54 protein-coding genes and 3 pseudogenes (2 of these 57 cut by a window edge) are annotated in these 55,541 nt (G+C 67.1%); 12 read left to right on the top strand and 45 right to left on the bottom strand.

Translation table 11 applies throughout. The features are described 5' to 3' along the window. From ACQ858_RS02685 to ACQ858_RS02600, 18 genes and pseudogenes are all read right to left on the bottom strand, one after another. Positions 1-814, bottom strand: partial view of an efflux transporter outer membrane subunit gene (locus ACQ858_RS02685; RefSeq protein ID WP_431275303.1) — the 5' portion only. Its footprint begins 662 nt before the window's first position; the window shows 814 of its 1,476 coding nt (coding positions 1-814); its start codon is at positions 812-814; its stop codon lies beyond the left edge, outside the window. Between the two features lie 21 nt (positions 815-835). Continuing rightward, complete coding sequence (locus tag ACQ858_RS02680; protein ID WP_431275302.1) at positions 836-1,408, bottom strand: hypothetical protein; 573 nt, start codon at positions 1,406-1,408, stop codon at positions 836-838. Then, the gene (locus ACQ858_RS02675) at positions 1,351-2,487 is read right to left on the bottom strand and encodes a complex I subunit 5 family protein (RefSeq protein WP_431275301.1); all 1,137 of its coding nucleotides are present in this window, start codon (positions 2,485-2,487) and stop codon (positions 1,351-1,353) included. Before ACQ858_RS02675 ends, ACQ858_RS02680 begins: the two co-directional genes overlap by 58 nt. After that, positions 2,484-3,739: pseudogene (locus tag ACQ858_RS02670) on the bottom strand (complex I subunit 5 family protein). Before ACQ858_RS02670 ends, ACQ858_RS02675 begins: the two are co-directional and overlap by 4 nt. Before the next feature lie 273 nt (positions 3,740-4,012). After that, positions 4,013-4,366 carry an NADH-quinone oxidoreductase subunit K gene (locus ACQ858_RS02665; protein ID WP_431275300.1) on the bottom strand — a complete coding sequence of 118 codons (354 nt, stop codon included), beginning with the start codon at positions 4,364-4,366 and terminating at the stop codon, positions 4,013-4,015. After that, positions 4,363-5,304 carry a hydrogenase subunit MbhD domain-containing protein gene (locus tag ACQ858_RS02660; protein WP_431275299.1) on the bottom strand — a complete coding sequence of 314 codons (942 nt, stop codon included), beginning with the start codon at positions 5,302-5,304 and terminating at the stop codon, positions 4,363-4,365. Before ACQ858_RS02660 ends, ACQ858_RS02665 begins: the two co-directional genes overlap by 4 nt. After that, positions 5,301-5,630: a cation:proton antiporter gene (locus tag ACQ858_RS02655; protein ID WP_431275298.1), complete on the bottom strand. Its 330-nt coding sequence runs from the start codon at positions 5,628-5,630 to the stop codon at positions 5,301-5,303. Before ACQ858_RS02655 ends, ACQ858_RS02660 begins: the two co-directional genes overlap by 4 nt. After that, on the bottom strand, positions 5,630-5,947 hold the full coding sequence (locus ACQ858_RS02650; protein WP_431275297.1) for a monovalent cation/H+ antiporter complex subunit F: 318 nt from the start codon (positions 5,945-5,947) through the stop codon (positions 5,630-5,632). Before ACQ858_RS02650 ends, ACQ858_RS02655 begins: the two co-directional genes overlap by 1 nt. Next, on the bottom strand, positions 5,944-6,447 hold the full coding sequence (locus ACQ858_RS02645; protein ID WP_431275296.1) for a Na+/H+ antiporter subunit E: 504 nt from the start codon (positions 6,445-6,447) through the stop codon (positions 5,944-5,946). The genes ACQ858_RS02650 and ACQ858_RS02645 overlap by 4 nt, the downstream gene beginning before the upstream one ends. Further along, positions 6,444-7,061, bottom strand: coding sequence for a hypothetical protein (locus ACQ858_RS02640; RefSeq protein WP_431275295.1), 618 nt, complete (start codon positions 7,059-7,061; stop codon positions 6,444-6,446). The genes ACQ858_RS02645 and ACQ858_RS02640 overlap by 4 nt, the downstream gene beginning before the upstream one ends. 18 nt (positions 7,062-7,079) lie before the next feature. Then, complete coding sequence (locus ACQ858_RS02635; RefSeq protein WP_431275294.1) at positions 7,080-10,163, bottom strand: efflux RND transporter permease subunit; 3,084 nt, start codon at positions 10,161-10,163, stop codon at positions 7,080-7,082. Further along, positions 10,160-11,272, bottom strand: coding sequence for an efflux RND transporter periplasmic adaptor subunit (locus ACQ858_RS02630; protein WP_431275293.1), 1,113 nt, complete (start codon positions 11,270-11,272; stop codon positions 10,160-10,162). Before ACQ858_RS02630 ends, ACQ858_RS02635 begins: the two co-directional genes overlap by 4 nt. 36 nt (positions 11,273-11,308) lie before the next feature. Beyond that, positions 11,309-12,265: an arginine deiminase gene (locus ACQ858_RS02625; protein WP_431276770.1), complete on the bottom strand. Its 957-nt coding sequence runs from the start codon at positions 12,263-12,265 to the stop codon at positions 11,309-11,311. Then, on the bottom strand, positions 12,168-12,500 hold the full coding sequence (locus ACQ858_RS02620) for an arginine deiminase family protein (RefSeq protein WP_431276769.1): 333 nt from the start codon (positions 12,498-12,500) through the stop codon (positions 12,168-12,170). Before ACQ858_RS02620 ends, ACQ858_RS02625 begins: the two co-directional genes overlap by 98 nt. 95 nt (positions 12,501-12,595) lie before the next feature. Then, positions 12,596-14,016 (bottom strand): annotated as a pseudogene (locus ACQ858_RS02615) (basic amino acid/polyamine antiporter). 179 nt (positions 14,017-14,195) lie between these two features. Continuing rightward, positions 14,196-15,548: a tetratricopeptide repeat protein gene (locus ACQ858_RS02610; RefSeq protein ID WP_431275292.1), complete on the bottom strand. Its 1,353-nt coding sequence runs from the start codon at positions 15,546-15,548 to the stop codon at positions 14,196-14,198. Positions 15,549-15,641: 93 nt separating this feature from the next. Beyond that, positions 15,642-16,688: an AI-2E family transporter gene (locus ACQ858_RS02605; RefSeq protein WP_431275291.1), complete on the bottom strand. Its 1,047-nt coding sequence runs from the start codon at positions 16,686-16,688 to the stop codon at positions 15,642-15,644. Positions 16,689-16,753: 65 nt separating this feature from the next. Then, positions 16,754-17,665, bottom strand: a complete 912-nt coding sequence (locus ACQ858_RS02600) for a LysR family transcriptional regulator (protein WP_431275290.1) — start codon at positions 17,663-17,665, stop codon at positions 16,754-16,756. An 87-nt stretch (positions 17,666-17,752) separates the two neighbouring features. Here ACQ858_RS02600 and ACQ858_RS02595 point away from each other — a divergent pair, with 87 nt between their 5' ends. From ACQ858_RS02595 to ACQ858_RS02585, 3 genes are read left to right on the top strand one after another with little or no spacing between them, the layout of a single operon-like run. Then, complete coding sequence (locus tag ACQ858_RS02595; RefSeq protein ID WP_431275289.1) at positions 17,753-18,700, top strand: hydroxymethylglutaryl-CoA lyase; 948 nt, start codon at positions 17,753-17,755, stop codon at positions 18,698-18,700. 34 nt (positions 18,701-18,734) lie between these two features. After that, positions 18,735-19,889: a CaiB/BaiF CoA transferase family protein gene (locus tag ACQ858_RS02590; RefSeq protein WP_431275288.1), complete on the top strand. Its 1,155-nt coding sequence runs from the start codon at positions 18,735-18,737 to the stop codon at positions 19,887-19,889. A 35-nt stretch (positions 19,890-19,924) separates the two neighbouring features. Continuing rightward, positions 19,925-20,905: a Bug family tripartite tricarboxylate transporter substrate binding protein gene (locus tag ACQ858_RS02585; protein ID WP_431275287.1), complete on the top strand. Its 981-nt coding sequence runs from the start codon at positions 19,925-19,927 to the stop codon at positions 20,903-20,905. A 4-nt stretch (positions 20,906-20,909) separates the two neighbouring features. Here the strand turns inward: ACQ858_RS02585 and ACQ858_RS02580 are convergent, their stop codons facing one another. The 10 genes from ACQ858_RS02580 to ACQ858_RS02535 form a co-directional block, all read right to left on the bottom strand. Beyond that, on the bottom strand, positions 20,910-21,515 hold the full coding sequence (locus tag ACQ858_RS02580) for a glutathione S-transferase family protein (protein ID WP_431275286.1): 606 nt from the start codon (positions 21,513-21,515) through the stop codon (positions 20,910-20,912). A 29-nt stretch (positions 21,516-21,544) separates the two neighbouring features. Next, a complete protein-coding gene (locus tag ACQ858_RS02575; RefSeq protein WP_431275285.1) occupies positions 21,545-23,245 on the bottom strand; it encodes an FAD-dependent oxidoreductase in 1,701 nt (566 codons plus the stop codon). Then, entirely contained in the window at positions 23,242-23,970 is a 729-nt protein-coding gene (locus ACQ858_RS02570) for an SDR family NAD(P)-dependent oxidoreductase (protein WP_431275284.1), read from the bottom strand. The genes ACQ858_RS02575 and ACQ858_RS02570 overlap by 4 nt, the downstream gene beginning before the upstream one ends. Before the next feature lie 12 nt (positions 23,971-23,982). Then, positions 23,983-24,735 carry an SDR family NAD(P)-dependent oxidoreductase gene (locus tag ACQ858_RS02565; protein ID WP_431275283.1) on the bottom strand — a complete coding sequence of 251 codons (753 nt, stop codon included), beginning with the start codon at positions 24,733-24,735 and terminating at the stop codon, positions 23,983-23,985. A 25-nt stretch (positions 24,736-24,760) separates the two neighbouring features. Then, positions 24,761-25,477, bottom strand: a complete 717-nt coding sequence (locus ACQ858_RS02560; protein ID WP_431275282.1) for an ABC transporter ATP-binding protein — start codon at positions 25,475-25,477, stop codon at positions 24,761-24,763. Next, on the bottom strand, positions 25,470-26,231 hold the full coding sequence (locus tag ACQ858_RS02555; RefSeq protein WP_431275281.1) for an ABC transporter ATP-binding protein: 762 nt from the start codon (positions 26,229-26,231) through the stop codon (positions 25,470-25,472). The genes ACQ858_RS02560 and ACQ858_RS02555 overlap by 8 nt, the downstream gene beginning before the upstream one ends. Next, positions 26,228-27,193, bottom strand: a complete 966-nt coding sequence (locus ACQ858_RS02550; protein ID WP_431275280.1) for a branched-chain amino acid ABC transporter permease — start codon at positions 27,191-27,193, stop codon at positions 26,228-26,230. Before ACQ858_RS02550 ends, ACQ858_RS02555 begins: the two co-directional genes overlap by 4 nt. A gap of 5 nt (positions 27,194-27,198) precedes the next feature. Then, on the bottom strand, positions 27,199-28,098 hold the full coding sequence (locus ACQ858_RS02545) for a branched-chain amino acid ABC transporter permease (protein WP_431275279.1): 900 nt from the start codon (positions 28,096-28,098) through the stop codon (positions 27,199-27,201). Positions 28,099-28,101: 3 nt separating this feature from the next. Beyond that, on the bottom strand, positions 28,102-29,340 hold the full coding sequence (locus tag ACQ858_RS02540; protein ID WP_431275278.1) for an ABC transporter substrate-binding protein: 1,239 nt from the start codon (positions 29,338-29,340) through the stop codon (positions 28,102-28,104). 61 nt (positions 29,341-29,401) lie between these two features. Further along, complete coding sequence (locus tag ACQ858_RS02535; RefSeq protein WP_431275277.1) at positions 29,402-30,175, bottom strand: SDR family NAD(P)-dependent oxidoreductase; 774 nt, start codon at positions 30,173-30,175, stop codon at positions 29,402-29,404. 152 nt (positions 30,176-30,327) lie between these two features. Here ACQ858_RS02535 and ACQ858_RS02530 point away from each other — a divergent pair, with 152 nt between their 5' ends. Next, complete coding sequence (locus tag ACQ858_RS02530) at positions 30,328-30,996, top strand: GntR family transcriptional regulator (protein ID WP_431275276.1); 669 nt, start codon at positions 30,328-30,330, stop codon at positions 30,994-30,996. On the opposite strand, the gene ACQ858_RS02525 is transcribed toward ACQ858_RS02530, so the two are convergent. The 3 genes and pseudogenes from ACQ858_RS02525 to ACQ858_RS02515 all read right to left on the bottom strand — a co-directional run. Continuing rightward, positions 30,965-31,669 (bottom strand): aromatic-ring-hydroxylating dioxygenase subunit beta, encoded by a 705-nt coding sequence (locus tag ACQ858_RS02525; protein ID WP_431275275.1) that lies wholly within the window; start codon positions 31,667-31,669, stop codon positions 30,965-30,967. The genes ACQ858_RS02530 and ACQ858_RS02525 overlap by 32 nt on opposite strands. Positions 31,670-31,679: 10 nt before the next feature. After that, positions 31,680-32,642, bottom strand: a complete 963-nt coding sequence (locus tag ACQ858_RS02520) for an SRPBCC family protein (protein ID WP_431275274.1) — start codon at positions 32,640-32,642, stop codon at positions 31,680-31,682. A gap of 73 nt (positions 32,643-32,715) precedes the next feature. Then, positions 32,716-32,895 (bottom strand): annotated as a pseudogene (locus tag ACQ858_RS02515) (Rieske 2Fe-2S domain-containing protein); the annotation flags it as partial. 230 nt (positions 32,896-33,125) lie between these two features. Here ACQ858_RS02515 and ACQ858_RS02510 point away from each other — a divergent pair. Beyond that, positions 33,126-33,830 (top strand): Crp/Fnr family transcriptional regulator, encoded by a 705-nt coding sequence (locus ACQ858_RS02510; RefSeq protein ID WP_431275273.1) that lies wholly within the window; start codon positions 33,126-33,128, stop codon positions 33,828-33,830. 12 nt (positions 33,831-33,842) lie between these two features. Here ACQ858_RS02510 and ACQ858_RS02505 read toward each other — a convergent pair whose 3' ends face one another. Both ACQ858_RS02505 and ACQ858_RS02500 read right to left on the bottom strand, forming a co-directional pair. Continuing rightward, on the bottom strand, positions 33,843-34,814 hold the full coding sequence (locus tag ACQ858_RS02505) for a cation diffusion facilitator family transporter (RefSeq protein ID WP_431275272.1): 972 nt from the start codon (positions 34,812-34,814) through the stop codon (positions 33,843-33,845). A gap of 109 nt (positions 34,815-34,923) precedes the next feature. Then, positions 34,924-35,673: a hypothetical protein gene (locus tag ACQ858_RS02500; RefSeq protein WP_431275271.1), complete on the bottom strand. Its 750-nt coding sequence runs from the start codon at positions 35,671-35,673 to the stop codon at positions 34,924-34,926. A 371-nt stretch (positions 35,674-36,044) separates the two neighbouring features. Between ACQ858_RS02500 and ACQ858_RS02495 the strand changes: the two genes are divergently transcribed. After that, positions 36,045-36,500, top strand: coding sequence for a DoxX family protein (locus ACQ858_RS02495; protein ID WP_431275270.1), 456 nt, complete (start codon positions 36,045-36,047; stop codon positions 36,498-36,500). A gap of 218 nt (positions 36,501-36,718) precedes the next feature. Further along, positions 36,719-38,272: an adenylate/guanylate cyclase domain-containing protein gene (locus ACQ858_RS02490; protein WP_431275269.1), complete on the top strand. Its 1,554-nt coding sequence runs from the start codon at positions 36,719-36,721 to the stop codon at positions 38,270-38,272. Between the two features lie 57 nt (positions 38,273-38,329). Here the strand turns inward: ACQ858_RS02490 and ACQ858_RS02485 are convergent, their stop codons facing one another. Together ACQ858_RS02485 and ACQ858_RS02480 are read right to left on the bottom strand one after the other, a co-directional pair. Further along, the gene (locus ACQ858_RS02485) at positions 38,330-38,908 is read right to left on the bottom strand and encodes a dihydrofolate reductase family protein (protein WP_431275268.1); all 579 of its coding nucleotides are present in this window, start codon (positions 38,906-38,908) and stop codon (positions 38,330-38,332) included. Next, positions 38,874-39,452 (bottom strand): FHA domain-containing protein, encoded by a 579-nt coding sequence (locus ACQ858_RS02480; RefSeq protein WP_431275267.1) that lies wholly within the window; start codon positions 39,450-39,452, stop codon positions 38,874-38,876. The genes ACQ858_RS02485 and ACQ858_RS02480 overlap by 35 nt, the downstream gene beginning before the upstream one ends. A 774-nt stretch (positions 39,453-40,226) precedes the next feature. On the opposite strand from ACQ858_RS02480, the gene ACQ858_RS02475 reads away from it, so the two are divergent. After that, entirely contained in the window at positions 40,227-40,967 is a 741-nt protein-coding gene (locus ACQ858_RS02475; protein WP_431275266.1) for a hypothetical protein, read from the top strand. Between the two features lie 119 nt (positions 40,968-41,086). Here the strand turns inward: ACQ858_RS02475 and glmS are convergent, their stop codons facing one another. Further along, entirely contained in the window at positions 41,087-42,967 is a 1,881-nt protein-coding gene (gene glmS / locus ACQ858_RS02470; protein ID WP_431275265.1) for a glutamine--fructose-6-phosphate transaminase (isomerizing), read from the bottom strand. Positions 42,968-43,104: 137 nt separating this feature from the next. Here glmS and ACQ858_RS02465 point away from each other — a divergent pair, with 137 nt between their 5' ends. Then, positions 43,105-43,584, top strand: a complete 480-nt coding sequence (locus ACQ858_RS02465; protein WP_431275264.1) for an Lrp/AsnC family transcriptional regulator — start codon at positions 43,105-43,107, stop codon at positions 43,582-43,584. Positions 43,585-43,590: 6 nt separating this feature from the next. Here the strand turns inward: ACQ858_RS02465 and glmU are convergent, their stop codons facing one another. Further along, positions 43,591-45,021 (bottom strand): bifunctional UDP-N-acetylglucosamine diphosphorylase/glucosamine-1-phosphate N-acetyltransferase GlmU, encoded by a 1,431-nt coding sequence (gene glmU, locus ACQ858_RS02460; protein ID WP_431275263.1) that lies wholly within the window; start codon positions 45,019-45,021, stop codon positions 43,591-43,593. A 46-nt stretch (positions 45,022-45,067) separates the two neighbouring features. Between glmU and ACQ858_RS02455 the strand changes: the two genes are divergently transcribed. Both ACQ858_RS02455 and ACQ858_RS02450 read left to right on the top strand, forming a co-directional pair. Then, positions 45,068-45,901 carry a DUF6279 family lipoprotein gene (locus ACQ858_RS02455; protein ID WP_431275262.1) on the top strand — a complete coding sequence of 278 codons (834 nt, stop codon included), beginning with the start codon at positions 45,068-45,070 and terminating at the stop codon, positions 45,899-45,901. Positions 45,902-46,004: 103 nt separating this feature from the next. Further along, complete coding sequence (locus ACQ858_RS02450; RefSeq protein ID WP_431275261.1) at positions 46,005-46,937, top strand: hypothetical protein; 933 nt, start codon at positions 46,005-46,007, stop codon at positions 46,935-46,937. Here the strand turns inward: ACQ858_RS02450 and ACQ858_RS02445 are convergent. From ACQ858_RS02445 to ACQ858_RS02415, 7 genes are all read right to left on the bottom strand, one after another. Next, the gene (locus ACQ858_RS02445; protein WP_431276768.1) at positions 46,922-48,049 is read right to left on the bottom strand and encodes an NAD-dependent epimerase/dehydratase family protein; all 1,128 of its coding nucleotides are present in this window, start codon (positions 48,047-48,049) and stop codon (positions 46,922-46,924) included. The genes ACQ858_RS02450 and ACQ858_RS02445 overlap by 16 nt on opposite strands. A 2-nt stretch (positions 48,050-48,051) precedes the next feature. Continuing rightward, the gene (locus tag ACQ858_RS02440) at positions 48,052-49,164 is read right to left on the bottom strand and encodes a Gfo/Idh/MocA family protein (protein WP_431275260.1); all 1,113 of its coding nucleotides are present in this window, start codon (positions 49,162-49,164) and stop codon (positions 48,052-48,054) included. After that, positions 49,161-50,033 carry a glycosyltransferase gene (locus ACQ858_RS02435; RefSeq protein ID WP_431275259.1) on the bottom strand — a complete coding sequence of 291 codons (873 nt, stop codon included), beginning with the start codon at positions 50,031-50,033 and terminating at the stop codon, positions 49,161-49,163. The genes ACQ858_RS02440 and ACQ858_RS02435 overlap by 4 nt, the downstream gene beginning before the upstream one ends. Further along, positions 50,033-50,932 carry a glycosyltransferase gene (locus tag ACQ858_RS02430; protein WP_431275258.1) on the bottom strand — a complete coding sequence of 300 codons (900 nt, stop codon included), beginning with the start codon at positions 50,930-50,932 and terminating at the stop codon, positions 50,033-50,035. The genes ACQ858_RS02435 and ACQ858_RS02430 overlap by 1 nt, the downstream gene beginning before the upstream one ends. Before the next feature lie 3 nt (positions 50,933-50,935). Then, a complete protein-coding gene (locus ACQ858_RS02425) occupies positions 50,936-52,171 on the bottom strand; it encodes an ABC transporter ATP-binding protein (protein ID WP_431275257.1) in 1,236 nt (411 codons plus the stop codon). Beyond that, positions 52,161-53,000, bottom strand: a complete 840-nt coding sequence (locus tag ACQ858_RS02420) for an ABC transporter permease (protein WP_431275256.1) — start codon at positions 52,998-53,000, stop codon at positions 52,161-52,163. The genes ACQ858_RS02425 and ACQ858_RS02420 overlap by 11 nt, the downstream gene beginning before the upstream one ends. A 355-nt stretch (positions 53,001-53,355) precedes the next feature. Continuing rightward, positions 53,356-53,688, bottom strand: coding sequence for a DUF2917 domain-containing protein (locus ACQ858_RS02415; protein ID WP_431275255.1), 333 nt, complete (start codon positions 53,686-53,688; stop codon positions 53,356-53,358). 142 nt (positions 53,689-53,830) lie between these two features. On the opposite strand from ACQ858_RS02415, the gene ACQ858_RS02410 reads away from it, so the two are divergent. Continuing rightward, positions 53,831-54,814, top strand: coding sequence for a LysR substrate-binding domain-containing protein (locus tag ACQ858_RS02410; protein WP_431275254.1), 984 nt, complete (start codon positions 53,831-53,833; stop codon positions 54,812-54,814). Positions 54,815-54,937: 123 nt separating this feature from the next. On the opposite strand, the gene ACQ858_RS02405 is transcribed toward ACQ858_RS02410, so the two are convergent. Continuing rightward, positions 54,938-55,541, bottom strand: partial view of a 5-formyltetrahydrofolate cyclo-ligase gene (locus tag ACQ858_RS02405; protein WP_431275253.1) — the 3' portion only. It continues 14 nt past the right edge of the window; 604 of the gene's 618 nt are visible here — the last part of the coding sequence; its start codon lies beyond the right edge, outside the window — the gene reads right to left on this strand; the stop codon is at positions 54,938-54,940.

Genomic DNA, 55,541 nt, shown 5'->3' with positions numbered 1-55,541 from the left:
GGATCGGCCCCGGATCGCGCCCGAGCAGAATCGAGATGCGCCCCTCCACCGCGGCGATCTGCTGTTCGATGACCGGGATCGAGGCCAGCGCCTGCTGGTGCTGGGAACGCACCTGCATGACCTCGGTCTTCGAGACGATCCCCGACTTGAAGCGCAGATCGAAGATGCGCGCCGTCTCGCCGAAGTTCGCGGCGGTCGCGAGCGCGATCTCGCGCTGCCGGTCCAGACCCCGCAGCGTGATGTAGCTCGTGGCAACGCCGGATACCAGCGTGAGCACCACGCCCCGCTGCGCCTGCTCGCTCGCGTAGACCTGCGCCTGCGCCGCTTCACCGAGGCGCCGCACGCGGCCGAAGAGATCGATCTGCCAGTTCGCGCCGAGCGCGGCCTGGTAGAGCGTGAAGTACGGATCGGCCGGCTCGGGAATCGGCGGCTGCCCGACGCGGCTCGCGCGGCTGCGGCTCGCCGCGCCGCTGTATCCGAGCTGCGGATAGAACTGCGAGCGCACCGTGCCCAGCGTGCCGATGAACTGGTCGATCCGCGCCGCCGCCACGCGCACGTCAAGGTTGCCCTGCAGCGCGGTTTCGACGAGCCCGTCGAGCACCGGGTCGCCGAACTGCTCCCACCATTTGGTGTTCGCCACGTCGGCGGCCCTGGGATAGTCGATCCGCCATGCGGCGGGCGCCTGCACCTCGGGGCGCCGGTAGTCGGGGCCGACAGTGCAGCCGGCGAAGGCCATGGCAACGGCGGTCAGCGCCGCCGCCGTGAGCCTGCGCGTGTCGCGTTTGCGCGCTGGAGTGGGTGTGGAGTGGGGCATCGATCGAAACATCGGAAAAGCTCAGAGAAAGGCCCAGACGAAGAGCAGCGTGACGGCAAGCATCACGACGCAGGCGACCGGCCAGCGCCGCAGGAAGGTGTCGGTGTGTTCGAGCGCGGCGCCCCCCGAAAGGGTCAGGCCCTTGAGGCCTCCCAGCGCGATGCCGACGTCGCCGGCGGGCACGCGCGGCAGGCCGCGGAGCCGGTCCAGCACGAATGCGAGCACTGCGCCGACGAGCACCGGCCACAGCGCATCCCACAGCGCGGCCGGCGCGAGCGCCTTCGGCAGCGCTTCGATCGGAAAGTCCAGATAGAGCAGCCACGGGATGACCAGCGATGCCAGGGCCATCACGATCCACGCGAGGGCCAGCACGCCCGGTGCGCGCGCATCGGCATCGGCCGCGGTGTTCTCGCCCAGACGGCGGGTGAAGTGGATCATCAACAGCGTCGAGGCGATCGAGGACACCACCGCCACCGTGCCTGCGAGCCCGGCGCCGAGCAGGTCCTTCGCCGCGTACTTGGCGAGCGAGCCGCCGGTCAGCGGCAGCCCCCGAGGCCGAGCGCAATGATGGCCGCCGGCACCAGCATCGGCCACAGATGGCGACGGCCCGTGAGCGCGACGACACCCACCGCCAGGAAGAGCGAACCCTTCACGAGCAGGTGGTGCGCCGCATAGAACGCGGCGGCGACCGGCGTCCCGGCATCGCCCGCCGCGAGCCCCATGCCGATCACCGCGACCACGAAGCCCATCTGGCTCACGCTCGAATAGGCGAGCACGGTCTTCGGATTGCGCTGCGTGATGCCGATCAGCACGCCGTAGAGCGCACCGAAGAGGCCGATCACCGCGAGCGCATGGCCGAAGCCGGGCACCGCGACGTCGAACGGCAGAAAGCGCACCAGCGCGATCACGCTTGCCTTGACCACGGCACCGCTCATCACGGCCGCTGCGGGGATCGGCGCGGCCGTGTAGGCCAGCGGCATCCAGAAGTGCAGCGGCACGAGACCCGCCTTCATGCCGAGCCCGATGAGCAGCAGGGTCACGGTGAGATCGCGCGTGGGCGAATCGGGCAACGCCGCCACCGCATCGCGGATCAGCAGGCTGCCGTCGGGCGTCGCGTTCGCCATGAGGATCAGGCCCGCGAGCAGGAAGGCCTCCGCCAGCAGCGCGAGCCCGAGGTACAGCGCGCCGGCGCGGATCGCATCCGGCCCCTCGCCCTGCAGCACGAGGCCGCTCGCGCCCACGCTCAGCACCGCGAGCAGGAAATAGAAGCCGATCAGGTCCGCCGCGAGGAACACGCCGACGCAGCCGGTCAGCGTCATCAGCCAGCAGACGATGAAGCCGTCTGGCTCGGGCCGCTCGCGCAGGAAGCGCGCCGCATAGACACCCGACAAGATCCACAGGAGCGCGGCCACGCCAAGGAGCATCGCGCCGGGCGCGTCGAGCGAGAAGCTGAGCGAGAACAAGTCGTTGCCCAGCTCGAAGCTGCCCGCGTCGGCGTCGAACAGCGCGGCGAGCAAGGCGGGCAGCGGCGCGATCACGAACAGGCGGGGCATGCGGCGACGCAGCCGCTTCGAGGCGCAGGCGACCAGCAGAAGCAGCGGCAATCCGATCGCGAGCGGCACCATCACGCCCGCACCGAGCAGGATCGCGAGCAGGGCGGTCGTGGCGATCATGGCCCCTCCACCCACACCAGCAGCGGCCGGCCGATCATCGCCACATCGATCGGGCACAGCGCCGCGACGCCCAGCAGGAACGAGCACAGCGCCAGCACCAGCACCGCGACCTGCTGGTAGCGCGGCACCACCTTCTTCGGCGTCCATCCGGCTTCGGCCGGCTCCATCGAACGCACCACCACCATGAACACGTAGGCACTGGTGAGCAGGCCGCCGACGAGCATCACGAGCGCCCACCACCACTGCGCGGTCGCGATGGCGGACGACAGCAGCAGCCACTTCGCGAGAAAGCCTCCAGAGGGCGGCAGCCCGATCAGCGACGCGCCGCCGAGCGCGAAGGCAACCATCGTCATCGGCAATGCTCGGCCCACCCCGCGCAGATCGGCCACGCGATCGTGCCCGAGCGTCGAATAGATCAACCCGGCGGCCATGAACATCGCGGCCTTCGCGGTCGCGTGCGAGATCGCCTGCAGCATCCCGCCGTTGATCGCCGGCGCGCTGTCGATCTGCGCGGCCTCCAGGCCCGCGATCAGCGGGAACATGAGGAACAGATAGCCGATCTGCGCCACTGTCGAATAGGCGATCAGCAGCTTCAGCCGCACCTGCCGCAGCGCGACCACGTTGCCGACCAGGATGGCCGCCGCGCCCAGCGCCGCGAGCAACTGGGCCGCGGGCAAGGTGACGATGTCGGCGAACACGTCGAGCCACAGCCGCACCACGAGGAACCACGCGCCCTTGATGACCAGTGCCGAGAGCAATGCGCTCGCGGCGGCGGGTGCGCCGGCATGCGCGGGGGCAGCCACAGGTGCAGAGGGAAGAGCGCGGTCTTCGCCAGCAGGCCGACCGTCATCAGCACCGCGGCGGTCCAGCTGATCGGCTCGGCACGCATGCTTTCGGCGAGCAGCGGGATGTCCAGCGTGCCGTAAGCGCCGTACAGCAGAAAGACGCCGAGCAGATAGAACATCGACCCGAGCAGCGCGAAGAGCAGGTAGCGCAGCGCCGACTGCAAGGTCTCGCCACGCCCGTCGAGGCTCACCAGCGGCACGCCCGCGAAGGTGAGCAGTTCGAGCGCGACATAGAGCGTGAAGACGTCTCCGCTCACGAACACGAGGTTGAGAGAGCCCCACACCGCGAGCAGCAGCAGCCAGAAGGTGTACGGCGCACGCGCCTCGCGAACATCGGCGGGCGTTCCGAAGTCGCCGCAGGCATAGATGCCGATCACGCCAATCACCACCGCGATCGCCACGATCATCACCACCGACAGGCCGTCCGCGCGCAGCGCCACGCCGAGTGGCGGCGCCCACCCGCCCAGCAGGTAGACCACCGGCCCGCCCGAACTCACGACCGCATCGGCGATGCCCAGCGCGATGCCGAGCCCGAGAAGCAGCGTGACCAGCGCCACGCGCTGCGCGTTGCGCCCGCCGAGCACGAAGCCCAGCATCGTGCCGATGAAGGGCAGCAGCACGGACAGCACCAGCAGCAGCCCGCCCGGCGTGGTCGCGTTCATCGAATCGGCCACCGGCACCTAGCGATCTCCAGCGGCGGCATCCGCCTTGGTGGGGCCGGCGGGCGGCTCGGAAGCCAACGCGGCGTCGCCGGTTTCCTCTTGAAGCCGCAGCAGCAGCGCGACCGCGAGCGCCGACGCGGCGAAGGCGACGACGATGGCGGTGATCAGCAGGGCCTGCGGCACAGGGTCGCCGCCCAGCCCCGCCGCCGCGCCCCGCCGCGCGATGACCGCGCACACGAGGAACACGCCGTTGCCGATCAGGTTGAACGCGAGGATCTTGCGCAGGGGCTGCGGATGGATGACGAAGCCGTACAGGCCGAGCCCGATCAGCACCGCCGCGCAGAGTCCGAACAGCGTGGTCGCTTCCGTCATTTCTGCAACGCCCTGTGCGGGGCCCCCGCCAGCAGCAGGCCCAGCGTGAGCGCGAGAGAAGGCAACAGCGCGAACTCGACGGCGACGATCCACGGCTTCGCGAGGCCGTCCGGATAGCCCAGAAACGCACCCGCCATGACCGCGCCCGCGAAGCCGACGAGGATGAAGACCAGCGGCCCGACCACCAGCCAGAGGCGCAGCGCGAACCGCCCCACGCGCGGGACGTCGGCGAACCCCGCCATCATCGCCAGCAGCCACATCGTGGCGAGGATGGTCGCGCCCTGGAACTTGCCGCCGGGATGATCCGCGCCGTACCAGAAGATGTAGACACCGATCACGATGCCGATCGGCGGCAGGATGCGCGCGAAGTGCGCGAGGATGCTGTTCGGCTCCGCGATGGGCTGCAGGCTCGGGCGGCCGCCCCAGGCGCGATCCGGCGCGAGCGACCAGATGCCGAGGAGCCCAAAGGCCAGCACGATCGCTTCGAGCAACGTATCCATCGCCCGGAACGACAGCAGCACCCCCGTGATCGGGTTGCCGACGCCGGTGGTGTGGAGGTTGTCCATCACCGCCGGCGCGAGCGTCGGCGAGGCTTCGGGGAGCAGGAGCACGCAGGCGGCGACGAAGCCCGCGACCACGACCCCGCCGATCGCCGCGAGGACGCGCGTTGCGACACCGGGACGCGCGCGATTCGTCCGGGCTTCGGTGGCGCGCAGGCGCGCGGCCGCGCCCACCAGCAGCGCACCGGTCAGCCCGGCACCGATCGCGGCCTCGGTGATCGCGACATCGACCGCCACCAGCCGCAACCACACTGCCGTCAGCAGCAGGCCGTATGGAATGAACCCGGCAACCGAAGCGAAGGTGTCGCGCGCGAAGATCGTCCACGCCGCGAGCCCGATGAACAGCACCACCAGCGCGACATTCAGCACGACGCTCATCGCGGTGCCTCCCCGGGGTCCGGCGCAGCCGAAGCATCCGTTCGCTCGGTCCCGCGAATGGCGCGCGCGATCATCTGGGATGCGGTCGCCGACGCGAGCAGCACCAGCAGCCAGATCAAGATCAGCTTGAGGGCGAGGCTCACGCTGCCGACCTGCGGCAAGAGTCCGATCACGATCAGGCCCAGCCCGAGATTGTCGGCCTTGGTCAGCGCATGCAGCCGCGTGTAGGAGTCCGGAAAGCGCAGCAGCCCCACCGTGCCGGCAAGGAAGAAGAACCCGCCCGCGCAAACGGCCACGACGGTGAAGACGTCGGCGATCGTGCGCATCATGGCTTGCCCGCCTCCGCGTGGCTTGCCGCATCCGCAGCGGACTCGTCGCGCAGCAGCACCGAGCCGGCCCGCACGAACGCGATGGTCGCGAAGGGCGCCAGCACCGCGAGCGTGAGCACGACGTTGATCACGATCTCCATGCCGTGGATCGTGCCCAGCAGCAGCAGGCTCGCGATGCCGCCCGTGCAGAACAGCATGCCCGCCATCATGCGCGCCACGCTGCCCGGCTCGCGCAATACCACGACGAGGCTCACCGCAACCATCAGGAGCACGAAGGCGCAGGCGCTGAGCAGGAAATCATCCATGGCACTCATCCACCCTGCTCCACCACGACCAGCGCCTTGAGCAGCCGTTGCTCTTCCTTCGCCATCGTCTTCGCGAGCGGCTGGTCGGTGTCCAGGCAGTGATAGACCACGGCATCCGCCGTCTCCGCCACCGGCAGCGAGCCCGGCATGAGGCTCATGATCGAGACGAAGTCGTTGCGCGCCAGACCCGGCGGCAGGCTCACCGGGCACACGACGAATCCGGTCTTGAGCGGCATGCGTGGCGACATCGCGCGCCGGGCCACGTCCACGCCGGCCAGCACCGACTGCCACAGGAAGTGCGGCACGAAGGCCAGCAGCGGCAGCAGCCTCACATAGCCCACCTCGGGCGGCATCAGGTGAACGCTGGTCCAGGTCGCAGCGACGGTGGCGAAGAGCCCGACCGCGAGGTCGGCCGGCTTGAGGCTCGGCATCAACACCAGCCAGAGGCCGAGGAACAGCAATCCCCGGCTGATCACCGTGCGCACGACGGGAGCGGCTGGCGCTTTCATGAGGCCGGGTGTCCTTCCGCCGCGCCGGGCAACAGGCTCACCTCGATGCCGCCAAGGCGCTCGTAGAGCCGCACCTCGCCACGGATCGGCCACCAGTCGTAGAGGAAGATTTCCATCGGACGCCACAGCGCCACCCAGCCACCGATCCCCAGGCTTTCCTGCACGAGCCTCGCATAGCGCTGCTTTTGCAGCAGCGCCCCCACCGCCTCGCTGACCGCGAGCGCCACCGCGAGGAACGCCATCCCGATGAGCAGGCTGATACGCCCGACGCGAAACAGATGCTGCAGACGGCGCTCTGCCGCATGCGCCCGATGCTGGAAGTACTGGCCGATGGCGTCGCGAAGCATCGTGACGTCCTCCGGCCGGACGGCGGCGCTGTCGACATGGACGCACAGCGCCAGCGGCCGCCGGCCCTTGATCTCGCGTGCCCAGTCGACGATGTAGGCCTCCGCCTCGGGATCGAGATCGCGCTCGCGGAAGGGCGCCGGGTCCATCGAGTTGAAAAGCTGCCGCAACTCGGCGACATGCAGGTCGAGCACCTCGTGCGTCCGCGCCGCCGAGCGGCCATCGGGGACCGTCACGGCGGATGCGGCGACCGGGTGCTTCGGCGTCAAGGCGATGCCTCCATCCGCTCAGGTTGCGTCGACCACCGGCCGCGCGCCCCGGCGGGCGGCGCCTCGGTGGTCTTCCTTGCCGAACACCGCGACGTACATCGTGGGCAGCAGCACCAGTGTCAGCAGCGTCGCCACCAGCAGGCCGCCCATGATCGCGAAGGCCATCGAGCCCCAGAACACGGTGGGCGCGATCGGGATCAGGCCCAGCACGGTGGAGATCGAGGTCAGGATCATCGGCCGCAGCCGCGAGGTGCCCGACATCATCACCGCATCGAACACGCTGTGGCCCTCGGCGCGGTAGGTCTCGATCTGCACGACCAGGATCACCGCGTTCTTCGCGATCATCCCGATCAGCGCCAGGATGCCGAGGATCGCGACGAAGCCCAGCGGCCGATTGAAGATGAGCAGCGACAGCACCACGCCGATCAGCCCCAGCGGCAGGATGACCACCACCATCGCCAGCCGTCTGAAGCTCACGAGCAGCACCATCACGCACAGCAGCATCAGCACGATCATCAGCGGCACCACGGCAAACACCGAGTCGCTCGACACCGCGCTCTCCTCGAACAGACCACCGGTCTCCACCTTGTAGCCCTTGGGCAGCTTCGCGTTGAATTCCTTGATGTGGTCGGCCATCGCGACCACCACCGTGTCAGGCAGCACGCCATGGGTCACGTCCGCGCGCACCGTGAGCGTCGGCACCCGGTTGCGGCGCCAGATGAGCGGCAGCTCCTGTTCCTCGTTGAAGGTCGCGAACTGGCTCAGCGGCACCATGCGGCCGGTCGGCGTGGGCACCTGCAGCGAGCTCAGCGTCTGGAACGATACGCGCTGCTGGTCGGTCGCCCGGGCCACGACGTTGACCAGATAGATGTCGTCACGCACCTGCGTTACCACCGATCCGGTGATCGCTGAATTGAGGATGCCCGCGAGCGCCGCGGAACTGACGCCGAGCTGCCGGGCCTCTTCCTGGTTGATTCGGATCTTGACCTGGCGCGCGGGCTCCATCCAGTCGAAGTTGACATGCCGCACGCGCGGATCCGATCCGAGCACGCCGGCAAGGTCCAGCGAATACTTGCGCACCTCGTTCGCGTCGGGGCCGCTCACGCGGTACTGCAGCGGCCATCCGACCGGCGGGCCGAGTTCGAGCGGCGACACGCGTGCGACCACGTCCGGGAACTGCTCCGCAAGCGCCTTCTCGAGCTTGAGCTGCAACCGGTCGCGCGCATCCACGTCCTTCGCGACGATGACGAACTGCGTGAAGAACGGGTTCGCGAGCTGCACGTTCAGCGTGAGGATGAAGCGGATCGCACCGCGGCCCACATAGGTGCTGAAGTGGTCCACGTCCGGATCGCTCTTGAGGATCTGCTCCAGCCGCTCGGCCTGCGCCTCGGTCGCGTGGATCGATGCGTTCTGGCGCAAGGTCATGTCGACCGTGAGTTCGGGCCGGTCGGATGCCGGGAAGAACTGCTGCGGCACGAAGCGCACCAGGAAGAGCGTCGCCACGAAGGCCGCGATCGTCACCGCGAAAGTGACCCACTTCGCGCGGATCGCACCTTCGAGGAAGCGGGCGTACACCGCCGTCACCTTGCTCGGCTTGGCGGCCGGCGCATCGGCCTTCGGCGCCTTAAGGATGGCCTTGCCGACCAGCGGCGAGAAGATCACGGCGCCAAGCCATGACACCAGCAGCGCCAGCGCCACCACGCTGAAGATCGAGAAGGTGTATTCACCCGCCGAGCTGCGCGCGAAGCCGATCGGCACGAAGCTGGAGATGGTGACCAGCGTGCCGATCAGCATCGGCGCGGCCAGCGTCTTGTAGGCGAAGGTCGCGGCCTGGTCCTTGGTGTCGCCGGCCGCAAGGCGGTTGATCATGGCGTCGACCGTGGTCATCGCATCGTCCACCAGCAGCGTGAGCGCGATGATCAGAGCGCCCAGCGAGATGCGGTGCAGGTCGATGTGCAGCATGTCCATCAGCGCGAACACGATCGCGAGCGTGAGCGGGATCGACAGCGCCACCACCATGCCGGGCCGCACGCCCAGGCTCACGAAGCTGCACACCAGGATGATGATGATGGCCTGCCACAGCGACGACATGAAGTCGTTGATCGCGACGTCGACCGTCACCGCCTGGTCGGCCACCAGCGTGGGCTCGATGCCGTGCGGCAGGTTCGCGGTGAAGTCGGCCATCTCCTTCTTGATGTTGGCGCCGAGCGCGAGGATGTCGCCCGCCTCGCGCATCGCGATCGCCGGGCCGATGGCCGGCTTGCCGTTGACGCGGAACATCGGCTGCGGCGGATCGACGAAGCCGCGCCGCACGGTCGCGATGTCGCCGAGGCGGATCATGCGGTTGCCCACCACCAGGGTGACCGCCTCGATGTCGCGCTCGGAATCGAAGGCACCGCTCACGCGCATGAACACGCGCTCCTGCTCGGTCTGGATCGTGCCCGCGGGACGGATCACGTTCTGCGCCCGCAGCGCGTTGATGATGCTCGGGTAATCGAGCCGCAGGCCGGCGAGGCGCTCGGTCGAGAACTCGATGTAGATCTGCTCGTCCTGCGCGCCGAGCACCTCGATCTTCGAGACGTCCGGCACCTGCAGCAGCCGCGAACGCGCGGCCTCGACGTGGTCGCGCAGCTCGCGGAAGTTGAAACCATCGGCGGTGAAGGCGTAGATGATCCCGAAGGTGTCGCCGAAGTCGTCGTTGAAGAACGGTCCGACCACGCCCTGCGGCAGCGTCTGCCGCATGTCACCGACGTTCTTGCGCACCTGGTACCAGATGTCGGGGATGTCGCCCGGCGGCGTGGACTGCTTGAGGTCGACGAAGATCGTGGTCTGCCCGGCGACCGTGTAGCTGCGGACGCGGTCGAGATGGCGCGTCTCCTGCAGCGTGCGCTCCAGGCGCTCGGTGACCTGCTCCAGCGTTTCGTCGACCGTCGCGCCGGGCCAGCCGGCCGCGACGATCATGGTCCGGAAAGTGAAGGCCGGATCTTCCGCACGCCCGAGGCGCAGGAACGACAGCGCCCCTGCGACCACCGAGATGATCATCAGGAACAGCACCAGCGAGCGCTTGGAGAGCGCCCATTCCGACAGGTTCGGGCCGATCACTGCGCGGCCTCGAGGATGCGGACCTTCTGGCCGGGACGCAGTGCCTGCACGCCCGCCGTGACGACGAGATCGCCCGGCGACAGGCCGGACGTGACCTGGACGCGCGCTGCGTCGAAGGCGCGCACCTCGATCGGGCGTGCCGCGATGACGCCCGTCTTCGGATCGACCACCCACACCGAGGCGCTGTTGCCCGAGCGGTTGAGCGCCGAGGCGGGAATATCGATGGCGGGCGCGCTGTCGAGCTTGACGCGCCCGGTCACGGTGGTGCCCAGCCGCATCGCCGCGGGCGCGTCGATGAGCCGCACCCGCACGCTGAAGGTGCCCGTCACCGGATCGGCGCGCGGCGACACCTCGCGCACCTGCCCCTTCGCGGTGACCTTCGGGTCGTCGGTCAGCGAGACGGTGATCTCGGGGTTCGTTGCCGTGCTGTTCTTGACCGGCGCGGGCACGTCGAACACGGCGTCTCGCGCGCCTTCGCGCGCCACCTGCACCACCATGCGGCCGGCCTGCACCACTTCGCCGGGCTCCGGTCCGCGTGCCGTGACCACCCCGGAGACGTCGGCATACAGCCGCGTGTAGTTCAGCCGGTTCTGCGCCAGCGTGACCTGCGACTGCGCGGTCTCGACCTGCGACTGCGTGACCTTGAGCAGCGAATCGGCCTGATCGAAGGACGCGCGCGAGACCGCGTTCTCCGCCAGGAGATCGCGCAGGCGCGTGTGGTTGGTGCGGGCCTCGACGTTCTGCGCCTGTGCCGCGGCCAGTTGCGCACGCGCAGACTGCAGCGACGTCTCCTCGTTCAGCGGATCGAGCCGCGCCAGCAACTGGCCCTGCTTCACGCGGTCGCCGACCTCGACGTTGCGTTCGATCAGCCGTCCGTCGATGCGGAACGACTGATTGATCTCGGTCTGCGCCTGCACGTTGCCGGTCAATATGACGGTGTCACCGATCGTGCGCGTCTCGATCTTCATCACGCGCACGGGCCGGATCTCGGCGGCCGGCGCCTCTTCCGCGCGCCTGCAGGCCGACAACGAAACGACGGCGGCAAGCGCAACGAGCACCGTGACCCTGGGCCGATATGCGGAATGCTGGCTGGCAAGTTTTTCAGGCACGGGCACTCGTCCTCTCTCGCTGGTTGGTTTGACGAATCAATAGTCCACGGGGTCGCGGATGATCGGGCAGGTCATGCAGTGGCCACCGCCGCGGCCACGGCCGAGCTCGGCGCCCACGATGGTGATCACCTCGATTCCCTGCTTGCGCAGCAGCGTGTTGGTGTACGTGTTGCGGTCATACGCATAAACCACGCCCGGCGACGCGCACACCAGGTTCGCGCCGCTGTCCCACTGGGTGCGCTCGCGCTGGTAGTCGCTTCCGCCGGCTTCCACGACGCGCATCTTCTTCAGGCCCAGCGCCTCGGTCACCACGTCGACGAAGGGCTTCTTCTCGTTGCGCAGCTCGACCCCGCTGGGGTTGTCGCTCGGGTAATACGAGAAGGTGGTGGTCTTGTTCATGAAGTCCGGCGCGAGCAGCACGCAGTCGCGGTCGGCGAAGGTGAAGACCGTGTCCAGGTGCATCGCCGCACGGATCTTGGGCATGGCCGCCACGATCACGCGCTTCGCAGCGCCCTTCTTGAACAGGGTGGCGGCCAGTTGGCTGATCGCCTGCCGCGAGGTGCGCTCGCTCATGCCGATGAGGACGACGCCCTTGCCGATCGGCATCACGTCGCCACCCTCGAGCGTGGCGAGGCCGTGGTCCTGCGTGGGATCGCCCCACCACACGTTGACCTTGCCGGCGAAGTCGGGATGGAACTTGTAGATCGAGGTGGTGAGGATGGTTTCCTCGTGCCGCGCAGGCCAGTAGAGCGGGTTGAGCGTGACGCCGCCATAGATCCAGCAGGTGGTGTCGCGCGTGTAGAGCGTGTTGGGCAGCGGCGGCAGCAGGTACTCGGTGCCCCCGGCGGCCTCCTTCGCAACCTTGAGCGCCTGGCCGCCATGGGCTTCGGGAAAGTCATGGGTAGAGAGGCCGCCGATCAGCGTCTCGGCCAGCTCGCGGTCGCTCAGGCCTTCGAGGTAGCTGCGCAGCTCGTCGATGAAGCCCAGGCCCACCTGGTTGGGCACGACCTCGGTTGTCGAGAATCCACCTCTTGCCTTCGGGCACGGCCACCGTCTCGGCCAGCAGGTTGTGCATTTCCACGACTTCCACGCCGCGGTCGCGCATCTTGGTGACGAAGTCGAAGTGGTCGCGCTTGGCGTTCTCCACCCACAGCACGTCGTCGAAGAGCAACTCGTCGCAGTTGCTCGGGGTCAGTCGCTGGTGGGCACGCCCGGGGGCGCACACCATGACTTTTCGCAGTTGCCCGACTTCGGAGTAGACGCCGAACTCGCTCGTTTTTGGTTTGTTTGTCGCACTTGCCTTGACCATGGTGTGTCTCCTGTTCAGATGGTGATGGCGCCCGTGGCGAGGCCGTAGAGACCCACGACCGCGCCGATGACAACGACGATGAGAATGACCCAGTCGATCGGTGTGAAGACCTGCTTGCCCCGCTCGCGCCGCGCCCAGATGTACAGGACGGTGCCGGGTGCATACAGGATGGCGGCCAGCAGGATGAACTTCAGGCCGCCCGCGTAGATCATGAAGATCGTGTAGAGAGCCGCCGCTGCCGCGATGAAAAGGTCCCGCCCGCGCTCCTGCGGGCGCACCTGGTAGCTCTCGCCGCGCCTGGACAGCAGGAAGCCGTAGGCCGCCACGAACAGGTACGGAATCAGCGACATCGAACTGGTCAGGTTCAGCATCAGCGCGAAGGCGTCCCGGGACCAGTAGGTCGTGATGACGATGAGCTGCACGATGACGTTGGTCAGCCACAGCGCATTGGCCGGCACCTTGTTGGCGTTCTCGCGCGCGAAGACGGCGGGCATGTCCTCGGTCTTGGCGGCAGTGAACATCACTTCGGCGCAGATCAGCGACCAGGCCGGTACGCCCCCAGCACCGAGACGATCAGCCCCAGGCTCACGAAGACCGCGCCCCAGTGTCCCACCACCGCTTCGAGCACCGCGGCCATCGAGGGCTGGCGCATGCCGGCGATGTCCGCGCGCTGCAGCACCGCATAGGGCAGCATGGTCACCAGCACCATCAGCCCGGTCACGCCGATGAAGCCCATGATGGTGGCCCGGCCCACGTCCGAGCGCTCCTTGGCATAGCGCGAATACACGCTCGCGCCCTCGATGCCGATGAAGACGAAGACGGTCACCAGCATCGTGGCGCGCACCTGCTCGAAGATGTTGCCCGTGAGGTCGCCTCCGTAGAGGTTGGCGCTGAACAGGTCGGCCCGGAAGGCGAAGATCAGGATGACGATGAACACCAGGATCGGAATGATCTTGGCGAAGGTGACCACCGAGTTGATGAAGGCCGCCTGCTGCACGCCCTTGAGAATCATGAAGTGAAAGAGCCAGATGCCCACGGACGCCACGACGATGGCGATGACGGTGTTGCCGTCGCCGAAGACGGGGAAGAAGGCCCCCAGCGTGGACTTGATGAGCACCCAGTAGGAGACGTTGCCGATGCAGCTGCTGATCCAGTAGCCGAAGGCCGAGAGAAAGCCCGGGTAGTCGCCGAAGCCGGCCTTGGCGTAGGCGAAGACGCCGGCGTCCAGTTCGGGCTTGCGCTCGGCCAATGCCTGGAACACGCGCGCGAGCATGTACATGCCCGTGCCCGCAACGATCCACGCGATCACCGCGCCCAGAGGGCCCGTCGCCCCCGCGAAGGTGCGCGGCAATGAAAAGATCCCCGCGCCCACCATCCCGCCCACCACCATCGCGGTGAGCTGCATACGGGACATCTTCTGCTCTGTGGAAGCCATGCGATCCTCGCTCCGTTGTTGTAGTCGTGAACGCCCTGGGGACGACATTCGCGGCCGAGCATCGGACCGTGATGAAAGCTTGTCAAGCGAGCACGAGATCGGGATGCATAGGCCGTTCGGCCAGCATTGCATGGGTACTTCGATGACACGTCGATGACATGCCGACGGCGCGGAACGGGCTAGAAGCTCTTGCGCACGTTCACCCAGAACTCGGTCGAGCTGTAGTTGGAGCCGATCACGTTGCTCTGGTCGCGAATCCACAGCAGCTCGGGCCGCAGGCTCCAGGTGGGTGCGAACTCCCACACCACATAGGCGCCGACTTCGTAGAGGTTGTCGCGCCGGCGCAGAAACACGGTGTTGTCGACCGTGTCGGGATGAAAGTGGATGTTGTCCGAGGCGAAGAGATCGCGCTCCCACCACACGAAGCCGCCCCAGCTCAGGGTCTTGCTCACCGTGAAGTCCAATGCGGCCGTGGCGCCGAAGACGCTCGAATCGCCATCGGGCCGGTTCGTGGCGTAGTTGCGCCCGGCATGGCCGGTGAGCGAGAAGCTGCCCTTGCCGTCCATGAACGAGTTCACCCAGCCGGCAGACACCAGCGCAGTCGTGCGGCTGCGGTCGCGCTCGGGGCCCTCGGGGTAGCTGCGTCGCCGGATGTCGCCACCGAAGGTGAACTGGTTGTCCGGGTCGTAGCGCATCCTGTAGTCGGTGAAGACCGAGACGTCGTTGCGGTAGTTGCCGTCGCCGCGGTAGCTGGTGCGGCCCCTGAAGCCCGCGGAGAGATTGTTCTCGCCGAGCGCCTTGCTGCCCGCGAGCCGCCAGCGCAGATCCGAATCGCTGCGACTGTCCGAGTTGTCGTAGTGGCGGTAGCGGTAGTCCAGCGTGCCGTCGATCGCATAGCCGTTCTGCAGCGCGTAGTTGAAGCCGCCGCCGGCGCGTGCGTTGTAGAAGGTGTCGCGACGATCGCCACCGCCCAGCGCATTCGTGCCAACCGTCTCGTTCACGCGGTACTGGCCGATGCCCGTCTCCGCATAGCCGAAGCCCGACAACGGCCTTTCGCCATCCAGCGACTGCCGTGCCGCCTGGTCGTAGACCTCGGCCTGCGAGCGCACATCGGGCGGCAGGTTCTCGAAGCGCAACACGGTCTCGAACTCGATCTTCGCGTCTGCATACTGGCCGAGCGCGAAGTACGCCCGACCCAGCCCCAGGTGGGCAGGGACGAAGTCCGGCCGCGCAGCAAGACTGCGCTGGAAGAGTGCCTTGGCCTTCTCGGGCTGCTGCGTGCCGAGCGCGGCCCGCCCCAGGAGGTAGCTGAAATCGGCATCGCCCACGCTGGTGCTCTCGAAGGGCGAGAGAAGGCCGTAGGCGTCCTGGTACTTGCCTTCGCGCACCAGCTGCTGCGCACGCGCCATGTCGGGGTCGGCCGCCAAGACCGCATTCGCGAACAGCACCGCAGACGAAACAGCGAGGGCCTGCACGGCCGATCGCCACGGCGCGCGCGCGATGCCGCGGCGCCCGGCACGGGTTTCGATCATCTCGAACGTCTCCTCGGGTCTTTGGACATCACCCGACGCGCCGCATTTAACACGCAGCCCCAACTCCGCGCAACGCGAACGAAGAAGCGCGCGCTAGGGCTTGCCGCTTTGCGACAGCAACACCGCCACCGGCCGCGTGCCCGGGAACTCCGAGAAGATGATGGTCAGCATCGCCGTGATCGGCACCGCGAGGAACGCGCCCGACACGCCCCACAGCGCCACCCACACCGCGAGGCTCACGAGGATCGCGAAGGGACTGAGATTGAGCGAATTCCCCATGATGTAGGGGTCGAGGAAGTTGCCGATCGCGAACTGCACCACCGTGAGCCACAGCATGATCGACAACACATGGTTCGCATCGCCGAACTGCGCCATCGCCATCGCGCCGGGCAGCAACACGCTCAGCACCGAGCCGATGTAGGGCACATAGTTCAGCAAAGCGATCACCACCGCCCAGAACGGCGCGAACTCGAGCCCCATGACACGCATGATCACCCAGCTCAGCGCGCCGAGCAGCACACCCAGCAGCGTCTTGAGCGCCAGGTAGGCGCCCACCCGCGCATTGATGTCGGCGATCACCTGCTTGATGCGCTGCGCATGCTGCGGGCTCTGCGCGATCGCGTTGATCTTGGCTTCCAGGTGCCCGCGCTCGACCAGCAGGAAGCAGGCATAGAGCGCCACCACCACCACGCTGGCCACCAGCGACGACACCGACGACAGCGTCGAGCTGACGATCCGCTGAATGCTCACCTGCGCGAACAGGTCGCGCCGCAGCGTGGTCCAGGTGGGCTCGGATTCGAAGCGCAGCCACACCGCCACCTTCTGCACCGCGGCGAGCAGCGATTCCTGGTAGCGGGGTGCCTGCGCGATCACGCTGTCCTTGTTGGCGATGAGGGTGTAGACCACCATGCACAGGCCGAAGGCGATGATGAAGACCGACAGCAGCGAGATGACCCACTGCGGCAGCCTCGCCCCCACCACCGGGATGCTCCGGATCAGCCGCGCGATGCCGAGGATCACGTACACCACGAAGACGCTGAACATGATCGGCACGAAGACGTCGCGTCCGATGTAGAAAACCCAGCCGATCATCAGCGCAATGGCGGTGCCATACACGAAGGTTTGGAATCGGTGATCCATCTGGACGCTGCTCCTCGCTGGGTTTCGGTGGGCACTGGCGGGCCCGATCTTATGCGCGATACGTGTCACGCCGGCGTCCGGTGCGCGCGGGCTTCGAGATGCGAAACGAGCAGCTTCGCGGCCGGCGACAACTGCCGCTCGTCATGGAAGCAGATGGTGAAGCCGCGGCACGCCCAGCGATCGGTCAGCGCAAGCACCTTGAGCCCATAGGCCGTCGCCATCGGCTGCGCGACCTCGAGCGGCACGACCGCAATGCCCAGGTTGGCGCGCACGCAGCGCAATGCGGCATCGAAAGTCGACACCACCGCGCGATAGGCGAGCGGCTTGCCGATGATCGCCGCCGCCCGCCCGAGCATCGTGTGCACCGCCGTGTTGGCCGGCAGGCCGACGTGGTCGAAGTCCACCGTGTCCGCGAACGCACAGCGCTTTCTGCGCGCAATGGGATGCTCGGGGTGGGCCACGATCGAGAGGTGGTCGTTGCGATAGGGCCGCGTCTGCAGGCCTTCGAGATCGGCCGCATCCCAGCACACGCCGACTGGCGCGAGGCCTTCGCGAATGCCGCGCACCAGGTCGCGGCTCAGCGATTCCTCGATGTCCACGCGGATGTCGCGGTGCGCGGGCAACTGCAGGAAGTCCGCGATGTCGTCCGGCAGGAACTCCGCGATCGACGACACCGACGCCAGCACCCGCACCTGCCCCTTGATGCCCTTGCCGTACGCGGCCATGTCGCGCGAGACGCGGTCCTGCCCCGCGAGCATCGCGCGCGCGTGCTCCAGCAGGATCTCGCCCGCGCCGGTGGGCACCACGCCGCGCCGCTTGCGCTCGACGAGCACGTTGCCCACCACGCTTTCGAGCTGCGCGATCCGCTTGCTCACCGCCGAGGGCACGATGTGATGCTGCTCGGCGGCGCGCGCGATGTTGCGCGTCTCGCAAACGGCGACGAAGAGGCGCAGGGTGGTCAGGTCGAGATCGTGCATGGCTGCTTTTGTGAGTTTCCGGATCGGAACGTCAGGCGTTCCAGAATACCGCTTTAGTGAATGGTCGGGAATCTCTAGAGTTCGCCCATGACCAGGAGACACCCCCATCTGCCCGCGCATGCGGTGATCCGCGAAGTCGGTCTGCGCGATGGCCTGCAAAGCATCGCGACGATCCTGCCCACCGGGCAAAAGCGCGAATGGCTCCGCGCCGCTCACGCGGCCGGCCAGCGCGAGATCGAAGTCGGCTCCTTCGTGCCGGCGCGACTGCTGCCGCAACTCGCCGACACCGCGGAGCTCGTGGCCTTCGCAAAGACCTTGCCGGGCCTCTTCGTGTCGGTGCTGGTGCCCAACCTGCGCGGCGCCGAGAACGCGATCGCGGCCGAAGCCGACCTGATGATCGTGCCGCTCTCCGCGAGCCATGCGCACAGCCTCGCGAACCTGCGCAAGACGCCCGACGAGGTGGTCGCCGAAGTGGCGCGCATCCGCGCCGCGCGCGATGCTGCGGGCTCGCGAACGCTGATCGAAGGCGGCGTCGGAACCGCCTTCGGCTGCACCCTGCAGGGCGAGGTGAGGAAGAGCGAAGTGCTGCGGCTGATGCAGGCGATGCTCGACGCAGGCGCCGACCGCGTGAGCCTCGCGGACACCGTCGGCTATGCCGACCCGGCGAAGGTGCGCGAGCTGTTCGAGGAGGCGCTAAAGATCGCCGGCGAGCGCTTCTGGTGCGGCCACTTCCACGACACGCGCGGCCTCGGGCTCGCCAACGTCTATTCGGCCCTCGAAGTCGGCGTGAACCGCTTCGATGCCTGCCCGGCAGGGATCGGCGGTTGCCCGCACGCGCCCGGCGCCAGTGGCAACGTCGCGACCGAAGACCTCGCCTACCTGCTCGGCAGCATGGGCATCGAGACCGGCGTCGACATCGGCCGGCTGCTCGCGCTGCGCGAGCGCGTGGCCGGCTGGCTCGCAAGCGAGAAGCTGCACGGTTCGCTGTGGCAGGCGCACCTGCCCAAGACCTTCCCGCAAGCCGTCGCGGCCTGAATCCGCGCTTTGCCTTTTCACGAGCATTCCTTTCATGCGCGATTCATCGTCCCTTCCGCTCGCCGGCCTGCGCGTCGTCGAATTCACCCACATGGTCATGGGCCCGACCTGCGGGATGATCCTCGCCGACCTCGGCGCCGAAGTGATCAAGATCGAGCCGCCCGGCGGTGACAAGACGCGCAAGCTGCCGGGTCTCGGCATCGGCTTCTTCCGCTCGTTCAACCGCAACAAGAAGAGCGTGGTGCTCGACATCACCACCGAGGAAGGCCGCGCCACCGCGACCGAGCTGATCGGCGACTGCGATGTGGTGCTGGAGAACTTCCGCCCCGGGTTGATGGAGAAACTCGGCCTCGACTACGCGACGCTCGCGAAGAAGTACCCGCGCCTCATCTACGTCACGCACAAGGGCTTCCTCCCCGGTCCCTACGAGCACCGCCTTGCGCTCGACGAAGTGGTGCAGATGATGGGCGGGCTCTCGTACATGACCGGCCCCGTGGGCCGCCCCTTGCGCGCCGGCACTTCGGTCAACGACATCATGGGCGGCATGTTCGGCGCGATCGGCGTGCTGGCGGCATTGCGCGAGCGCGAGGCCACCGGCCGTGGTCAGGAAGTGCAGAGTGCGCTGTTCGAGAACTGCGTGTTCCTGAGCGCGCAGCACATGCAGCAGTACCTGATGACCGGCGAACCGCCGCCGCCGATGCCTTCGCGCGTATCGGCCTGGAGCGTGTACGACGTCTTCACGCTCGCGGAAGGCCGGCAGCTCTTCATCGGCGCGGTGAGCGACAAGCAGTTCAACACCCTGTGCCGTGTGCTGGAGCGGCCGGACCTGCTCGACCACCCGGGCTTCGGGGACAACGCATCCCGCGTCGCGGTTCGGCCCGAATTGCTCGCGACGCTGGGCGAGATCCTCCTCCACCATCGCGTTGAAGAGCTCGCGCCGAAGCTCGAGGCCGCCGGCATCCCCTACGCGCCGATCATGCGGCCCGAGCAGCTGGTCGAGGACCCGCACCTGAAGGCGAGCGGCGGACTCGCGCCGATGACGACCGACGATGGAGGCGTCACCGATGTCGTGCTGCTGCCGCTGCTGATGGGCGGGCGCAGGCCCGGCGTGCGATCGCCACTGCCAAAGCCTGGCGAGCACAACGAGGAAGTCCTCTCAAGACTCGCATCGGCCAGGCAATCGGCCTGAGACGCACACAGAACACAAGACCCCGGAGACAAGACATGACTCAACCGATTTCACTCTCTCGCCGTACATTGCTCGGCTTCGCTGCATCGTCACTGGCCGGCACCGCCCTTCCCGCTTTCGCACAACCGGAGAAGCCGGTGCGCCTCATCCTGCCGATCAGCGCGGGCTCGGGCGTCGACGTGATCGCGCGTTCCGCATCGCCGGCGCTCACGAAGACGCTCGGCCAGCCGGTGGTGATCGAGAACCTGCCGGGCGCGGGCGGCATCACCGGTGCGGCGGCAGTCGCGAAGGCGGCGCCCGATGGATCGACGCTCGGCCTGGTTTCCAACAACCACGTGATCAACCCGGCGGTCTACAAGAAGATGCCCTTCGACGCGGTCAACGACTTCACGCCGATCAGCGTGATCGGCGCGACGCCATTGGTACTGGTCGCGACGAAGAACCTGCCGGCGAAGAACGCCCGGGAGCTCATCGCACTGCTGCGCGCCAGGCCCGAGGAATACAACTACGCCTCGTCCGGCAACGGCACGGTGATCCATCTGGCTGCGGAGCTTTTCCTCGACCAGGCGAACGTCAAGGCACGCCACATCCCGTACAAGGGCACCGGGCCGATGGTGACGGACCTGATCGGCGGGCAGGTGCAGTTCGGTGTGGTGGCGCTGCCGGCAATCCAGCAGCACCTCCGGAGCGGCGCGGTGCAGGCCATCGGCCTGTGCGGCGCGAAGCGCTCGCCGGCAGCGCCGGACATCCCGACGATCGCCGAACAGGGCCTGCCCGACTACGACATCGAAGGCTGGTTCGCCGTGGTCGGCCCCGCGAAGATGACGCCCGCCGACACGAAGCGCGTGCACGATGCCTTCGTGAAAGCCTTCGAGAGCCCCGACGTGGTCGACGCGATGAACAAGCAGGGCAACGTCATCCAGCCCACCTCGCCGGAAGACGCGGCGAAGTTCTTCCGCAGCGAGGCTGCGCGCTACGCCGCGCTCGCGCGGAAGGCGAACGTGTCGCTGGACTGAGGCATCAGAGCGACCAGGTCGCGCCGAGCGACGGACGCTTGCGGGCTTCCTCGTACCATGCGGCGACCTTCGGGTGGACCGCACGCCAGTCGAAATCGGTGAAGCGCAGGTCCAGATACCAGAGCGCGCAGGCGACCGCGATGGTCCCGATGTTGAGCGGACCGCCGAGCAGCGCCGGGTCGTCTTCGAGGTGATCGATCGACGTGGTCGCCTTGTCGAGCTGTCCAGCGCGCCAGTCGGCCCAACGCAGGTTCTCGGGTCGCGCGACGTCCTCGTAGCGCGCGAGCAGCGCGGCATCGAGGATGCCGTCGCCAAGCGACTGCAGCGTCAGCGCGCGCCAGCGCTCGTTGCCGGCCGCGGGGAACAGGCTCCCCTTCGCCAGATCGTCTAGGTACTCGCAGATCACGCGGCTGTCGTAGAGCACCAGTCCATCGTCGGTGATGAAGGTCGGCACCTTGCCCAGCGGGTTCTTCGCGATGAGGTCGCGGTCGCGCGTGACCGGATTGGCGTTGGACGGCAGCAGCCGCACGCGACCGTCGAGGCCCAGTTCATGCGCCGCGACGAGGCACTTGCGCACGTAGGGCGAGGTAGGAGAGAAGTAGATCTGCATGAATGAGCTCCAGATTGCCGTGAACGGGTTCAGACCGCCGCGCCCGCCGCGTGCCGTCCTGCGACCCAGCCGAAGGTGAGCGCGGGCCCGAGCGTGATGCCGGGGGCCGGGTACTGGCCGCCCATCACCGAATGCATGTCGTTCCCGGCCATGTAGAGGCCCGGAATCGGCCGGCCGCTCGCGTCGAGCGCCTGCGCATTTTCGTTGCATGCGATCGCGCAGGCCGTGCCGATGTCGCCCGCATAGACCTTCACCGCATAGAACGGGCCCTTGCGCAACGGACCGAGGCAGGCGTTGGGCTGGTGGTCGGGGTCGCCGAGGTACTGGTTGTAGGCGGTGCCGCCCTTGCCGAAGTCCTCGTCCGTGCCCGCGTCCGCGAATTGGTTGAAGCGCTTCGCCGATTCCGCGAGCCCCTTCGCGTCGATCTTCAATTGCGCGGCGAGCTGGTCCAGCGTGTCGGCCTTGTGGAGATAGCCCGCGCGCACCAGGTGGTCGCGCGGCCGTCCGCCCGGCAACGCGAGCCCCAGGCCCCAGCGCTCGATGAAGTCGTGGTCGCAGACGAGGAAGGCCGGCAGCGTCGGCACGGTCTGGTTCGAGCGGTACATGGCCAGCACGAACTCGTGGTACGAGGTGGACTCGTTGACGAAGCGCTTTCCTGCCGCGTTGACCGCCATCAGCCCGGGCTTCGCACGGTCCCACACCAGATGCGGATAGCGCACCTGCGTGCCGTCGGGCTTCTCGAGGATCGACACCGGCGCCCAGAAGGCCGGGCTCGCATGCCCGGTGCCGAGCGCGGCGCCGGCCTGCATCGCGATGACGATGCCATCGCCCCGGTTGCCCGAAGGCGACATCGACCACGGGCCGGTGGGCTGCGGATAGATCTGCTTGCGCAGTGCCTCGTTCCACGGAAAGCCGCCCGTCGCGACGACCACGCCGCAGAGCGCCTGTACGTTCACCGGCTTGCCATTGCGCAGCACCGCGACGCCCGTGGCGCGGCCATTCTCGACATGGATGCGCTGCAACGGCGTGTTGAGCCAGTACGGAATCTTGCGATCGAGCACGCTGCGGAAGAGCCGCGCCGCCAGCGCATTGCCGAGCACGAGCCGCGTGCCCCGGTGGTAGCCCAAGAGCCGGTCGCCGAAGAAGCGCAGCACCAGCTTCATGCCCTCGCGCCACGAGGTGAACGACTTCGTGACCGCAAGCAGGTGCTTGGCATCGGTCATCGTGATCATCATCCCGCCGAGCACCATGAACTCGGGCAGCGGATCGCGCAGTTCGCGGAACGCCTGCCTGCCGAGCAGCCGGCCGTCGAACATCAGCGGATCGAGCGAACGGCCGCCGAGCGCCGCACCTTCGCGGTCCGGGTAGTAGTCGGGCGAATAGCTGCGCGCCTGCAGCTTCACATGCGTGTTCTTCTCGAAGAAGTCGACCGCCTCCGCACAATGGCGCAGGAAGGCCTGCTGCATCGCGACCGGCGAGGCATCGCCAACGGTGTGGCGCAGGTAGGTCGTAACCTTCTCGTGCGTGTCGGGGTGGCCGACCTTGGCCGTCTGTGCATTGAGCGGTGCCCAGACCGCGCCGCCCGAGATCGCGGTGGAGCCGCCCACGCGATCGGTCTTCTCGACCAGCAGCACGCTGCGCCCCGCGAAGCTCGCGGCGAGCGCGGCGGCCATGCCGCCGGTGCCGGCGCCGATCACGACGAGGTCGCAGGTCTCGTTCCAGTCCGTCATGCGCCCGACCCGCCCAGCGACTTGCCGCCGTCGACGAACAGCACCTGCCCGGTGATGAAGCCGGTCTGCGGCGAGACGAGGAAGGAGACCGCCTGCGCGATGTCCTCGGGCCGGCCGGCCCGGCCCGTGGGCTGCAGCGCGAGCTGCGCGGCGAGCCGCTCGGGGGTGAGCGCCCGCAGGATCGGCGTGTCGATCAGCCCCGGCGCGATCGCGTTGACCAGGATGCCGCGCGGCGCCAGCTCCATCGCGCTTGCGCGGGTGTAGCCGACGATCGCCGCCTTCGAAGCGACGTAGTGCGGATGGTTCTTCGCGCCGAGGTAGGCGCGCGAGGCGATGTTCACGATGCGTCCGCCATCGGCCATGGTCTTCGCGACTTCCTGCGTGAGCGTCGCGGCCGCGATCAGGTTGACTTCGTAGGCGCGGCGGAAGTCGGCGTTGGTCACTTCGAGGAACTTGCGCTCGTCGAAGATGCCGGCGTTGTTGACCAGCGCGCTCACCGGCGGCAGCGAGCGCACCAGCGCGCGCACCGCGTCTTCGTCGGTGAGGTCGAGCACCTGGCAGCGCACGCCGAGGCCCATGCCCGCGAGGCGCGCCGTCTCGCGTTGCGCGAGTGCCGCATCGCGGTCCACCATCACCGCATCGAAGCCGTCGCGCGCGAGGCGCTCGACGATCGCAAGGCCCATGCCGCTCGCACCACCGGTGATCAGGGCAATCGGTTTTGTCATCTCCAGCACTCCTTAGGCCGACAGGAAGCCGCCGTCCACCGGCAGCACCACACCGTTCACATAGCTGGCCATCGGCGAGCAGAGGAACACCACCGGCCCGACGATTTCCTCGACCTCGCCGCCGCGCGCCATCGGCACGCGGTGCATGTACCAGTCGGTGCCGCCGGGCACCGCGAGCTGCGGCGCGACCATCTCGGTGAGCATCAGCCCGGGCGCCACCGCATTGGCGCGCACGCCGAAGGGCGCGAGATCGCGCGCCAGCGCCTGCGTGAACGAGCGCACCGCACCCTTCGACGCGATGTAGCCCGCCGACGAGATGCCGCTGACGAACGCGACGATCGACGAGAGATTGACGATGCAGCCGCGCGTCTCCTTGAGCTGGGGCACGAAGGCATGCGTCACGTTGAAGAGGCCTTGCAGGTTCACGTCGATCAGGCGGTCCCACACCTCGGGCGCCTGTTCGTCGTCGATGCGCGAGCGGGCCGAGATGCCGGCGTTGTTCACGAGGATGTCGAGCGCGCCGAAGCGCTCGTTCACCTGTGCCGCGAAGTCGCGCACGCCAACGCGCTGCGTCACGTCGATCGCGAGGGGCCATGCCTCGCCGCCAGCGGCGGTGATGGCGGCGGCCGTCCGCGTCGCGCTTTCCAGTTGGATGTCGGCCACGATCACGCGCGCGCCTTCGCTTGCGAAGCCGGCAGCGATCGCGCTGCCCAGTCCGCCGCCGGCGCCGGTGACCAGCGCCAGTTTGTCTTTCAGCAGTTCCATGGGGTTTCTCTGTGAGGAAGGGAATTCAGACGCCCAGATAGGCGCGGCGAACCGCGGGATCGTCCATCAGCTGCTTCGATGGGCCCTCCAGGTTCAGCTCGCCGTTCTCGAGGATGTAGGCGTAGTCGGCGACTGCGAGCGCGAGGCGAACGTCCTGCTCGACCAAAAGGATGGTCAAACCGCGTTCGCGATTGAGCTTCTGGATGGCCTCGAAGATCTGCTCCACCAGCAGCGGCGAGAGGCCCATCGAAGGTTCGTCGAACATGATCATGCGAGGCCGTGCCATCAGCGCACGGCCGATTGCGAGCATCTGCTGCTCGCCACCCGAGAGCGTCGAGGCCTTCTGCTCGCGCCGCTCCTTCAGGCGCGGGAACATCGCCCAGACCTGCTCGAAGTCCTCCGCCGCCTCGCGGCGGTTGCCGCGCAGGTAGGCGCCGAGTTCGAGGTTCTCCTGCACGCTCATGTCCTTGAAGACCTGCCTGCCCTCGGGCACCTGCACGAGTCCCCTTGCCACGATTTGGTCGGAATGCAGCCGCGAGATCGAATGGCCGTCGAACAACACCTCGCCGCGTGCTTCGATCAATCGCGAGATCGCATTGAGCGTGGTGCTCTTGCCCGCGCCGTTGCTGCCCAGCAGCGCGACGATGCCGCCCTGGGGCACCGCGAGCGACACATTGGATAGCGCCTGGATGGCGCCGTAGGAGGCGCTCACGCCCCGCAGTTCGAGCAGGTTGTCAGACACGGGCGGCTCCCTTGCCCAGGTAGGCTTCGATGACGCGCGGGTCCTGGCCGATCTCCTGCGGCGTTCCTTCCGCGAGTTTCTGGCCGAAGGACATCACGGTGATGCGATCGGAAATGGACATCACGAGCTGCATCACGTGCTCGACCAGCAGCACGGTGATGCCGTCGCGGCGCGACAGCTCGGTCAGGAGCTTGTCGAGATGCTCGATATCGGCATTGCGCAGGCCCGCGGCCGGCTCGTCGAGCAGCAGCAGGCGCGGCTTGAGCGCGAGCGCGCGTGCGATCTCCAGCAGCTTCTGGTGGCCGAAATCGAGTTCCCTCGCGCGGGTCATGCGGTCGTGCGTGAGTCCGACACGCTCGATCAGGCTGTCGACCAGGTCGCACGTCTCGCCGTCGGGCCGGCGCAGCAGCTTGCCGAGCGTGTTGGCGCTGTGCGCATGGCAGCCCAGCAGCACGTTCTCCCACACGCTCAGCTCGCCGAAGAGTTCGAGGTTCTGGAAGGTGCGCGCGACACCGAGGCCGGGCATCTGCGCCGGACGGTGGTTCGAGACGTCGTTTCCATCGAGATGGATGCGGCCCGAATTCGGCTGGTAGTAGCGCGAGATGCAGTTGAAGGTGGTCGACTTGCCCGCGCCGTTCGGTCCGATCAGCGCGTGGATGCTGCCGCGCTGCACCTGGAACGACAGGTCGTTGACCGCGGTGAGCCCGCCGAACTTGACGGTGATGCCCGAGATGTCGAGGAAGGGCTGGCTCATTGCGCAGCCCTCCGAACGGCGGGTTGCTGTGCGGACGATGCAGCCGCCGGCGCACGCTGCGAACGGTCAGCAAACAACCCCCGCGGCTTGAACATCATGAAGCCCATCAGGATCACGCCGTAGATGATTTCCTGGATCGAGAGCGCCTGCCGCAGCAGCTCGGAGATCAGCCCGAACACGATCGCGCCCGCGACCGCGCCGCGCACGGAGCCGATGCCGCCGACCACCACCATCGTGAGCACGAGGATCGTTGTCTGGAAGCCCAGGCTTTCCGGGTGGATGAACGAGACGAACAGCGTGTACATGCCGCCCGCGATGCCCGCGAAGGCCGCCGAGACCGCGAAGGCGCTCTGCTTCATCGCCTTGACGTCGACGCCCATCGCCATCGCGGCGACGTCGCTTTCGCGCACCGCGCGCAGCGAGGCGCCGTACTGCGAGCGCGACAGCGCGACCGTGGCCCAGAGCATCAGTCCGGCGATCACCACCACGAAGGGGTAGGCCTGCAGGTCGTTCGTGAGCTTGTAGCCGAACAGCTCGGCCGGCTGCATGCGCATGCCGTTCGATCCGCCGGTGACGCTCTCCCAGTTCAGGAACACCCACTGCATCGCCTCGCCGAAGGCGAAGGTGGCGAGCGCGAGATAGATGTCGCGCATGCGCAGCGCCAGCAGGCCGATGATGTAGCCGAGCACCGCCGACAGCACGCCGCCCGCGAGGATCGAGACGAGGAACGGCGGATGCCACGCGGTATTGATGATGCCGGCCGTGTAGATGCCGATGCCGTAGAAAGCGGTGTGCGAGAGCGCGAACTGCCCCGCCTCGCCGATGACCACGTGCAGGCCCAGCGAGAGCACGACGAACACCATCAGCAGGTTCGCGATGTAGAGCACGTAGCCCGACACGGTGAACGGCAGCACCAGCAGGACCACGGCGCCGAGCAACAAGGCCCAGCGGTCGGGATTCATGGACTTCATACTTTCTTGACCTGCAATGCGCCGCCGAGAATCCCTTGCGGACGCACGATGAGCGTGACCAGGATCGCCAGAAACGGCGCGACCACGATCGCGTTGGTGGAGATGAACAGCCCCACGAGGTTCTCGATCACGCCGACGATGAGGCCGCCGAGCACCGCGCCGGGCAGGCTGTTGAAGCCGCCGACGATGGCCGCCGCGTAGGCCAGGATCGCGATGTGCGCGATGTCCGGCGTGATCAGGATCTTGGGTGTGATGAGCAGCGCGGCGAGCGCCGAGATCAGCCCCGACAGCGCCCACACCATCATGCGGATGCGGGAGAGCCGGATGCCCACGATCTGCGCCGCGCGCGGGTTCATGCCCACCGCGCGCATCGCCTTGCCGATGCGGGTCTTGTTGAACATCAGGTAGATCAGCACCATCGTCACGACCGAGGTCACGAAGATCGCGATGTCCAGCCACGTGAGTGCAGCGTCGCCGATCATCACCGGGTCGCTCGGAAAGAGCGACGGCAGCGAGCGCGGCGTATCGCCGAGGCCGGTCTGGCGCACCAGCCCCTTGAGCGTGTAGGCGAGGCCGAGCGTGGCGATCACGAACTGCACGCCGACGCCCTTCGATTGCGTGACGCGCTCCATCACCACGCGCTGGAACACCGCAGCGATCGCGGCGACCGCGACCAGCGTCAGCGGAATCACCAGCGCGTACGAGAGATTGGCCGCCAGCAGCATCAGCGCGATGTAGCCGCCGGCCATGAAGATCTCGCCCTGCGCGAAGTTCGGCACGTCGGTGGTCTTGAACACCGCCACGATGGCGATGGCCAGCAGCGCATACACGCTGCCGGTGACCAGGCCCGACAGCACGCCCTGCTGCAGGAAGAGCCAGATGTCAGAGAGAGTCATGTTTCACACGCGGGCGGCCGGGGTCGCGCGCCGGTCACTTGGGGGCTGGTAGGTCCACTGGCTCGCGTAGGTGCCGGGCACCAGCGTCTTGTTCTCGCCGTCGAACTTGAGGTAGATCGCCGACTTCTGACCCGCGTGGTCGGCCGCGGTCAGCTCGATCGGGCCGGCCATCACGCCGGTGTCGATCTTGGTCTTCGACAGCGCATCGAGGAACTTCTCGCGCGTCAGTTGCGGCCCGGCCGCCTTCAGCGCATTGACCACCACCATCGCGGGCGGGATGCCGTAGGGCATGTAGGTCTGCGGATAGCCCGGCTTGGCGGCCAGCTCGGGGTAGTAGGTCTTGTACATGTCGTAGACCCACTTGAGCTTCGGGCCGCCCGGTACGTCGGCCAGCACTTCCTGGATATAGACGTTCTTGAAGGCTTCCTTGTTGCCGACGTTCTCCACGAGCTGCTTGAGGTCGGCGGTGCCATTGACGCCGATCACGATCGGCTTGTTCCAGCCCAGCTCCTGCGCCTTCTTCACCAAGAGGCCGACCGGGCGCGCATAGGTGGTGATGAGCAGCACGTCCGGGTTGGCCGCGCGGATCTTGAGCATCGGCGCGGTGACGTCGGTGAGGTTCGGGTTGATCGACTGCACCTGCAGGTCGGTACCGAGCTTCTTGGCCTGGAACTGCGCGGCCTCGAGGTTCCAGCCGCCGTAGGCGTCGTCGTGGTTGATGTAGCCGATCTTCTTGGCCTTGAGGTGTTCGGCCGCGAACTGCACCATCGAGCCGCCCACCGCGCGCTGCGAGATCGAGAACGCACCGTAGATGTACTTCGACGGCGGATAGAGGGCGCCGTCGCCCGAGGCGTTGAGCATCACGAAGGGGATCTGCTCGCGCTCGACGTATTCGCGCGCGCCGACCACCGCCGCCGAGCAAGAGCCACCGTTGAGCGCGAAGACCTTGTCCTGCTCGGTCAGCTTCTTGACCGCGGCCAGCAGGTCGTTGGCGTTGCAGCGGTCGTCCTCGACCACGAGCTCGATCTTGCGGCCGTTGACGCCGCCTTCCTTGTTGACCTTGTCGTAATACATCTTGGCCGCGTTCATCACGTCGAAGCCGTAGGCCATCGAGTTGCCGGACAAGGGACCGAACAGGCCGATCTTGATGGTCTTGTCGGTCACGCCGGGCTCGCCCTGGGCGTGCGCGGCGCCGAGGGCCAGCACGCAGGCGGCGGCGGCGAAGGTGCGAAGGAATTTCATGCTGTCTCCTGTGAAGGGCTGTGTTTTCGAGTTGGATGGGGTGGCAGGCCGACGCTCGGCCTCACTGCATGCGGTAGCCACCGTTCACGTCGATGACGTTGCCGGTGATGTACTCGGCCGCCGGCGAAACGAGGTAGGCCACCGCCGAGGCCACGTCGTCGACCGTGCCGACGCGGCCCAGCGGGATGTTCTGCGCCGCCGCGGCGAGCGCACCGCTGCTGGTGACGGTGGCGCGCAGCATGTCGGTGTCGATCAGCCCCGGCGCGATCACGTTGGACGTGATTCCGAGGTGCGCCGATTCGCGCGCGAAGGCCTTCGCGTAGCCGTGCACCGCCGCCTTCGCGCCGATGTAGGCCGCGCTGGAACGGTAGCCGCCCAGTTGCGCCGCGACCGAGCCGAAGAAGACCACCCGGCCCTGCGCGAGCGGATTCGCTTCGCGGCGGCGCAGGTATTCGCGGCTGCACAGGAAGGCGCCGCGCGTGTTCACCGCGAAGCTGCGCTCCCATGTATCCATGCTCATGTCCTTGATCAGCGGACGCTCGCCGTTCGGCAGGATCAGAAGGCCGGCCACGCAGACCAGCACCGCGACCGGGCCGTGGGCGGCTTCGACCCGCTCGAAGAGGCGGATGACGGCCGCTTCGTCGGCCACGTCCACCGTCTCGCCCGCGTGGCCCGCGCCGAGTTCCCGGGCGACACGCGCCGCGTTGTCGCCGTCGATGTCCGCCACTACCACGCGCAGCCCCTGCTGCGCGAGCTGGCGGCAGACCGCCTCACCGATGCCCCGGCCGCCGCCGGTGACCAGCGCGAGGCGCCGTTCCTTGCTGTCCTGACTCATCCTGATCTTGCTCCGTTTGATGCGGCGCAATGCCGCTTTGATGGCGATTATGTATACATGATGCCTCTCAATCTCTGGGGTTTACCCTGAAAATGGCGATTTCATAGCCATCATGTATACTTGCCGACACCGCAGATGGAGGAAGACGAGACGTGCAAACGCTGTCCCAACAGGTCACCGAGACGGTGCGCGACTGGATCCTTCACGGCCGTTTCGAGGCCGGGGAGCGCATCGAGGAAATTCCGCTGGGCGAGGTGCTCGGGGTGTCACGCACCCCCGTGCGCGCCGCGCTCGCGACTCTGGCCAGCGAGGGCCTGATCGTCCACCAGCCCAAGCGCGGCTATGTAGTGCGCGAGTTCGAACTCGACGACATCCTTGCCGCCTACGAGGTCCGCGCGGTGCTCGAAGGGCTGGCCTGCCGCAGCGCCGCGCAGCGCGGCCTGAGCGATGAGCAGGCGCGCACCGTGCTCGACTGCCTCGCCACCGGCGACCGCATCCTCTCCCGTGGCGCGCTGGATCCCGAGGCGCACGAGCCTTACCAGAAGATGAACGTGGACCTGCACAACACGCTGCTCGCCGCCGCCGCGAACCCGTGGCTCGGGCGCTTCGCGGAACAGGCCCACAATATCCCCTACGCCTCGGACCGCATCGTGCTGTGGGACGTGGAATACGGCGTGATCCTGCGCTCGCACGGCGACCACCACCGCATCGTCGAGGCGGTGCTCGCGCGCGATGCGGCCCGCGCGGAGCAGCTCATGCGCGAGCACGTCTACTACGCGGGCGTGATCTTCAAGAACAACTTCGAGCGGCGGAAGAAGTAGCTACACCCAGACCTGCAGCACGTAGTCGAACGGCGCCTGGCCGTTGAAGAGATCGACCCGCTGCAGCACGATGCGCAGCGCACCGCCTGCATCGCGCACCAGCGTGTGCCGGTAGGTGCCGCCGAAATGCCGCACGTCGTCGCGGCGCAGCTCCATCATGTGGGAAGCGCGAACGGACCTGGATCGCGTTGCCGTCTGCCGATTCAATGGCGACGTTGCCGACGATGTGATTGGTCTCCCACATCGGCGCCTGCGACCACGCATTGGGATGCGAGACGCGGCCCTTTCGGATCTCCATCATCAGCTTGTCTTCCGCGAAGATCGACGGCGAGCCTTCCCACTCGGTCTGCTCGGGCATGACCGGCATCCAGTAGATGCCACGTTCGTCGAACAGGTCCATCCACGCCTGCCAGAGCTTTCGGTCGAGCAGCTCGGCCTGCAGGTAAAGCAGTTGCTCGACCTCACGCTGCAGGTCGTTGCCGACGACGAGTCCGGCGCGCGGCACATCGGTGGCCGACGGAACGGGCGCGCGCGGCGAGTGGTCGGGCGCCAGCGCCTGCGCGCCGGTGGGCGCATCGCCAGTGCCGCCCTCGATCACCACGTCCTGCGCGAGCAGGTGTTCGAAGTCCGGTCCGGCATCGGGAATCGCGGAGGAGGTTTGGCTTGTATTCATGACCATCCCCTCACTCGGCCGACATGTACGTCGACCATGCGCGGAACTGGCTGCGCATCACCGCCTCGGAGGTGCCGTGGTTCGAATAGGTCACGCCGCCCTCCTCGCGGTCGTCGCCGAAGTAGCGGTGGAAGCTGACCCAGTCGCCGCCGTTGGATTGCAGTCCCCATTGCCCCTTGGTCCAGTTCTCGAGGTCGTCGGCATTGATCATCGTGGCCGGCGAGTTGACGAGGTTGTAGTACCAGAGGCTGCGGCGGTAGATGGCCTCCGGCGCCCCCTTCAGGCGGAAGTGCCAGATCTCCGAGAGCGTCTTGTCCGGCGAGATCGGCCGCAGGCAGCGCAGCTGCTGCAGCGGCGACTGCACAGAGAGGTACGGATAGACCAGCACATGGTGGATGCTGCGCGAGAGGTATTCCTCCGCGCGCTGCTCGCCATAGGCCTCCTTGAGCAGCGCTTCGTGCGCGAGCGTGTCCGGGTCCTGCGGCCGCAGCCCCATGTAGGCCTTGAGGATGCCGTGTCCGTGCGGAAAGTTGATCGTCTGCACCGAATTCCACTGCTCGAAACTCGACGCGAAGGCCGAGAGGTAGTGGTAGTACAGCGGCACCTTCTCCTGCTGCGCCTTGAGCCGCTTCTCCACGCGCCCCGCCGCGATGCCGGTCGACTGGTGCGTGACCGAGGGATGCAGCGCATCAAGCTGGTTCTCCATGAAGAACTTCCAGTTCGAATGCTGGATGACGCGGTGGCAGATCGGCACCACTTCCACCTCGCCGACCGGCGAGCGGTCGCACATGTCGTCGAACGCGACCCGGGCCTCGCCGAGGAATTCCATGAGCGATGGCCCCTCGTGCGCGAGGCTTGCGAAGACGAAACCCCGGCAGCTGTCCACCCGCGCCGCCGGCTTCACGCCGCAGTCCGGGTTGTCGCGCGTCATGCGCGTGCCCTCGTAGCCCTGCGCGAGCGGGATCGCGCGCACCGAGCCGTCGAGGTGGGAAGCTCCATGCGTGATAGGAGCACACGATGCTGCTGCCGGTGTTGCCCTTGAGATTGCCCACGAGCTGCACCCCGCGGTGCGGGCAGCGGTTGTACAGCACCCGCACGGAACCATCCGCCTGCCGCACCATGAACATCGGCTGGCGGCCGATGGTCACCGCGTAGTAGTCGCCGGGTTTGGGCACCTGCGAGACGTGGCCGCAGTAGACCCAGGTGCGCTCCCAGATCTTCTCCATCTCGGCATCGAAGATCGCCGGGTCGGTGTAGACGGTCCTGTGGACGCGGTCGGGCTCGACCAGCGCGTTCAGCTCGAAGTTCTTCATCGTGCCTGTCCTTTGTCGTACCCGGGTCCCGGGCCGGACCCGGAACGGAGTTTGCTCCCGGCATGGCGTGGGATGTCCCTGATTTACCCTCACGGCGCCGCCTCGATACGCTACGCTTTCGCCCGGCCGCCACAAGGAGCCCCATGTCCTCCATCGCACTGCTCGACACTGCGCTCGTCGCGCTCTACAAGGCGCTCGAGACGCCCGTGGGCATCGTCGCGCTCTGCTCGGCGGGCATCGCGGGTGCCCTTGTCATCGTCAGCGCCTTCGTCAAGACCATGATCCCGCTGCGCTGCCTCGCGGTGGGCGGCAACCTCGGCTTCCTCATCTACGGCGCGCTGCATCCTTCGTTCATCATGGTGCTGCTGCACGGCACGATGCTGCCGATCAACCTCTACCGCACGGCCGAAATGGTGCGCCTCACGCGCCGCGTGCGGGCCTCGGCGAACTCCAGCGACCTCTCGGGCGTCTGGTTGCGGCCCTACATGCGCAAGCGGCGCCTGCGCAAGAACGGCGTGCTCTTCCGCAAGGGCGAAGCGGCCACGCACCTTTACTTCCTCGCCGAGGGAAAGATCGAATTCGTGGAGATCGGCGAAGTCATGGACGCGGGCCGGCTCTTCGGCGAGATCGCCTTCTTCGCGCCGAACAAGCGCCGCACCCTCACCGCGCGCTGCGTCACGCCGTGCACCGTGCTGCAGATCGACGAGAACACCTTCCGGCAGCTCTACTTCCAGAACCCGGCCTTCGGCTTCGAGGTGGTGAAGCTCGTGGCCGGCCGGCTGCTCGCGGACCGCCACCGGCTGGAGGAAAAGCTCGCAGCGGTCGAGGCACACCCGCCCAACGCCTGAGGGCATCGCCGCTCAGCGCAGGCGCTCCCTTTCCTCTGGCGTCGCCAGTGCCACGATCGCGCGGGCCACGGACTTGTGCTCCATGATGCGCATCTCCAGCGTGTGCAGGATGCGCGAAAGCGCCGCCTGGTCGTGCTCGCCCGCGATCACCACCCGCACCACCACGATCAGCCGGTCGGGCCCGACGAATTCCGCGAAGAAGAAGGTCACGCGCTCCACCAGGGGCACCGCCTCGAGCGCCTTCACCGCCGCCCTGCTGCGCTCCTCCGAGAGCGGCATGCCTGCAAGGTAGTGCCGGTTCACGTTGATGAGGAACAGGCCCGCCACACCCATCAGCACGCCGATCAGCATCGAGCCAGCCGCGTCGTACGCCACCTGCCCGGTGATCTGGTGCAGCGCCATGCCCATACCGGCCACCACGAGACCGACCAGCGCCATGAAGTCGCCCGTCACGACCGCGCGCAGCTGCGTATCCGAGGTGTCGAACACATGCTTGAGCACGCCGAGGTCGCGCTCCACCGCCCGCTCGCGCACGAACCGGATCGCCTGAATGAACGACACGAACTGCAGCCCGAACGACAGCGCGATCACGATGTAGCCGAAGCGGTAGTCGGTGGTCGCGTCCGGCAGGTCGAGCTGCCGCAGCCCGCGCCAGAAGCCCACCTGCGCGCCCACCACGAACATGCCGATCGAGGCGAACAGCGACCACACGTACGACTCGCGGCCGTAACCCAGCGGATGCCCGGTGTCGGCCGGCCGGCGCGCGGCGAGGTAGGCGGCGATGAGGAAGATCTCGGTGACCGTCGAGACCCACGAATGGACCGCCTCCGCCGACATCGAGGCCGAGCCGGTGTACACCGCAGCGACAGTCTTGCCGATCGCCATCAGCGCGCCGGTGCCAAGCGCGATCGCCGCCGAGCGCGCCTGCCCCGGAACGGGCGCATCGGTGCCGAGACGACGGTGGAAGCGGCTGAAGGTCCTCATCGCCCCAGACTACCGCATCCTATCGCGGCACAGGGCCGATGATGACGGACCTGCTCTGCGGGCGGCTCGATGCCTCCGCGATCGGCGCCGCGGTCCCCTGCGGCCGTTTTCAGGCCACGGCCGTCGAGTAACGCTCCAGCAGCGCCTGCACCTGGGTTTCGACCTCGTCGAAACGCGCGATCGCCTCTTCGCGCTCCACGCGCAGGCGGCGCAGGCGCTGGCTGGCTTCCGACCACATCCGGCCTTCGCCTTCGTCGGCCAGGAAGCGCAGCGGAAAGCGCACGGTGCGGGTGGCGACGCGCGATCCCGCGCGGCGTGCCCGGCGTTCGACCACGGCGACGAGCTCGTCACCTTCGACACGACAGGCGAAGAGCGAGTCGCGGGCGGGGTCGAGCGGCCGGAACCGCGTGTCGTAGTGCTCGCCGTTGCCGGCCGCCAGCCATTGCGGCCGGAAGAGCTCGCGGTGCATCCGCATCCGGCTGAAGAGCTTCGCGCCCAGCCAGTCCAGCAGCTCGTGCCGCCTCGCGGTGCTCGCGCTGCCCTTGCCGCGCACGCGGTCGAGTTCCAGCAGACGGTCCATGAAGGCGGAAGTCTCCAGGGCTTCGGCCTTCGGCAGCACCGGGCGGCTCGCCGCCAAGCCGCGCGAGAACGGCGCCTGTGACTTCGTCGGCGGCCAGTCGGTGCCCGCCAGCAGATGCGCGTGCAAAGCGCTGCGCGCGGACGGCGGCCGCGCCGGCGTTGCGGCCGCCGGGGCCCGTCGGACGCGCGACGCCTTCGCGAAGAGCCAGCCTTCGCCCATCAGGAACCTCAGCAGGCGCCTGGGACCGGCGAGTGTCGTTTCAGAAGAAGCATTCAGCATGCGCAACCTCTCTTTCCATCAGCTTGTTCCGGGCCCCTCCGACGCCATCCGATCGCCTCGGGGACCCGCCATCCAATGAGCGCTAGGCTATCCGAGCCCGCACGAATCGCATTCGCCGAGGTCCGATGGAAATACCGCTGAGTTCGACCAATCGAACCTGAAGCCCCCGGGTTGGCCGTCCACACGGAGTTGCTCCAGCATGTGCGTAAACGCACATCCAGGCGAGTCGGCTGAAAGCAAACTTCGCCCCATCGAACCGTCGCGCCCGAGGGGGCGAGATGGGCTCGAGTTCTCAACCCCCCTTTCTTCAAGGAGTTCATCATTAACAAGATGTCGTTTGTGCTCGCCACCACCGTCGTGAGCGACACGCAATGAACGCGGTCATGACTGCCCCCGGGGCCGGATCCAACCGGGGTCCGGCTTCTTTTTCGACGGATGACGCCGGCAAGCTCGTCTTGCGCGTGACGGTCGGCGTGCTGGTGCTTCTCCATGGGCTGTTCAAGCTCGGCGCCGGTCCCGGCTTCGTCCTCAAGATGCTGGCCGCCCACAACCTGCCCGCTGCGCTGGGCTATCTTGTCTACGTCGGCGAGGTCCTCGCTCCCGTGTTGATGATCGCAGGACTGTGGACGCGCGCCGCCGCAGCCGTCGTGGTCGTCAACATGGTCGTGGCCATCCTGCTGGTGCACACCGGCCAGTTCTTCGCGCTGACAAACCAGGGAGGCTGGGCGCTCGAGCTGCAGGGGCTGTACCTGTTCGGCGGGTTCGCCGTCATGCTGCTGGGCGCCGGCCGCTACGCGCTGGCAGGCGATCAGCGCGGTCTCAACTAGGTCCACCCTCGTTCAACCCAGCGCCAGCGCGACGAGTCGCTCTGGCGCTGGGGTTCTGGAGACCGAAGGGCGGGGGTTCACGCCGCGGCGATTATGCTCACGCGCCGATGACGTCCTCGCCCACCCAACCCGCGCTTCGCCTTTCCCGCCGCAACCTGCGCTGGGCGAGCGGACTGATGCTCATGGTCTATGTGTCGCTGCATCTGCTCAACCACGCCATGGGCCTGGTGTCGTTGCAGGCCGCCGAGACGACATTGCGATGGGCCAGCGCGCTCTGGCATTCGTGGCCGGGGACCTTGCTGCTGTATGGTGCCGCAGCCATTCATCTCGCGCTGGCGTTTTCGGCCCTCTGGGAGCGTCGCACGCTGCGCATGCCCGTACCCCAGCTGTTGCGCATCGGACTCGGCCTGGCTTTGCCGCTGCTGCTGGCCTCGCACCTGGCGGCAACACGCGGTCCCTACAGGCTCGTCGGTTTCGAGGCGACGTACGCGCAGACCTTGCGAAACCTCTGGGATGCCGGCGGCTGGTGGCAGATGCTCGTCATGGTGGTGGCTTGGACGCACGGATGCATGGGGCTGCACTTCGCCCTGCGCCAGCGCCCTTCCTGGCGTCACGCACAGCCTCTCCTGCTGACGGCCGCGGTTGTCCTGCCCCTCATCGCGGCGCTCGGCTTTCTGTCGATGGGGCGCGAAGCTGCAGCCAACCCGATGGCGAACAGTCAACCGCCCTCCAGCGTTTCCACGCTGCTCAAAGACGCAGCCGGCACAGGGCGCATGGGCTACGCCGCCGGACTGTCCGTCTTCCTGATCGCGCTCGCATGGCGGGCGAGATCGGAGCGCCTGAGCGGACGGACGATCACGCTGACCTATCCTGACCGCATCGCCAAGATCCCCTTGGGCTGGAGCGTCCTGGAGGCCAGTCGCGAGCACGGCATCGCACACTTGTCCGTGTGCGGCGGCCGCGCCCGCTGCTCGACTTGCCGCATTCGCGTTTCGGGCCCCGTCGCGCACTGTCCTCCTCCAGGTCCGGATGAACAGCGGACTCTCGCCCGCGTGCGTGCCGGCCCGAATATTCGACTGGCGTGTCAGCTGCGACCGCTGGGTGACCTGCGGGTCACGCCGGTGATGGCAGCTCGGACAGCAAGCCTGAACAGGCTCGACAGCGAGCGGGACATCGCCGTGCTCTTCGTCGATCTGCGACGCTGGTCCGGGTTGTCCGAGAAGCAATGGCCCTTCGACCTGGTCTACGTCCTGGACCACTACTTTGCGCTGGTCGGGGACGCGGTCCACGAATCGGGCGGAGTGGCCAACCAGTACATCGGGGACAGCGTCATGGCCCTCTTCGGCCTGGAAGGAAATCTTCAGGCCGCGTGCCGCAGCGCCCTTCACGCGGCAAGGCTCATCGACGAACGCATGCGCATCTGGAGCAAGGTCTTCGAACAAGAGTTCGGGCAACCCCTGGCGTTCGGGATCGGAATCCATGCCGGTAGCGCCGCGGTGGCTGACGTCGGGCACCGCGACATCCGTTCGTTCACCGCCGTGGGCGAAGTGGTGAACACAGCCAGCCGGCTGCAGGACCAGACCAAGCTGCACGATGCGACGCTCGTGATCTCGGACTTCGCGGCCCGCAACGCAGGCATTCCCGAATCGGAGATCTCGGTGGAGCGGATCTCGGTGCGAGGACGACAGGCCCCGTTGGATGTGCTCGTGCTCGACTCGGGTGCGCTGGCGCGGCTGGATGGGAGGACCGAGGCTGCTGCTGCTGAGTCCTAGAGAGACTTGGGCCGTCACGCAATTGCGACGAGCGACCGCTTCTGGCGCGCAATCCAGTCACACCGCGCTGACGCCGGAGAAGCCTTCCTTGTTCACCTCGTAACGCAGCTCCGCCATTCCAGCCCCCATCTGATGAGCGGATACCAGGCGCAGGCTTGGGCTCAGCACTCTTCGGGGGAACAGCGGCTTCCCCTTGCCAAGAGTAGCCGAGCCAATCTGGACGATGATTTCATCCAGTAGGCCAGCATCGTGGAACTGACCGGCGAGGTCGCCGCCGCCAACAATCCAAATATTCGCGTCGCCGGCCACGGCCCGCATCTCCGAATGGATAGTTCGGACATCGCCGTTGACGAACCGAATGTCTGCGCCGCCAATTGCGGGGAGATTGCGGCTGGAAAACACCCATGCTGCCTGGGCGTATGGCCAAGGCGAGCCAGTCTCGGCAGCGACTGTTTCTGCGTTGCGTACCATCCATTCATAGGTCGCAGAGCCCATAGCCAAAGCGCCGACTCTTGAGATGAAATCCGGATAGCTGGAACTGCTCAAGCTCCCGAGAGGGAACAGCCATTCCAGCGAGTCGTCCTCGGTGGCCAGAAATCCATCAAGGCTTGTAGATGTGTAGTACTGGGTTTTCAAGGTTTGTCCGATGCATCTCAGCTCGCGTTGAATTCCGTCCTTCCTCCCCGTCCTTTAAGGCGGGGAGGATGTCAAAAAGGTTCAACATGGTGCTCGCGGGGCGTTCGCGTGACCCATTCGCCGTTCCATCGGCCAAGCCGGCATGCTCCGAATTGCGCAGGAGGTCAAGTTCAGGCAACGGCGCCCTTGCGGGTTGGAATCTGTCTGGGTGGCTCGGGCCGGCCAGCGCCAATTCCTTGGGCAACTCGAAGTTGGTATGTCGCGTCAGAAAACGGATGTCGCAATCGCCGACGCTAACCAAGTCCCCATGACGCAATGCCAACTGCTTTACACGTCGGCCATTGACCCGGGTGCCGTTGAGGCTGCCGAGGTCAATCAGCCACATGGTGCCTCCATCAAGGAGAAGTTCCAGGTGGCGCCGGCTCACGCTGGGGTGGTCAATTTGGATATCGCTGCTTGCGTGCCGTCCGACGAGGGTACGTTCGTGGGACAGTTCGATTTGCTTCGGGGCTAGATTCTTTCGCATCAAGAGCAATCGGGCCATCTATCGAAACTCCGGCGGGCAGGTAGGTCGTTTTCGCTATTACAAAGTGTAACCCAAATGACTTATTGGCGAGCCGTCGCTGCCAGGACGAATGCGCGAACCTGCCCTCAGTTCCGAAAGATGGAATTTCCCTTGACCGTTACCGGCTGGCCGACGGCGAATGAACTTCCGGACTCAATCGTGCGCAGTGAGCCGTCCTGCATACGCACGTTGATGCTGTAGACAGCGTGCGTGTTTCGGTTCCTTTCGACCGCGTTGCCCGCCATCGCACCACCTGCGGCGCCGGCGACGGTGGCGAGCGTGCGCCCCTCCCGCTTCCGACCTGATTGCCCACGACGCCGCCGACCACGCCGCCAGCCACGGCGCCGACCCCCGATGTGGATCCAGCTTGGACACGGTTCACAGACTCCACGGTGCCGCAGACGGAGCAGCCGACCGCGGCGCTCTGAGCATGCACCGTGCCCAGCGCTGTGGCGAGCAGGCAGGCGGCTGTCCACCGCACTCGGAAATTGAAACTCGATGCCATGAGGACCCTTTGTCTTCGTTGCCGTTAAGAACCCGCTGGAGACCCGAGGGCCTTCCAACTGCGCCAGAGCCAGCGCAGACCAGCTCCACGGGAATGCTGCACGAGGGTCGCGACGCACGCAAGCGCATCAAAGTACGGCGAAGAGGACTCGAAGATACGTGAATGCCGGGGCTGGCTCCGCTTCGGGCCCGAACACGCCGCTAGTCAATTGGGGGCTCACAAGGTCAAGCCTTACTACACTGGCCGAGATGAGCCATCCCCTTCAACCGAACGGCGTGCGAGACCTACTGACTTCCTATTTCTGGAGTGGCGACGCCATCCGCAGTCGAAGCGTGAGTGATGTCGTGCTATGGGGCACGGTAGACGTTCCTGTGCCCCCTGCACGTCTGACTGCTGATTGGGAAAGGGAGACATCTTCGCGCTTGGGCCTAGAACCCGGAGACGTCGAGGCATTGCCTTTGGCGCGAGCACGTGCGCGCTGGCCGGACTACAAGCACTGCGCGCAGGCGGTGGCTGATTGGACGCGCACGCTCGGACTGCCTGGGGTTCTTGCCTCCAGCGACGTAGCCCTCATGGCCTGCCGCGGCGCGAAGTACCACCATGACGGTGCGCAATATGGAGGTGCGGCCTTTTGCAATCTCTTCCTGAGCGAGGACAGAGGTCTGGACTTGCATTTTCCATCTGCAGGTCATCGGATTCCCCTCACACGGGGCACGGCTGTGATATTCGATACCGGCCAGCCTCACGCCGTAATTCAACGCCGCAGCAGTGGCTTTCATGTGGCCGACTTCGCTTCCGGCCAGGATTGCACCCAGGTATTCCTGACCTGGGAGCTCTCCATCGAGGATGCCCATGTCGGGCGCGCACTTCGGATCAACTTCGACATCGACCCTTCGACCTCGCTGCAACTGGACGAAGGGCAAGTTTGGCTGAACGGCGCACGGGCCAATTTGTGCCCGGATTCTGGTCGGTGGTGCAATGCCGACTGACGGTGAGGTTACACCGCGGTGTGCCCTGGCAATGTGGTCGGCGCGTTCAAAAGAGTCGGCGTTTTGCACGGCCTCGGCATCGTTCAGTTCTCCAGAGGAGTACTAGCGGCCCCCGCCCGTCACTCGACCGTGACGCTCTTCGCCAGATTCCGCGGCTTGTCCACGTCGGTGCCGCGCGCGCAGGCGGTGTGATACGCCAGCAATTGCAGCGGCACCACGTGCAGCAGCGGCGACAGCGCGCCGTAGTGCTCGGGCATGCGGATCACGTGCACGCCTTCGGAGCTCTCGATGTGCGTGTCGCCATCGGCGAGCACGTAGAGCACGCCGCCGCGCGCGCGCACTTCCTGCAGGTTGCTCTTGAGCTTTTCGAGCAGCGCGTCATTGGGCGCGACAGCGACCACCGGCATCTCGCTGGTCACGAGCGCGAGCGGGCCGTGTTTGAGCTCGCCGGCCGCATAGGCTTCGGCGTGGATATAGGTCACCTCCTTGAGCTTGAGCGCGCCTTCGAGCGCAATCGGGAAGTGCAGGCCGCGGCCGAGGAAGAGTGCGTTCTCCTTGCGCGCGAAGTCCTCCGCCCAGCTGATGATCTGCGGCTCCAGCGCGAGCACCGATTGCAGCGCGACCGGCAGGTGGCGCATCGCCTTCAGGTAACGCGCTTCGTCCTCGTCCGACAGCCGGCCTCTCGATTGCGCCAGCGCGAGCGTGAGCAGGAAGAGCCCCGCGAGCTGCGTGGTGAAGGCCTTGGTCGACGCCACGCCGATCTCCGCGCCGGCGCGCGTGATGTAGGCCAGCTTGCACTCGCGCACCATCGCGCTGGTGGCGACGTTGCAGATGGTGAGCGTGTGCTCCATGCCCAGCGAACGCGCATGCTTGAGCGCGGCCAGCGTATCCGCGGTCTCGCCCGACTGGCTGATCGTGACGACCAGCGTCTTCGGATCGGGCACCGATTCGCGATAGCGGTACTCGCTCGCGATCTCGACCTGCGTCGGGATCTTCGCGATGTCTTCGAGCCAGTACTTGGCGGTGCAGCCGCTGTAGTAGCTCGTGCCGCAGGCGAGGATCAACACCTTGTCGATCTCCTTGAACACGCGCCACGCGGCGGCGCCGGACGTGCCGTCGCTTGCGATGCCGTCGAACAGTTCCGGCACGATGCCTTCCACGCCTTCGAGCGTGTCCGCGATCGCGCGCGGCTGCTCGAAGATTTCCTTCTGCATGTAGTGGCGGTAGGGCCCGAGTTCGGCCGCGCCGCTGTGCGCCTGAACGGTGCGCACCGGTCGCGTCACCGGCTTGTGCGTGCGATCGACGATCCAGTACTTGCCGGGCTGGATGTCGACCACGTCGCCTTCCTCGAGGTAGACGATCTGGTCGGTCACGCCGGCCAGCGCCATCGCGTCGCTGGCAAGGAAGTTCTCGCCCTCTTCCTTGCCCACGCCGAGGATCAGCGGCGAACCGGCGCGCGCGCCGACCACGCGATGCGGCTCGTCGCGGCAGATCGCGGCGATCGCATAGGCGCCCTGCAGCTGCTTGACGCTCGCCTTCACGGCTTCGAAGAGATCGCCGTCGTACTGGCTGTCGATGAGGTGCGCGATGACCTCGGTATCGGTCTGGCTCACGAAGGCATAGCCCTTGGCCTGCAGCGCTTCGCGGAGCTTCTCGTGGTTTTCGATGATGCCGTTGTGGACCAGCGCGATGCGGCCGGGCCGGTTGGTTTCGGCATCCGCGCCGGGCCCGTGGCTGAAGTGCGGGTGCGCGTTGTGGACCACCGGCGCGCCGTGCGTGGCCCAGCGCGTGTGCGCGATGCCGGTGAGCCCTTCGATGTGATCGCCCCGCACCTGCGCCAGCAGGTCGGCCACGCGCGAGGTGGTGCGCGCGCGCTGCAGGCCGCCGGCATGCACCGCCACGCCGCAGGAGTCGTAGCCGCGGTATTCGAGACGCTGGAGGCCCTGGACGAGCACGGGAACGATGTTGCGGCCTGAAACGGCGCCGACGATGCCACACATGGGAGATGCTCCTGATTGCGAGTTGGTGAGATCGTACGATCGCTCGAAAGAAATTTATGGACTTGTTACTGCCATTTTTCGACTTTTTATTTCATTGATTCGATAGTTTCAACTTTTATTTCACGATAATTGTCTTTGTGAAAAAAATCTATCTCGATGAAACCGATCTTCGCCTTCTGGACGCACTGCAAAGGGATGCCTCGCAAAGCAACCAGTCGCTCGCGGAGCGCTTCAACATCTCGCCGCCGACGTGCCTGCGCCGGGTGCGCCGGCTGCGGGAATCGGGCTGGATCGACGGCGAAGTCGCGATCCTCGACACCGGCCGCATCGCACCCCTGCTCACCGCGATCGTGGAGGTTTCGCTGGACCGGCAGGACGCCTCGGCGCTCGATGCCTTCGAGCAGCGCGCGGCGGCCGACGACGCGGTGCAGCAGTGCTACCGCGTCTCGCCGGGACCGGATTTCGTGCTGATCGTGACCGTGCGCGACATGCCGGGCTACCACGCACTCGCACAACGGCTCTTCACGAACGACGCCAACGTGCGCAACGTGAAGGCCTTCTTCAGCGTCAAGCGCGCGAAGTTCTCGCCTCGCGTGCCGCTGCCCGGGATCGACTGAAGACGTTCAGTTCTTGGGCGCCTTTTTCGGACGCTGCCAGTTGGGGAAGCTCGTCTGACGCGCGCGCGAGATCGTCAACGCACCGGGCTCGGTGCTCTTCGTCACCGTCGAGCCGCCGCCGATGGTGCCGCCCGCGCCGATGGTGATCGGCGCCACCAGCACGCAGTTGCTGCCCACGTGCACGTCGTTGCCGATGATCGTGCGGTGCTTGTTGGCGCCGTCGTAGTTGGCCGTGATGCTGCCGGCGCCGTAGTTGACGCGCTCGCCCACCGTCGCATCGCCGAGGTAGGCCAGATGGTTCGCCTTCGCGCCGGCCGCGAGCGTGGAGTTCTTGACCTCGACGAAGTTGCCGATGTGCACCTCGGGCCCGAGACGCGCGCCCGGTCGCAGCCGCGCGAACGGCCCGACGAGCGAGCCCGCGCCCACGGTGACCCCGGCCTTCTCGCCGTCGATGTGCGTGAAGGGATGGATCACCGCGCCAGTCTCGATGCGCGCGTTGGCGATGACGCAGTTCGCGCCCACGCGAACGCCCGCGCCCAGCGACACCGCGCCCTCGAAGACGCAGTTGACATCGATCTCCACGTCCGCCTCGCAGGCCAGCGTGCCGCGCAGGTCGAAGCGCGCCGGATCGGCCAGCCGCACGCCCTGCGCCATGAGCGCCTCGGCCTGGCGAAGCTGAAAGGCGCGTTCGAGCGCGGCCAGTTGCAAGGGCGAATTGACGCCGAGCACCTCGATCGCATCGTCCGTGCGGTGGGCGACGATCGGCACGCCGTCGACCGAGGCGAAGCCCACCACGTCCGTCAGGTAGTACTCGCCCTGCGCATTCTTGTTGTCGAGGCGGGCGAGCCATGCCTTGAGCAGGCGGCCCGGCACCGCCATCACGCCGGTGTAGATCTCGTCGATGGCGCGCTGGGCATCGGTGGCGTCCTTTTCCTCGACGATCGCGAGCACGTCGCCGTCAAGCTGCCCTTCGGCGCGCAGGATGCGTCCGTAGCCCTTCGGGTGAGGGGTGCGGATGGTGAGCAGCGCGAGACGGCGTCCGGCGCTCTGGGCGACCAGCGCACGCAGGGTGGATTCGCCGATCAGCGGCACGTCGCCCGAGAGCACGACCACCGTGCCGTCGTCCGGCAGATGCGGCACCGCCTGCTGCACCGCGTGGCCGGTACCGAGCTGCGGCACCTGTCGCGCGAACTTCGGTGTCGCGCCGGCTATCGCGCCCTCGAGCGCGGCCTCGACCTCGGATGCGCCGTGGCCGGTCACGACGACGACGTTGCGCGCGCCGATGCGCGTCGCGGTATCGATCACATGCGCCACCAGCGCGCGCCCTGCCAATCGATGCAACACTTTGGGCATGCTGCTTTTCATGCGCGTGCCCTTGCCGGCCGCCATGATGACGACGTCGATGGGTTCTGGATTCTGCTGCGGGGTCTGATTCATGCCATTTTTCCGGATGCGTTGCGCAAGGCTGGCGCGAATTATCGGGGTGCTGGTGATCACGGGATGCATCGCGGCGTGCAGCCTGATCAAGCTCGCCTACAACAATCTGCCGGAAGTGAGTTACTGGTGGCTCGACAGCTACGTGGACTTCGACAGCACCCAGACGCCGCGCGTGCGCGACGGCCTCACGCAAGTGCTGGAGTGGCACCGGCAGAACGAGCTGCCCAGGGTCGTCGACTTGCTGCGGCAGACGCGCACGCTGGCGGGCGACGACGTCACGCCCGCACAGGCCTGCGAGCTGGTCGAGGCGATCCAGGCGCGGCTGCTCGCGCTCGCCGAGCGCGCGGTGTCCGCGGGTGCGGACGTGGCCTTGAACCTCACCGATGCGCAGCTCGCCCACATCGAACGAAAGTACGCGCGGATCAATGCCGACTACCGCAAGGAATGGGTCGATCCGAGCCTGAAGGACCAGCGAGAGAAACGCTACGAGCAGTTCCTCGAGCGCAGCGAGGACTTCTACGGGCCGCTCGATCCGGCGCAGCGCGATCTGCTGCGCCGGCAGATCGCGCAGTCCAGCTTCGATCCGCGCGAGATCGACGCCAACCGCAAGGCCCGACAGCAGGAAATCCTCGCACTCCTTCGGCGCCTGCAGGCCGAGAAGACCGCCCCAGCCGAAGCGCAGGCCGCGGTGCGTGCCTTTGTGCGTCGCGTGGCGGACCCGACCGGAACGGCGCGTGTGCGGCGCCATGCGCTGCTTGAAGAGTCATGCCGCAACATCGCCGAACTGCACAACCAGACGACGCCCGGGCAGCGCAGCAAGGCTCGGCAGCGGCTGCAAGGCTACGAGGACGATCTGCGCGAGCTCGCGTCCGCGCTTTGATCGCCCGAACTATGACGAACGGCACACGCAATATCTCGCCGAAAAGTACAACATTTGTTTACACTTGAGTGCATCCGCCTCGCGCCGATCGACCGAATTCAGAATGAACATCAGCCTCTGCACGCTCTTCGAAAAGAACTACCACTACGGTGTCGCCGCGCTCACCAATTCGCTCATCGCAGCGGGCTATCAGGGTGATCTGTGGGTCGGCTATCGCGGCGAGTTGCCGGCGTGGATCACCGGTGCACCCGCGTACGACGCGAGCTCCGGCCGCTTCGAGGTCGCCCCCGGGCTGCAGTTGCGCATGATGCGGCTCGACACGCCGGTGCACTTCACCTACTACAAACCCACCTTCGTGCGCGACCTGCTCGAGAAGCATGCGCCGGACGCGGCAGTGATGGCCTACATCGACCCCGACATCGTGATGAAGTGCGACTGGCCGTCGTTCTGCGGCTGGTTCACCGACGATGGGATCTCGCTGATCGAGGACGTCAACTGGTGCTTCCCGGCCCGGCACCCGAAGCGACTGCTCTGGAACCGCTTCTTCCAGCCGCATGGGGTGGTGCCGAAGCGCGCGCTCGAGCGCTACTACAACGCCGGCTTCATCGCGACTCCACGCGCGCACATGGACTTCCTCGACCTGTGGCGGCACCTGTGCGATCTCGTGCTCGCCCGCAACGCGGGCGCGGAAAAGCTCAAGATCGGCGGCGGCGCCGACCTGTTCCATTCGACGGACCAGGACGCGCTCAATTTCGCATTGACCGTTTACGAAGCCCCGCTGAACACCGCCGGCCCCGAAGCGATGGATTTCGCGCCAGGCGGCTACTATCTCTCGCATGCGATCGGCTCGGTCAAGCCGTGGCACGGCAAGCACATCCAGCAGGCGCTGCGCGGGCAACCGCCGCGGCCCGCGGCCAAGGCGTACTACCAGTTCGCGAATGCGCCGATCAAGGTGTGGGACGAGGGCGATCTCGCGCGGCGGCGGCTCGAATTGAAGATCGCCACCGCGATCGGCCGCATCTACCGCTCGGCCTGAAGCGGCCGGACCCGCTGCTTCACTTCTTCGCCGGGGGTTCGGTGACCCACAGGCCCGCAAGCCACCGCGCGCTGCGGTCCAGCCCTTCCCGCGGCACCGAGCGGTGGCGCGTAGCCAAGCACCTCGACCGCACGATCCATCGGCAGTCGCGTCGCGCAGGTGTGCAACTGGCTGATTTCGTAGTCCGCCGAAGGCGAAGGCGGCTGCGGCAGCACGAAGCCGCTCGCGCTCGGCGGCGCCGTATAGCGCTCCAGACCGGCCTTGACCGCATCCTTCAGCCGCCGGCTGAACATCGGAAGGATCATCCGCGACGCCGGCACCTGCTTGGCCCACGCCACGCGGTCGCGCAGCGAGCGCGCAGGAAGGCCCGCCGCGGGCACCTCGCGGAAGTCCGACATGTCGAAGCCCAGCGCCTGCACCAGCGGCTGATAGAACTCGCGCCAGGTCATGCAGGTGCTGTCCGCGACGTAGAAGGCGCCCTCGGTCGCACGCGCATGCGTGAGGCCCAGCTCGATCGCATGGATCAGGTTGTCGACGTAGATGTGGTTGCACAGCCCGTGTCCACCCTCGACCAGGAAGGCCTGCTTCGAATGCAGCGCGCGCGGCAGTCCGCCGAACCACTGGCAGCGCGGCCCGTAGACGATGCCCGGCCTCAGGATGCAAACCTCCACGCCCGAGGCCTCGCGCAGCACACGCTCGGCGCGCACCTTGGCGTTGTTGTAGTCGTTGGGCTGGTCGTCCTTGAGAGGCGTCGCGTCGTTGGTGCCGGCCGGCGGGTTCTGCCCGTGCACCGAGGCGCTGCTGAGATACACAAGGCGGCGTACGCCCGCGGTCTTGCACGCCTCCAGCGCGGCCTGCGCGGCGGCCACGATCTGCGCGGCATCGCCGACGATGGCATGCACCATCGCATCGCAGCCGCGAATGGCTTCGGCCAGCGAGGCGGCGTCGAAGATGTCGGCCTGCTTCCACGACGGCAGCGCGAAGCGCGCCATGCGGGCGAGGCTGTAGGGGCTGCGCACGATCGCGCGCACATCGTGCGTGCCGCCGAGCACCCACTTCTCCATCAGGCGGGTGCCGACGAATCCGGAACCTCCGAGCACTGCGACTTGCATGGTCACGCGGCCTCCACGAGCTGGCGGGCGCGGGCGAACTCTTCAGGATCGAAATAGGGCATGTCCATCAGTCGCTTGCGGGCGTACATGGTTTCGACGAGCGACAGCGCCGCCATCGCCGTGCCGCCGCTGACGCGGGGCTTGCGGTTCTCGCGGACCGCGTCCACCACGTCCTTCCACTGCGCGGTGAAGGCGCCGAGGTAGCCGTGGGCCGGGGTCGAATAGTCGGCGGTGCTGCCGTACTGCGTGCGGCTCGTGGCCAGTTGCGGGACGGGCACGCCGTCGATCTCGATCACGAGGTCGGTGGCCTGCCCGGTGCGCCAGGTGACGGTCGCGCGCTCGAACTCGACGCGATAGCGGTTGGCCAGCTCCACGTCCCAGCTCAGGCGGATGTCGGCCTCGGTCCCGCTCGGCCAGCGCAACTTCGCCGCACTGTTGATCTCCACGCCGCCCATCGCGTCGTCCGCATAGTCCACGACCTCGGGAATGCCGAGCCACGACACCAGTATTTCGAGCATGTGGATGCCGATGTCCAGCGTGACGCCGCCGCCGCCTTCCTGCCGCGTGAAGAAGCCCGCCGACGCGGCCGGCCAGCGGAACATGCCGCCCTCGTCGGCCACGATGCGACGCACCGCCCCGAACACGCCGGAGGCGATCAAGGTGCGGATGGTCTCGATGGCCGGGAAGAAGCGCCGGAAGTGACCGACCGCAAGCATGCGCCCGAGGCGATCCGCCTCGCTGCGCATGGTGCGCGCCTCGGTGGCGGTGGCGCAGATCGGCTTCTCGACGAGCAGGTTGTAGCCGCGTCCGAGCAGCGACACCGCGAGGTCCGCATGGCTGCGCGCCGGCGTGGCGATCAGCGCGATGTCGGCTTCGCATGCACGCTCGAGGTCGGTGTAGCACTTGGCCGAGGGGAAGAGGTGCCGGCAACGCGTGAGCCGCTCTTCGCTGCGGTCCACCAGGCCGACGACCTGGAGCCACCCCTGCCGCTCTGCCTCGCGCGCCGCCGGGCCCTGGTATTCCTCCACCACCGCGCCGCAGCCGATGACGAGGACCTTGAGCGGAGGCTCCGCCTTGCTTTCAATTGCGCTGTCGCTACTGATCTCGCTATTCATCTGTCGATCCGAAGAACCCGTCGTAGTTGCCAGCCCAGCAGGCCGGGATTGCGAAGCAGGATACCGGCCGCGCGCGACTTGCCGCCGGGCGAACGGATCAGGTCCCGCAGCAGCGGCCGCATCGACAGCGAGAAGCCGGCGATGCCGGCACGCTGCGCCTTTCGGCACGCACGGCAGTCCGCATGGGCGCGCGCATTGCGGTCGATGACCGTGCGCCCGGTGCGCCACATCACTTCCACGTTCTTGCTCATGCTGCCCGGCACGATGCGGTAGACGCTGCGCATGTCGCGCGCGAGTCCGAACTTGCCGCCGAGCGCGGCGATCCGCAGCCAAAGGTCCCAGTCCTCGCAGGAGCGCAGGCCGACATCGAAGAGGCCGACCTGCGAGAGCATCTCACGGCGCACGACGAAGGTGTTCGGGGGACCGATGTTGCCTCGCAGCAGGGTGTGCAGGGCGTCGCCGGCGAGGTCACGCCCGCCGAACTCGCCGATGACCGTTTCCCCGCCTTCGTCCACCACGTCGGCATAGCCGTGCACCACGTCGAGGTCCGGGGACTGGGCGAAGGCGCGCGCCGCCGCGGCGAGCATGCCGGGGCGCAGGTAGTCGTCCGAGTCGAGGAAGAGCAGATACCGGCCGCTCGAGCGCAGGATGCCGCGATTGCGCGCCGCGCACAGGCCCGCATTGGGCTGGCGGATCACGATCACGCCGTCATAGCGGCTCGCGACTTCGGAGGCGTTGTCGGGCGAGCCGTCGTCCACCACGACCACCTCGAGATCCACGTCACGCGCCTGCGCCAGCGCCGACTCGATCGCCTTCGGCAGCAGATGCGCCTGCTTGTAGCAGGGGATGATGACGCTGAACTCCGGCATCAATGCGAGCCTTGCCGCCGCCACAGGCTGGAAAAACCGTCGCGCAGCACCAGCGGCCAGAAGCGCACCGGCAGCCGCGCCACTTCGCGCAGCGCCTCGCCGATAGACGAACGCGCGCGCTGTCGCAGCATCGGCGCGAAGGCCATGTTGTAGACGTAGCGCGCGCCGCCCTGCAACGCATGGCGCGCGGTGACGCGGCGCGACTTCGGCGAGCCCACCGGCAGGCGCGACGCCATGCCGACCACCTGCCGGATCCCCCGCCACATGGCCTGCCCGTTCTTGCTCAGCGAGCCGCCGCGCAGGCGGTACACCGCGAGCGAATGGTCCATGCGGACCCACCTGTCGGTCGCCGCCGCGATGCGCAGCCAGAGGTCGAGGTCTTCCGCGTGATGAAGCCCGGGCCGGAACAGGCCGCTCTTCGCGAAGACCTCGCGCCGCACGATGATCCCGTTGGTCGGCACCGATTCGCCGCCGAGGATGCTCAGGAAGGCCGTGGGCTGCAGGCTGGGTGCGGCATGGCGGTCGACCGGACGGCCTTCGTCGTCGACCACCTGCATGCCGCAGACGAACACATCGGCGTCCGGATTCGCGGCCAGCGCCGCCTCGAACGCCGCGCGGTAGCCCGGCAGCAACAGATCGTCGCTGTCGAGGAACAGCACGAAATCCGCCCGGCTCTCGAGGATCGCGCGGTTGCGCGCCACCGAGGGGCCGGCATTGCGCTGGCGGATGACGCGCACGCCCTCACAGCGCTCGGCGTAGTCGGCCGAGCCATCGCTGGAGCCATCGTCCACCAGCAGCACCGGAACGCGGTTGTCCTCCCAGGCCGAGGCGAGGGTTTCCGACAGCGTCGCGGCGGAGTTGTACGAGGCCGTGAGGGCTTCCAGCGTCGAGGGCCCCATGGCTCACGCCTGTTGCGAAACGATGCTGTGGGCAGACAGGCGGCTGGCGAGCCTCAGCACGCCGTGGCGGCCTTCATAGGCGCGCGGTGCACCGGGCAGGGCAACGGGATGCACTTCGAGTTGCACGCACTCCGGCGCGGAAAACACTTCCTTGCCCGCCACGTCGTGCAGATAGAAATCGATGAAGTAGCGGCCCGGCATCAGGCTCATGCGCTCCAGCGCGAGCCGGAATGAGAAGCGCCCGTCGTAGCGCTGGAAATCCACCGATTCCTCCGGCCCCCAGACTTCGGAGAGGATGACGCCGTTGGCATCGTGCCAGCGGAAGAACGGGATGCACAGCGACGTCGGCTCCTGCGCGTCGAGCTCGATCTCGATCTCCAGCGGCTTCAGGAAATCGATGTCGCCAACGGCCGTCTGCGCGCCGTTGATCTGCAGGTCCACCAGTTGCAGCTTGGACGACTTGCCGCGCTGCGCCTGCACCGCGACCGGCGCACGTGTCGCGTATTCGGCCAGCACCTCGTCGACCGAGCCCTGGCGCAGCAGCTTGCCGTTCGCGAGCAGCAGGCCCTTGTTGCACAGCGCCTTCACCGCGGCGATGTTGTGGCTCACGAAGAGCACCGTCTTGCCTTCCTGGCTGCTGACGTCCTTCATCTTGCCCAGGCACTTCTGCTGGAACTGCGTGTCGCCGACCGCGAGCACCTCGTCGACGATCAGGATCTCGGGATTCAGGTGCGCGGCCACCGCGAACGCGAGGCGCACGTACATGCCGCTCGAATAGCGCTTGACCGGCGTGTCGAGAAAGCGCTCGACCTCGGCGAAATCGACGATGGCGTCGAACTGCCGGTCGATGTCGCGCTCGCGCATGCCGAGGATCGAGCCGTTCAGGTAGATGTTCTCGCGCCCGGTGAGCTCGGGATGGAAGCCTGTCCCCACCTCCAGCAGCGAACCGACCTTGCCATACAGGCGAACTTCGCCCGCCGTGGGCTCGGTGATGCGGCTCAGCACCTTCAGGAGCGTGCTTTTGCCCGCGCCGTTGCGGCCGACGACGCCGACCACGTCCCCCTTCTTCACGTCGAACGACACGTCGTCGAGCGCCTTGAAGGTTTCGTACTCCTGACGGCTGAAGACGCTCTTGAGCGCCGCGAAGGCGGCCTCGGTGACCCGGCTGTGCTGGGCCATGTGCGCGATGCGGTATTCCTTGCTGAGTCCGCGGACGGAAAGGGCCAGATCAGATGACATCGGCAAATCTCCGCTCCGCGCGTTGGAACATCAACGCGCCCACCAGGAACAGCACCACGGAGGCCACCGCGCTCCAGACGACCGAGCCCCAGTTCATCATCGGCGTGCCGAGCACGGCCCACCGGAAGGATTCGAGGATGCCCACCATCGGGTTGATCGCGGCGACCCACTGCGCCGCCTGAGGAATACTCGATGCGGCGTAGGCCACCGGACTCGCCCACAGCAGGAACTGGCTGAACACCGGAATGACGTAGCGCACGTCGCGATAGCTCACGTTGAGCGCCGCGGTCCAGAAACCGAGCCCGAGCGCCAGCAGGATCGCCATGAGCATCGAGACCGGCAGGAAGAGCAGCGCGAAAGTCGGCGGAATGCGGTAGATCGCGAGCAGCACCGCCATGACGGCCGCGCCGACGGCGAAGTCCAGCAGCACGCCGCGCACCGTCGACAGCGGCAGCACGATGCGCGGGAAGTAGATCTTGCTGACCAGCCCCGAATTGCCGACCAGCGAATCACCGGCCTTCTGGAAGATCTGGATGAAGGTGTTCCAGATCAGCAGGCCGGCAAAACCGAAGACGAAGTACGGAACACGCGCGTCGCCGGTCGGCAGCTTGGCCACCGCACCGAAAACGAAGGCGAACAGCCCCGCGCCGATGAGCGGCTGCAGCACCACCCAGAGCACGCCGACCGCCGTCTGCCTGTAACGCAGCCGCACGTCGCGCAGCGCGAGGATGCGCAGGAGGTCGCGGTACTCCAGCACATCCCGCCAGGGGAAGAAGGCCGCACGACGCTGCGGCCTGATGACAAGGTGAGGTTCACCTGCATTCGACATTGACGAAAGACCCTCCGAGCCTGAGAGCACCGAGGAGTCCATGCGAGACGAGCCTCAGAGACATTAGTTGCACGATGATACACATCAAAATTAAATCTTAACTACTACCATTTGGCCAACTGTGCGAAACGCCACGGTGCTATGCCTCTTGCAGTATCTGCCGAAGGCAGTGTTGACTGAAACTGAAGCGCGCGCGCCGTCCATGCGTGCGCTGCACGCAACGTTCGTTCCATGAGGGGGAGGGCCGCGCGGGCCTGCGCGGGCCATCTATGAAGGTGAGCGCACGCTGGCGCAGCGCGATGCTTCATCGCGCTGCGCTACGGCTTCGATATCTCCGGCCGATGGCCGGACGCGCTCAAGCCGCGCGGGCGGTCGGCTGGACGGCGTCCCAGCTGTAGGTGGCGCCGCGGCTGTCCCACGGCTCCATCACGATGCGTTGGCCCGCCGCCACGATCAACGATTCGCCGGGTGCGAGCACCAGGTCTTCGCTGCCCCGGTGGGCGGTGGCATCACAGGTGACCCACACCCGGCCCTGCCGGATGCGCAGCACGCTCGCACTGGAGGCTTTCAGGCTCATCGCGTGTCCGGCCTCGAGCTGCCATGCACCGCGACGCACGGCCGGCGGCACGGCGGCCGAACGGGCCGATGCAACGGACGGAAGCGTGTGGGTCGTGGCGGCGACGGACATGATGATCTCCTGGGTAGTGAGCACGCGAATGGCGCGCTTCGGGAATGAATGATCGGCTCGCCACCGTTGGCAGTCCAATGAAAACGCGCTAGCCTACTGATTCCGATTCCGCATCAATCAACGTCCCGCCGAAACCACCCCGATGCTGCATTCCCAGACCCATCTGCGTTCCCGGCCGATCTCCGCCGGCCATCTCCGCGCCTTCGAAGCCGTCGCCCGTCACCTGAACTTCCGCGCCGCCGCCGAGGAAATGGCGCTGACCCAGTCCGCCGTCAGCCGGCAGATCCAGTCGCTGGAAGACGAGGTGGGCGTGGGCCTGTTCCTGCGCCACACGCGGGCAGTGGAGCTCACCAGCGCCGGGGCGCAGTTGCTGCTGGCGGTGCAGCAGTCGCTGCCGCGCATCGACGGCGCGGTGCGGCAGATCCGGCAGAACGCGGGCCGCAAGAGCGTCTCGCTCACCACCTTCGCGTCCTTCGCCTCGATGTGGCTGATTCCTCGGCTGGAGGCGTTTCAACGCGACAACCCGGAGATCGACATCCGCATCGACGCGAGTGACCTTGCGCTCGACATGGAAGTCGCCGACGTCGACCTCGCGCTGCGCTACGGCCCGGGCGAGAACATGCCTGCGGGCTCGGTGCGCCTCTTCGGGGAGACGATCACGCCGGTGGCGAGCCCCTGGCTGATCAAGACCAACCCGCCGATCAAGAGCCCGGCGGACATCGCCCGCTTCACCCTGATCGAGGCAGGCGATGCGCACCGCACGCACCTCGAATGGCTGACCTGGCGCCGGTGGTTCGAGGTCAACCACATGGCGCGGGCGCAGCCGCGGCGCTGGCTCTATTTCAACTACGCCTACCAGATGGTGCAGGCCGCGCTGACGGGCCAGGGCGTGGTGCTGGCCCGCAGCTCGCTGATCGCCGAAAGCCTCGCCAACGGCGATCTGGTGGAGGTGCTGCCGCACCACCGCATGGATTCACCCATGGCCTACTGGCTCATCATCGGCCCGCGCAGCGCGTCGAGGCCCGAGATCCAGGCCTTCTGCGAATGGCTCCAGGGCCAGGCCGCGATCACGCGGGAGACGATCGGCGAAGTGCCCGACCCCGACACCTTGGACCAACTGGATTGACCTGAGGCCCGCGCAGCGTGGCCCGTTCGCGAAACACCGCGGAACCGGCTCCGCCGGGCCGATGGTGTTGCCCCCCGGCAGGGGGTGTCAGAGCCACACGAAGTGGGCGAGGCTGGGGGCGAGCTAACCTACAGGCCAGACGACGCCGTTGTCGTTCAGGATGGCGTCCAGCGGCACGTCATGGGCCTCAGGCTCGAACTCCTCGAGGAATCCATTCGTGAATCCGAGCCCCACCGTGAACGGCTTCGGCTCCAACGCCGCCAGCGTCCGGTCATAAAAGCCGCCCCCGTACCCCAGGCGATACCCGCCCGCGCTGTAGCCGAGGCACGGCACGAAGAGCAGCGTTGGCACGATCAGCTCGGTGTCCTTCGGCTTCGGGATGTCGTAGGCGTCGTTCTCCATCGGGCAGCCCGGATACCACGCATGAAAAGTCAGCGTCTTGTGCACCCGGTCGACCACCGGCAGGCCGATGCGGCGCCGCTGCGGCTCGCCCTGCAGCTCGCCGTCCTCTTTCCAGCGGTGCAGCGCCGGGAGCGGATCGAACTCGCCCTTGATCGGCCAGTACGCGCCGATCACCGTGTCCGGCCGTCCGACGAGCCAGATGCGCATCACACGCTGGAGCAGGTCGGCGCGCGCGAGCCGGTCCGGCATCGCAAGACGCTGTTCCACCAGTGCATTACGCAACTGAGTTTTGAGAAAGTTGGCAGTTGCCGAGGTGTCGGCACCG

This window comes from Variovorax ureilyticus (assembly GCF_050632185.1).
GTDB lineage: Bacteria > Pseudomonadota > Gammaproteobacteria > Burkholderiales > Burkholderiaceae_C > Variovorax > Variovorax ureilyticus_A.
This window is presented reverse-complemented; position numbering and strand designations above follow the sequence as displayed.

Excerpts from the sequence above, each read along its gene's own strand:
- ACQ858_RS02675 (WP_431275301.1), bottom strand. The coding sequence starts at position 2,487 with ATGATCGCCACGACCGCCCTGCTCGCGATCCTGCTCGGTGCGGGCGTG.
- ACQ858_RS02665 (WP_431275300.1), bottom strand. The coding sequence starts at position 4,366 with ATGACGGAAGCGACCACGCTGTTCGGACTCTGCGCGGCGGTGCTGATC.
- ACQ858_RS02660 (WP_431275299.1), bottom strand. The coding sequence starts at position 5,304 with ATGAGCGTCGTGCTGAATGTCGCGCTGGTGGTGCTGTTCATCGGGCTC.
- ACQ858_RS02655 (WP_431275298.1), bottom strand. The coding sequence starts at position 5,630 with ATGCGCACGATCGCCGACGTCTTCACCGTCGTGGCCGTTTGCGCGGGC.
- ACQ858_RS02650 (WP_431275297.1), bottom strand. The coding sequence starts at position 5,947 with ATGAGTGCCATGGATGATTTCCTGCTCAGCGCCTGCGCCTTCGTGCTC.
- ACQ858_RS02645 (WP_431275296.1), bottom strand. The coding sequence starts at position 6,447 with ATGAAAGCGCCAGCCGCTCCCGTCGTGCGCACGGTGATCAGCCGGGGA.
- ACQ858_RS02620 (WP_431276769.1), bottom strand. The coding sequence starts at position 12,500 with ATGGTGTGCGCCCCCGGGCGTGCCCACCAGCGACTGACCCCGAGCAAC.
- ACQ858_RS02610 (WP_431275292.1), bottom strand. The coding sequence starts at position 15,548 with ATGATCGAAACCCGTGCCGGGCGCCGCGGCATCGCGCGCGCGCCGTGG.
- ACQ858_RS02605 (WP_431275291.1), bottom strand. The coding sequence starts at position 16,688 with ATGGATCACCGATTCCAAACCTTCGTGTATGGCACCGCCATTGCGCTG.
- ACQ858_RS02600 (WP_431275290.1), bottom strand. The coding sequence starts at position 17,665 with ATGCACGATCTCGACCTGACCACCCTGCGCCTCTTCGTCGCCGTTTGC.
- ACQ858_RS02595 (WP_431275289.1), top strand. The coding sequence starts at position 17,753 with ATGACCAGGAGACACCCCCATCTGCCCGCGCATGCGGTGATCCGCGAA.
- ACQ858_RS02590 (WP_431275288.1), top strand. The coding sequence starts at position 18,735 with ATGCGCGATTCATCGTCCCTTCCGCTCGCCGGCCTGCGCGTCGTCGAA.
- ACQ858_RS02585 (WP_431275287.1), top strand. The coding sequence starts at position 19,925 with ATGACTCAACCGATTTCACTCTCTCGCCGTACATTGCTCGGCTTCGCT.
- ACQ858_RS02580 (WP_431275286.1), bottom strand. The coding sequence starts at position 21,515 with ATGCAGATCTACTTCTCTCCTACCTCGCCCTACGTGCGCAAGTGCCTC.
- ACQ858_RS02575 (WP_431275285.1), bottom strand. The coding sequence starts at position 23,245 with ATGACGGACTGGAACGAGACCTGCGACCTCGTCGTGATCGGCGCCGGC.
- ACQ858_RS02570 (WP_431275284.1), bottom strand. The coding sequence starts at position 23,970 with ATGACAAAACCGATTGCCCTGATCACCGGTGGTGCGAGCGGCATGGGC.
- ACQ858_RS02565 (WP_431275283.1), bottom strand. The coding sequence starts at position 24,735 with ATGGAACTGCTGAAAGACAAACTGGCGCTGGTCACCGGCGCCGGCGGC.
- ACQ858_RS02555 (WP_431275281.1), bottom strand. The coding sequence starts at position 26,231 with ATGAGCCAGCCCTTCCTCGACATCTCGGGCATCACCGTCAAGTTCGGC.
- ACQ858_RS02550 (WP_431275280.1), bottom strand. The coding sequence starts at position 27,193 with ATGAATCCCGACCGCTGGGCCTTGTTGCTCGGCGCCGTGGTCCTGCTG.
- ACQ858_RS02545 (WP_431275279.1), bottom strand. The coding sequence starts at position 28,098 with ATGACTCTCTCTGACATCTGGCTCTTCCTGCAGCAGGGCGTGCTGTCG.
- ACQ858_RS02540 (WP_431275278.1), bottom strand. The coding sequence starts at position 29,340 with ATGAAATTCCTTCGCACCTTCGCCGCCGCCGCCTGCGTGCTGGCCCTC.
- ACQ858_RS02535 (WP_431275277.1), bottom strand. The coding sequence starts at position 30,175 with ATGAGTCAGGACAGCAAGGAACGGCGCCTCGCGCTGGTCACCGGCGGC.
- ACQ858_RS02525 (WP_431275275.1), bottom strand. The coding sequence starts at position 31,669 with ATGAATACAAGCCAAACCTCCTCCGCGATTCCCGATGCCGGACCGGAC.
- ACQ858_RS02510 (WP_431275273.1), top strand. The coding sequence starts at position 33,126 with ATGTCCTCCATCGCACTGCTCGACACTGCGCTCGTCGCGCTCTACAAG.
- ACQ858_RS02505 (WP_431275272.1), bottom strand. The coding sequence starts at position 34,814 with ATGAGGACCTTCAGCCGCTTCCACCGTCGTCTCGGCACCGATGCGCCC.
- ACQ858_RS02500 (WP_431275271.1), bottom strand. The coding sequence starts at position 35,673 with ATGCTGAATGCTTCTTCTGAAACGACACTCGCCGGTCCCAGGCGCCTG.
- ACQ858_RS02495 (WP_431275270.1), top strand. The coding sequence starts at position 36,045 with ATGAACGCGGTCATGACTGCCCCCGGGGCCGGATCCAACCGGGGTCCG.
- ACQ858_RS02490 (WP_431275269.1), top strand. The coding sequence starts at position 36,719 with ATGGGCCTGGTGTCGTTGCAGGCCGCCGAGACGACATTGCGATGGGCC.
- ACQ858_RS02480 (WP_431275267.1), bottom strand. The coding sequence starts at position 39,452 with ATGGCCCGATTGCTCTTGATGCGAAAGAATCTAGCCCCGAAGCAAATC.
- ACQ858_RS02475 (WP_431275266.1), top strand. The coding sequence starts at position 40,227 with ATGAGCCATCCCCTTCAACCGAACGGCGTGCGAGACCTACTGACTTCC.
- glmS (WP_431275265.1), bottom strand. The coding sequence starts at position 42,967 with ATGTGTGGCATCGTCGGCGCCGTTTCAGGCCGCAACATCGTTCCCGTG.
- glmU (WP_431275263.1), bottom strand. The coding sequence starts at position 45,021 with ATGAATCAGACCCCGCAGCAGAATCCAGAACCCATCGACGTCGTCATC.
- ACQ858_RS02450 (WP_431275261.1), top strand. The coding sequence starts at position 46,005 with ATGAACATCAGCCTCTGCACGCTCTTCGAAAAGAACTACCACTACGGT.
- ACQ858_RS02445 (WP_431276768.1), bottom strand. The coding sequence starts at position 48,049 with ATGCAAGTCGCAGTGCTCGGAGGTTCCGGATTCGTCGGCACCCGCCTG.
- ACQ858_RS02440 (WP_431275260.1), bottom strand. The coding sequence starts at position 49,164 with ATGAATAGCGAGATCAGTAGCGACAGCGCAATTGAAAGCAAGGCGGAG.
- ACQ858_RS02435 (WP_431275259.1), bottom strand. The coding sequence starts at position 50,033 with ATGCCGGAGTTCAGCGTCATCATCCCCTGCTACAAGCAGGCGCATCTG.
- ACQ858_RS02430 (WP_431275258.1), bottom strand. The coding sequence starts at position 50,932 with ATGGGGCCCTCGACGCTGGAAGCCCTCACGGCCTCGTACAACTCCGCC.
- ACQ858_RS02425 (WP_431275257.1), bottom strand. The coding sequence starts at position 52,171 with ATGTCATCTGATCTGGCCCTTTCCGTCCGCGGACTCAGCAAGGAATAC.
- ACQ858_RS02420 (WP_431275256.1), bottom strand. The coding sequence starts at position 53,000 with ATGTCGAATGCAGGTGAACCTCACCTTGTCATCAGGCCGCAGCGTCGT.
- ACQ858_RS02415 (WP_431275255.1), bottom strand. The coding sequence starts at position 53,688 with ATGTCCGTCGCCGCCACGACCCACACGCTTCCGTCCGTTGCATCGGCC.
- ACQ858_RS02410 (WP_431275254.1), top strand. The coding sequence starts at position 53,831 with ATGCTGCATTCCCAGACCCATCTGCGTTCCCGGCCGATCTCCGCCGGC.